The following is a 57,671-nucleotide window of genomic DNA, read 5'->3' as shown; positions in this document are numbered from 1 at the left end:
GCCGACATTGCGGCAGCGGGCACTTGTTCGGGCAGCTCAGCCTCAACATAGACGCCAGATCGTGCGCGCGCCTCCAGATATCCCTCGCTGACCAATTGGTCGATGACCGCAGACACTGTGACGCGTGACACCGACAATTCTTCTGCCAGCGTGCGGCTTGACGGCAGTTTTGACCCTGGCGGCATCATGCGCTCCAAGATCATCCGCCTAAGCTGTAACAACAGCTGAGCTTGCAGCGTTTCTTTTCCGCTACGATCAAGTGATATGGAGAGCAACGCCGCCCCGGTTCTGGCCTTAGTCATAGATCTATAACTGGGAGATAGGACCAGACCAGTCAAGGTCTGCCTAAATATGGCAGGCACATGGAAACGGATTTGCCCCTGCCCCCGCATTCACAGGTTTGTGGGCGCGAATCTAAGGCCTTCCTACTCGTTCGGGCGAACGCGGGCGGCGGTTTTGTTGGCGAAGGCTTCCAAACGAGCGCGGGCTGCGGGTTGTGTATTCACGACACCGGCAACCACGGCCTCTGCATAGGCAGCATCCATACCTGACATATTGTTCAGATGGCTGATGGCGGAGCAGATCGCATAATTAGTCAGCGGCAGGTTTTGGGCTGCCCGATCAGCAAGCTCCAAGGCTTTGTCGAAGCTTGATCCTTCGATGATGTATTGTGCCAGTCCCAGATCGACCGCTTCTTGCCCCTGATAGACGCGACCCATCATGATCATGTCGATCATCCGGGACTTACCAATCAGATCCGAGACGCGAATGGTTGCTCCGCCGCCGGTGAAGATGCCGCGTTGTCCTTCAGGAAGGGCAAAATAGGTGGTTTGGTCAATCACACGGATATGGGCTGCACTGGCAAGCTCCAGCCCGCCGCCAACCACTGCGCCCTGCAGCGCGGCGATTACGGGTACACCGCCGTACTCCATTTTGTTGAACGCTTCGTGCCAGCGCAGGCAAACATGCATGAATTCATCTGGGCTGCGGTCTTCTTTCCAGTGTTCCACCAGATCCAGGCCCGCGCAGAAATGGTCCCCTTCGCCGGCCAGAACCACAGCTTTCACGCCGGCGCGATGAGCACCACTAAAGAACTGAACCAGCTCTTCGATGGTTGCAGTATCCAGTGCGTTTCGTTTGCTTGGGCGGTTGAGGGTGACGATGCAGACACCGTTGTCGCGCACTTCAATGGCGAGGTTCTGGTAGGAGCTGAAACTGTCTTTTGCCAACATGGCTAGATCCTTTCGGATTAAATTGAGAAATGCGCTCGTTGGCGCAAGATTCATATGCGTCAGAGCAGGCTGGCGTCATCGTAAAGGCTTGATGAGCCGCCAACGATTCGCGCACGATTGCTCTCGCACTCGACCAGCACATGCTGTGAAAAGATCCGTGCAGTAGCGATTTTCTGCGCCATAAATTCTGGGTCTACGCCTTGTGAAAGCTGTTCGTCGGCAGCCAAAGCCGCCCGAGCAAGTTGCCAACCCGCTGCAAGGGTGCCAGTCAGATTGAGGAAAGGTACGCTGCCACCGAAGGCCGAGCGAGGATCTTGATGACTGGTTTCCAGCAACCAGGACAGGCTAACATCAAATGCCTCGCGCGCGCTACGTAGCCCGCTGCCGATTTCCTGAGCTTTGGCGTTGCCCGCCAGTAGTGCAGTTTCTGTCTCTGCGATCATGGCGGCGAAGCGGCGCGCGGTTTCACCGCCATCGCGCAACACCTTGCGCCCCAGTAGATCGTTAGCCTGAATGGCGGTGGTGCCTTCATAGATAGGTAGAATGCGTGCGTCGCGGTAGAATTGTGCAACGCCGGTTTCCTCAATGAAGCCCATACCGCCATGGATCTGCACCCCGAGAGAAGCCACTTCTACCGCTCGCTCGGAACAGAACCCTTTGACAAGTGGAACCAGAAATTCAGCCATTGGCAGCGTATCCGCTTGGGTTTCCGCATCGCCATTTTGCGACAGGTCGAGCCAACCCGCTGCAGCCATGCTGAGGGAGCGCCCCCCTTCAACCAATGCACGCATATGCAACACCATCCGGCGTACGTCCGGGTGGCCGATAATCGACGGACTTTGGCCAGGGTCTACTCCAATGGCGCGGCCCTGTACCCTCTCTTTTGCGTAAGCGAGAGCGTGTTGGTAAGCGCGGTCTGCTAGGCCAACCCCCTGCACACCGACCGCAAAACGCGCTGCATTCATCATCGTGAACATATATTCGAGGCCGCGATTTTCTTCACCAATCAGATAACCGATAGCACCCGCGTATTCTAACACAGCCGTTGGGCTGGCCCGGACCCCCAACTTATGTTCAAGACTGACACAATTAACCGAGTTGCGCTCACCCAATGAGCCGTCCTCATTGACAAGATGCTTTGGAACAATGAAGAGGCTTAGCCCTTTGGAGCCTTGCGGTGCATCGAGAGTCCGAGCCAGCACCAGATGAATAATATTCTCTGACAGCTCGTGTTCGCCATAGGTGATGAAGATTTTGGTGCCGCTGATCGCGTAAGTGCCATCATCATGAGGTTCCGCCTTGCAGCGTACCCGGCCCAGATCGCTACCTGCCTGAGGTTCGGTCAGGTTCATCGTTCCAGTCCATTGGCCCGAGATCAGATGACCAAGGAACAGCTCTTTTTGTGCCTCGGAACCAGACAATTGAAGCGCATCAATGGCACCATCTGTCAGCAACGGGCACAGTCCGAAACTCATATCGGCGGCATTCAGGATTTCTGTCGCTGCGGCGCCAACAACTCGGGGCAATCCCATGCCGCCGTGATCCACAGGGTGAGCAAGGCTCTGCCATCCCATTTCTACAAATTGCGCGTATGCTTTTTCATATGCGTCCGGCAACGTTGTCTTGGAACCATCGAACTGTGCGCCCGTCGTGTCCCCAATGGTTGAAAGCGGTGCAACACAATCGGAGCAAAAGCGGCCAAACTCTTCCAGAGCAGCCCGGGCATCGGTGTGGTCAAAATCGCTATATTTATCCAATGAGATGACCTGCGGCCATTGGGAGAGATGTTCCAGATTGAACATCATGTCGCGGATCGGAGCTGTATAGGTCATTGGAGCCTCGTTGCTGTGCTACCTGTTGCCGCTTATTAAGGGATGGCCTGATTGATGCCTATCCCAGAATTCGACAAATGACTTTCCGAAAGTGACAAAACGACCTAACTTACCTTAAGCATGACACATCCTGATCCAGACCCGCTTGCGACCGTTTCATCGCCCTTCGTCGAAGATTGGATTCTATCTTTGCAAGCGTGTTGCAGTACGCAGCAGATGAGCGAAATTCTAACGCGCAGCGGACTTGTTCAGCTTACGAATACCGGTCGAACAAAGTCTGCGGCCGCGCAACGGGTTACTCTAGATCAGATCGTCCAACTTTATCAGGTAGCAGCCGTAGAAACCGGCGATGAAATGACCGGGCTATGGAGCCGCCCGGTTCGCTCCCGTGCCTTACAACATCTCTTGACGACCGTTCGGGAGGCGGGCACGCTGCCTGCGGCTTTGTATAGGTTCTCTACGTTCTGGAACTTGATACTCGATGATTATAGTATTGATTTGAAATCACAAAGCACAGAAATTATGTTAGAGATAAGCCCGTACGGACCACAAGAGGTTCAGCGGTTTGGGCATATGCTTATGCTAAAACTGGCGCATGGGTTGCTATCCTGGCTTGCAGGCTACGAAGTGCCGGTCAAGGCTGTGCAATTTGCATTTGACCGCCCCGATTTCTATCAGGACTATGGCGTAGTCTTTCCTGCGCCTGTCAAATTCTCTCAAGCTTGCTCCGCTATCTCATTCGATCCTGGGCAACTAGGGGCGCCGCAGCCACGTAGCCCTGCTGAGCTGGCGGAATTTCTGAACCGAGCGCCACGCGACTGGATTTTCACTGGCTTTAGAGAGCACCAACTGTCCCTGCAAGTGCGTGAATTTCTTTATCGTTCCAATTGGGAAGACTGTCGTTTGAGTGATGCTGCCAACTTGCTAAATATGACACCACGTACGCTGATGCGACGACTAGATGATGAATCCATGTCATTCCAATCCATCAAGGATGCGTTGCGCCGTGATATTGCGATCCGTGATCTGCGTGTTGGCATCAAATCTATCGAGGAAATCTCACAAGACCTTGGGTTTTCTTCTGCCGCGAATTTCCATCGCGCTTTTCGACGATGGACCGGCGGTACGACCAGTTCCTATCGGTTCACCCGCAGTTAGATAGGCTTGTCGCGGTAAACCTCATCGAACTCGTTTTCTAAGCCAAAAGTATAAATTTGTGATATTCAATGAGAAATCTCTATGGGCCTTCTATGACGTATTCTAATTCAGGCACAGGATCATACAAAGTTCTGGAGCGCGAACTGAGCGCATCCAGTTTGGCTGATACCATCTTACTTGATAGCGTTTTGGTACCCAAAGAACATGGCTATTTGGCTAGACTGTTCTTCAAATCTGGAACCAGAGACGAGGATATCTCAGTGCCAGATGAGATTGCTACGGTGATACAGAACATAGACAGTGCTGTGTTGCTTGATATGACATTGGGCAGTTTGACTAACCGGATCACCCTGAAAGTGAAGGGGCAGCGGTTCGAGGTCGATGCTCAAATTGCTGAGACAGACCTGTTTGCAGATCTCAACGTGCTCGTTGCGACGCGAAACCTCGAAAGTGCCGAGACTACAGCCGAGTGGATCCGTTACCACGTTTCTCAACACGGAATGCAGGCTGCTGTCATTCTGGACCGGGCCCAACCGGACGCAAGTCGACAGTTCATCAACGAGCTGCACGAGCTTGTGGACGGCATCGAGGCATTGAAGCGTGTGGTTGTTCTTCATTCAAAGATACCGTTGGGCAAAGATGGATTCCCAGCGGAGGCCCACCCGCTAAATGCTCATGGTGCGCCTCAAAGAGCGGAGATTGAGGCACCTCCGCCAGAGCCATGGGCAGCACCTTTAGGTGAGCTATTGGTCTATGAGATTATTCATACACGGTTTTTGTCGCGCGCGCGTTCCGTTGCGAATATTGACCTGTGCGATCTTTTGACCTGGCAAGATGGGCCTAACATTTTTGACCTCTCAGTTGAGGCGCTTGGTACGTATACCCGTTTGTACGGGGTGCAGACTTATCCTTGGCGCGTACGTAAAGGTAAAGCTACGTCTTTCGCTGATCATATCTGTACCCAGTTTGATAGCGATATACGACACCCGCGTTGGTGCGTGGCTCCCGGTAACATCAATGACGGCACCATCTGGCAGCTGTCACAAATTGCGGGAGCAAAGCCTGATCGAACGCAAACCGCAGGCTTTTATCGGAACATGGCATTGCGACACCCTACCGACAAAGTTTCACGGATCACACCGAAGGCGGCCCTTGTAGAAATGCCGGGTCTTCTCGCTTTGTCGCAAAAATACTTTAGCGCGGATCCAGTTCGAATGCCGAAAGTAAGGCGATTGGCATATGGGGGTGCGGGCACGCGAACGGCGGTCGTCACCACGATGAAGAACGAGGGTCCTTTCATTCTTGAGTGGCTTGCCTACCATCGCGCCATTGGTGTCGATGATTTCCTTGTTTATACAAATGATTGCTCCGACGGTACGGATACTCTTTTGCAGGTTTTGCAAGACAAAGGTTTTGTTCAACACCGTGACAACCCGTTTCGCGAAGCAAACATGAGACCGCAACACGCTGCGTTTCAGGCCGCGGAACAGGAGCCGGTCGCCCGGAACGCTGATTGGCTTATCTGCATGGATGTGGATGAGTTTATCAATGTCAGATGCGGCCAAGGGCGGCTCAGCGATCTGTTTGCTGCAGTTCGCGGTGCAAATATGATCTCGATGACATGGCGTCTGTTTGGAAACAACGATGTGTCCGAATACTCCGGCGATCTCATTACGCGAGAGTTCACTCGATGTGCTTTTGAATTGACGCGCAGACCGCACCAAGCTTGGGGTTTCAAAACACTGTTTCGAAATGACGGAATATTCAAAAAGCTCGGAGTGCACCGCCCAAAGGGGCTACGGCCGCAGTTGTGGCAGAATATTCGGTGGGTGAACGGTTCAGGTCGCTCTATGCCACGCCATGTGTTCCGTGGTGGTTGGCGATCGTCCGTCCAGACCTATGGCTATGATTTGGTGCAGCTGAATCACTACGCTGTGCGTAGTGCTGAAAGCTTCTTGGTGAAACGTGATCGCGGCCGCGTAAACCACGTAGAACGTGACCAAGGATTGTCCTACTGGTTTAGAATGAACAATAATGCCGAGGAAGACCGCTCCATCCAGCGCATGATCCCTGCCTTGGAAGCGGAAATGGCCCGGCTCTTGGCTGACTCCGATATCGCAGCGGCGCACGAATATTGCCGCCGTAGACATCGTGAAAAAATTGAAGATTTAAAGCAGCGTGACGATGATATGCTTGCGCTGTTTCAGGAAATCACTGGTGACAAATTACGCAAGCTATCGCGTATGCATGCGCATTTTTGCGCCAATGTGTTCCTGAGCGGTCCAGAAGTGATTCCGAATGAGGCAGCTGAACATGCACCAGGCAGTAATTTCTTTTTCTCGGTAGAGCGCAGCGAAACGAAACACTAGCGGATACATCTCGAGCTGCTTCAAAAATTACGCTGCCGCAGGTTTAATTCAGTAGATGTTGCTGAGTAGAGTGTTTGGGGAGCGACGGATCTATCTATGTGGTAGTGAATATGAAGTCCCCAACATCCAGCGCACTAAGACCTATGCCTCTTATAGTGATGCTTTGATAGTCCCCCCAAACCAAGGAGACGTCGATACCGTTTTGAGATGCAATCCCGCCAGAAAGCAGGTCTTGGGTCAAATGTGGTCCAAGGGCGGAAAGATCAATCAATTCACCATCCTGAAGAGGGTTAAAGCCGACGATTGTATCGTGCCCGAAATTACCGGTGAAAACGAATGAGTCACCGCCTCCGCCACCAAAGAGTAAATCATTACCCGAACCACCGTCCAAAGTGTCCTGGCCTCTTCCGCCCTTTAGCGTGTCGTTGTTACCACCACCTTGCAAATTGTCAGCACCGGTTTGGCCAAAAAGCCGATCGTTTCCGGAGCCGCCTTCCAGGCGATCAGCTCCTCGCCCTCCGAGTAGCCGATCAGCTCCTGAAATCGAGACAAGCGTATCTTGCCCCCACCCGCCAATTAGCGTGTCATTGCCTGTGCCTGAGATGAGCTCATCATGACCGCGACGCCCCTTGTAGTACTTATCGCCTAATACTGAGCCTGTCGTATGTACATAGTCGCCAGTTCGAGTGCCGATAAAGACGTCGTCTCCATTTTTGAGGTCAAAGTTAAACCGGTCGAAAATTTCGTCTCTGCGAATCTCAAGGGCGACCACGCCGCTAAGGTCAATATAGTCATCGTCCTCCGACCCATGTAGAGCGTCAGCGCGCAAAACTTCAATTGAAGCGGCGTCGTCTAGGACAAGCCGTCCGTGAGCCACTGAAGCGCGAAGGGTATCGGTCCCTTCACCTCCCGAGAGCTGGAAAAGTGCCGCATTCTGGTTGCCGCCCAAATCTAGAAAGTCATCTCCATCGCCACCAGATAGCGACCCTGAACTGGCCGAACTGGCACTTAGAAAGTCGTGACCTCCGCCTGCGATAATAGTATCTGTGCCAGTATTCGCGTAGATGGCTTCGGCGAACTCCGATCCCCAGAAGCGGTCGTTTCCAGCTCCCAGTCCAACTGTAAGGTCGACTTCAACGAGAGGTTCACCAGCAAAGTATCGGTAAAACTCACGATCCATCTGTTGAATGCCGCGCAGATCGATCCAATCGTTGCTACGACTGCCGACGATGTTTGCACCTTCGATAGCCTCGATGGAAGTTTGAGAAGCTGAAAAGACGGAAATGGTAACGCCTGTTTGAGTATAAGTTAGCGTATCAAAGCCATCGCCGCCTGATAGCTGATTGTCTCGCCCCAGAAAGGAACCAGATCGCAATTCAAATCGATCGTTACCACTGCCGCCGGTGATATCAGAACTCGCAAAGGTGCCCGAGAGCGTGTCGTTTCCCGCACCACCATCTACTGTGTTTCCGCTACTGAGCCGTGGATTTAGAGAAAACTGGATATGATCGTCGCCTTGACCACCGGTAATTGTCGAACTCTCGAAACCGCTTATGATGGTGTCGTTACCTGCGCCGCCTGAAGCAAATCCACCGCCGGTCCCAATATTGAGTGTGTCATCTCCAACTCCGCCGAACAAGCTATCTTCGGTTTGCCCGAGAACAGTTGCAACTCCTCCAAAAAGTGAATCGTTTCCGGCAAACCCAAGTATTTCATCGCTACCTGAGGTTCCATCTAGTCGATCATCACCAGCAGTTCCCAAAATACGCGCCATGCTACCCCCCTAGTCATATACGCGACAATTTTGATTGTCGGCGCTCCCACTGGTTTTCCGAGACATTTGACGCATTCTTGATACGGCTACGTTGGCTGCGAACGGACGTTCAGCACGCCGCAGGCGTGCTACTCTTACTGTAGGAAGCTGCCAGAGCTTTCTCGATAACGCAATGGAGATTCGGACTACTATACGGCCCGCAGGCACTGCGGTGAGTAGCAACGTCAGCACTGACGGCCACCGCGCAGACTTCAGATACAGCGCGGCATCCTTCGCAGACGCAAAACGTGCGGGCCATGCGAACGATGCTAGGACACGCCCAGATCGGAATTTCGCTGTCGCGGCGAATAACTTCATCGACGGACCCCAGCGCGGCAACGCCTGGTTCGATCAAACCGCAGCGAAGGTCCGTTCTCGCTTGAACACAAATGGTCACCGAGGGGGAACCGCTGCGATATTTGAGGTCTACGCGCTTCCCGCCTCGGCTAATGTAGCGCTTGTTGGATCGGCCTCAAAATGGTGAGCGTTTGAAATGCGCAAGTATTGTACATTTGCCATCTTTCAGGCTTTGCAATCGATCAACAAACGGGAGGCTCACTGTGAGTTGGCGGCAAAGTCGAAGACAAACAACCGCTAGTTCCCTGAGAATGCTCAGCTGGCTAGTCGATAGCGAATCGATACTAATCCATTGCACTGTGCCTTCCTCTATGGTAGCGAGTCGCTATTATAGGAGAAATGCCATGAAACTTAGAGTACTCACCACTAATTTGGCCTTGGTCATCGGAAGCGTTGCTCTTGCAGACGGCGGACATGCAATTCATCAAGATGGTGCAATCATGTCATCGGCTGACATCAGCAAGGTTGCGGATTTTGATATTTTGGCGGCACACGCCCATCGCGATGGCAACACAGTAACCTTTCACATAACAACGAGCGGTTCAGCTGGTGCTTCAGTTCCCACGGCAACTGGTGCCGTTGGTGGCTCGGATGTCTGGTCGTATGTCTGGCCGACGTCTTTGGACCCTTCCGCAGTTGGGTTCGAGGCTGGCACCGGTATCCTTGCTTTGGCCGCAACCAGCCATCCCGATTTTGATGATACACCACTCTATGATGAGAACGGCGACGGCGATCCCGCTAATGACGGTATCGAATGGCATAGCCACTGGGTTGTATTGGCGCCAACCGAAGCCTGCGGAGCCAATGCGCTCGCCGTGCGTGACATTCCCGAAGGCACGTCACCTAAGTTACCTGCGACGTGGCCCGGATTACCGATATATCTGGACAGTCCAGGGTTTACCCCCTTGTTTGATGGGCCTGAGGTTTCGGTGAATGTTTCTTTTGCCAGCGACGTCGACCTGAATGAGGCTGCTTACGATGGCATTACTACCGCTTTACGAGTGAACACGAATATCCACACGCCCTTGCTTTGCGTTACAAATATCTTCGATATTGCATCAGGGGACCTCAGCCTGCCTGGTAAGCTTCACTGACATTTGAAGGCTTTGCAATGTTGATCCAACGTCTCCGGCAGATCTAGAGCTTGGTGCCGATTTTGCTCTAGTCCAATTGTCCAAGAGCAAATATGTTCAGTCCTTGCCGAACAACGGCAACGCGATACGACGTTACAAGTCATAGGCTTGGCGTGAAATGCCGATCTATTTGCCATTCTATCATTTTAGAAAGTGGCGGACCGAGGAGGATTCGAACCCCCGACCCCCTGATTCGTAGTCAGGTACTCTATCCAGCTGAGCTATCGGTCCACTGCGGCGGGGTTTAAGCGCAGCAGCTCAGCGGTGCAAGCCAAAAGCGAAAGGCCGGACACTTTTTGCCCGGCCTTTCCTAACTCAGCATATTTTGCGGACTGACTAGAAGCCTAGCTTCGAGCGTGTCTGTTTTACCTGCGTCTGGAATTTGTATCCACGAACGAGTCCAGCATCCTTACCCATTGGCCACCATTCTGGATCGTTGGGCCAGCTACGCCACATTACCCCCCATGCATCAACGACATGACTGATGCAGGATTTATCGCTTGCGCTGGCCCCAGCACGGCGACCGCTTGGGTAGTACCAAACGAGATCCTGACACATCTGTCCGTTGGCATCGACGCTCCAGGTGCCAGCCCCTAAATTGTCGCTTTGGTCCGCACACCAAGCACGGGCCTGTCCGCCCGGTGCGAAATAGATGCCGCCACCGCAGTTGTTGGTCCAAAGTTCCGTCTTCCCCGAGTAAACTTTGGAAATCTTTTGCGCGTTGGCTGTTTTGGCACTTCGCGGCAATGGGTCTGCCGATGCAACTGCCGGAACTGCGCAAATAAGTACTGCGGCGAGCAGCCTATTGTAAAAAAACTTCATCATTTACCTCCTAGGTCGGACCGTGGCCCGGGAACATGTCTCACGACCGCGTCGCTGGTGCTGGGCATTGTGAAAAACCACTGCAAAATTGGCGCATTCTGCGCATGATCTACATGCCTGTGTATCAGAACAGGAAATGATCGCCGTCTTGCAGATCAGAAATCGTCGTATTTTCGACAAGCACGGTTACATTGGCGAAGTAGACCGCAACATCATCGCCTTCCTGACCAAAGTCCACGTCGTCCATGCTATCAGCGCCAGCGCCAAGTTTGATACGGTCAACGCCAACTTCAAAATCAGTAATACGGTCAGTGTGATCTCCACGATTGAAAATGAAGATATCTGCACCGCTGCCACCGGTTAACATGTCTTCACCTGTCCCGCCGTAAAGACGATCAACACCGGCACCGCCGCGAATTGTATCGTTGCCAGATGCGCCAATCAGTCGGTCGTGACCACGGCCACCGCCAATTACATCATCGCCAACACCGCCAAAAATCACATCGCGGCCAACGCCGCCTCGCAGAATGTCATCCCCACCATTTCCGTGCAGGGTATCGGCACCGTAGCCACCGCGAAGACTGTCAGTGCCGAGCCCGCCGGTTACGAAGTCATGACCGGAACCGGCCGCAACTGTATCGTCACCAGCGCCAAGAGAGATGCTGTCTGCGCCCGAATAGGTACGAATTTCGGTTACATTGTCATTTAGAAGCGCAGTTATCTCGTCGTCGCTCGACAATATCTCTCGGGCCACATCAGTGGCCGAAAGCGATGCAAAGCGGTCAAAGGTCATTGCGATGTCTGAGATCGATACGATAGGTGCACCGCCCTGCGAGTGATCGATGGAGTAGATCTGCCAGTCAGCCTGGTTTTCACTGGAGAAGTCACCGCCCAGTCGCAAGATCGACCCGTCATCGCTTGTCTGCGCTAGTTCGATATCCGAAACTGCGGCACCAAAAGCCTCGAGGGAGGTCTCGAACCCGTCAAAAGCCAAATAGTTGCTGAGCGAGGACACGCCTGGAAACGACGCAACGAATACATTTGCCATTGTGGGCTCTCTTTCGCATTGAGTGGAACGATTTCTGTAAAGGTTGATAGGTATTTTCAGGGCCGCGAGCAAATTTTTGGCGACATAGCATGGTTAATCAATCGTTAAGGGCCCTGAGACTGGCACAAACCAGCTATTTGCGCACAACTGTTTCGAATTAGGGGACGTGCCTCGCATTGGTCCGGGCATTACGGCGAACCGATTCTCCATTTTCGAGTGTTTATCCGTAGATCCACCGCGCGCGAATTTTGGCTCAAACACGTCGACGGCGTGGGTGATGTTCCGCTCGGTTGTGGAGGTTGTTCCCATCTACGGGCTTGATTCTTGTGCCAGTGATTTGGCCTGAGCGTTGTGCAAGATACGTCTGTAATCGGTAGTTCCGAGTAGAGACACTTCCGCAACCATTTGAAAAATAACAAAAGTAATAGCTATACGTATTTTGCATAGCCGCATTGCAATCAGCATTGGAATGTTCGCTATCCCTGCGATACCGATAAAGTAACGATACCGTAACGGGAGGATAAAAAATGAAACATTTTGCGAGCACGCTCGCTGTTGCCACGCTAACGGCGACCTTGAGCACCGCCGCCATGGCCGAAGTGACCATTAAGGTCGCCTATGATGCCGATCCGGTTTCTCTGGATCCGCATGAGCAGCTATCTGGTGGCACGCTACAGCTTTCACACATGGTTTTTGACCCGCTGGTGCGCTGGACAAAAGACCTGCAGTTCGCACCGCGGTTGGCCGAAAGCTGGGAGCAAATTGACGCAACCACCATGCGGTTCAAACTGCGTGACGGGGTAACCTTCCACAGTGGCAATACGCTGACCTCGGCAGATGTCGACTGGACGTTTGACCGTCTGAAAGCCAGCCCAGATTTTAGAGGCATTTTCGCGGCCTTTACCGATGTCGAAGTGGTTGATGAGTTGACCTTCGACCTGAAAACCTCGGAGCCTTATCCGCTGGTTCTGCATACCGCGACCTATATCTTTCCGATGGACAGCCAGTTTTACTCCGGCACCACCGAGGATGGCAAAGAGAAGGCCGAGCTGGTCAAACATGGGGACAGCTTTGCCTCGCGCAACCTGTCCGGCACAGGCCCTTTCACCGTCACTGAGCGTGAGCAAGGCGTAAAAGTCGTCTTCGACCGATTTGATGGTTACTGGGATACGGAGTCGGAAGGCAACGTTGATCAGATCATCCTGACCCCGATCAAAGAAGACCCCACTCGCGTTGCAGCTCTGCTGGCCGGCGATGTAGACTTTATCGCGCCAGTTCCGCCGACTGACCTCAAGCGTGTTGAAGAGCACGATGGCACAACGCTGATCACTGAACCTGGCACACGTATCATCACGTTCCAACTGAACCAGAACCGTGTTGAAGCCTTCAAAGACGTTCGTGTTCGCAAGGCAATCGACTATGCCGTGAATAACGCCGGGATCGTCGATCGTATCATGCGTGGTTTCGGTACTGTTGGCGCTCAAGCGAGCCCAGCAGGCTATCTTGGCTATGATGAAGGCCTGGATGTGCGTTTCGATGTTGAAAAAGCCAAAGCGCTGATGGCCGAGGCAGGTTACGCAGATGGGTTATCGGTCACGATGATGGCGCCGAACAACCGGTATGTTAACGACGATAAAATCGCTCAGGCCGTGGCATCCATGCTTGCGAAGATCAATATTAAAGTTGATCTGCAAACCATGCCTAAGGCGCAATACTGGCCGACCTTCGATGAACGCGCTGCTGATATGATGATGATCGGCTGGCACTCAGACACCGAAGATTCTGCCAACTTCCACCAGTTCCTTACCCATTGCCCAGACGAAGCAACCGGCAACGGCCAGTACAACTCGGGTAATTATTGCAACCCCGAAGCGGATGCGCTGATGGCTGAAGCAAATTCGGAAACAGACCAAGCCAAACGTGGTGAATTGCTGCGCAAGTTGGAAGGTATTCTCCATGACGAAGCTGCTTTCATCCCGCTGCATTGGCAGAACCTAGCCTGGGGTGCACGTGACGGTGTCCACGCAGAGAAAATCGTGAACGCTCTGAACTTCCCATACTTCGGCGATCTGAAAGTCGACTAATAAATATCCGGCCGGGGCGGCATGCCTGCCCCGGTCGATTTGCAACTATTCCCCAGATTTTCACCACTTCTTTATGGGCATGTCCCTGCCGCCCGATGGGCGTCTGCGGCTTTGTGCCTATCAACAAGTGACTGATACAAGGTAACTCCTACATGCTCGCCTATCTCGTGAAACGCGTGTTTCAGGCCATCGCGGTGATGTTTGCCATCTCGCTGATCGGCTTCGCCATCCAAGACAATCTCGGCGATCCTCTGCGTGAACTGGTCGGCCAGTCGGTCTCGGAAGAGGTCCGTCAACAGCTGCGCGATGAATTGGGTTTGAACGACAGTTTCGCAACCCAATATGTCCGGTTTGTCGGGAACGCTCTGCAGGGCGACCTTGGGACCAGCTACTTTTTCAAAGAACCGGCGCTGGATGTGATTTTGAAAAAACTACCGGCCACACTTGAACTGGTCCTGGGGGCAACCCTGATCATCGTTGGCCTATCCGTACCATTGGGTGTCTACACCGCCATAAAACCAAATACGATCCTGAGCCGCCTGATCATGGGTATCTCGATAGTGGGCATCTCAGTTCCTGTCTTCCTGACAGCGATTTTGATGATCTTCGTCTTTTCAGTAGAGTTTGGTTGGTTCCCCTCATACGGCCGCGGCGATGTCGTACATGTCTTTGGCTATTGGGAGACCAATTTTGCCAGCTTTGATGGGTGGACACATATTCTGCTGCCCTCTGTCGCTTTGGCGTCGATCATGTTGCCACTGTTTGTACGCTTGATCCGAGCAGAGATGATGGAAGTGCTACAGAGCGAATACGTAAAATATGCCCGTGCGAAGGGGATCCGCCCCGGTCGCATCTATTTCATTCACGCTTTGAAAAACACGTTGTTGCCTGTCATCACTGTCGGCGGCGTGCAGATCGGTACCATGGTCGCTTACACCATCCTGACTGAGACGGTCTTTCAGTGGCCTGGCATGGGCTTCATGTTTCTGGAAGCTGTCAATCGCGTCGATACGCCCTTGATCGTGGCATATCTCATCGTTGTTGGCTTCATCTTCGTGGTCACCAACACAATCGTTGACCTGGTCTACGGGCTTGTAAATCCAACTGTTAACCTTGCAAGGATGGGCGCATGAGCAGCCTTAGTACAAACGACGCTACGCCTTCGCGCTTTAGCCGGCTGTGGAATTCCAACATGGGCTACAGTTTCCGACGCAATCCTGTGGCGATGGTCTCTTTTGCAATTTTTGCCATTATCACTCTGGCGTCTGTGCTTGCCCCGGTGCTTGCCCCGTTTGATCCCTACGATCCGGCGCAAATCGACATTATGAACAGTGAATATCCGCCGGTTTGGGTTGACGGTGCAGATTCTCAGTTTGTGTTCGGCACTGATGATCAGGGACGTGATCTGTGGTCCACCATCCTTTACGGTACGCGATTGTCGCTGCTGATCGGCCTCTGTGCGGTCGCCCTACAGGCCTTTCTCGGGATCTCCATCGGGTTGGTCGCGGGCTACATCGGCGGCCGACTGGACAGCCTGTTGATGCGCTTTGCCGACATTCAGCTATCTTTTTCGACGCTTATGGTAGCGATTATCTTTCTTGCGGTGACGCAAGCCATGTTCGGAAGCGAGACCTTCAACCAATACGCTATCTACTTTCTGATTGCCGTGATTGGCGTCGCAGAATGGCCGCAATACGCCCGCACCGTAAGAGCCACAGTTCTTGCCGAGAAAAAGAAGGAATATATCGACAGTGCGCGTGTGCTGGGCTTCGGCCCCATTCGCATCATGGTGCGCCATATCCTGCCAAATTCACTGTCTCCGATTTTTGTGATTTCCACTGTGCAGGTGGCAAATGCGATTATTTCCGAAGCCTCACTCAGCTTTCTCGGCCTTGGCATGCCCCCCAGTCAGCCATCTCTCGGCTCTCTGATTTCATCAGGTTTTGACTACATTTTCTCAGGTAGCTGGTGGATCACCGCCATTCCTGGCGTGATCTTGGTCGTCCTCGTGCTTGTTATCAATCTTCTCGGTGACTGGATGCGTGATGTCCTGAACCCGAAACTCTACAAAGGATAAGTGCGATGTCGTTGCTTTCCGTTCGCGACCTGACGGTCAAATTCGCGATGCGTGATCACACCGTCACCGCATTGAATCAGATTTCGTTCGATCTTTGCAAAGGGGAGCGTTTAGGCATTGTTGGTGAATCTGGTGCTGGCAAGTCCATCACCGGGTTCTCATTGATGAATTTGCTCAGCCGTCCCGGCTTTATCGACAGCGGCCAGATCCTGTTCGGCGGCAAGGATATCGTCAAACTATCTGATACCGAGATGCGTACGATCCGTGGAAATCGGATGGCGATGATCTTTCAGGATCCGATGGTGACATTGAACCCGGTCTTGACGATTGGTCAACAGATGGTCGAAACGCTAAAGGCGCATCGATCATTGAGCCGATCCGAAGCCGAACAAATCGCCATTCTGAAACTACGAGAGGTCTATATCCCCTCGCCCGAGGAACGCCTGAACCAATATCCGCATGAACTCTCTGGCGGTATGCGTCAGCGGATCATCATCGCTATGGCGCTGCTCTTGGATCCCGAGTTGATCATTGCAGATGAGCCAACAACTGCGCTGGATGTAACGATCCAGGCCGATATCATGGAGCTACTGTTGGAGCTGTGCCAGTCTAACAAGGTTGGGCTGATCCTGATTACGCATGATCTTGGCGTGGTCAGTCAAATGACAGAACGCACATTGGTCATGTATGCTGGTCGCCTGATTGAAGCCGGCCCGACCCGTGAGATTATCAACGATCCACAGCATCCCTATACTCAAGGATTGATCAACGCGCTGCCGCAGCAGACTCTGCCTGGTCAGCGATTGAAGCAAATTCCAGGTAATATGCCCGGTCTGACATCAATTCCTGCTGGTTGTCCCTTTAGTCCGCGTTGCGAATACGCGGTTGATAACTGCCGTAAGGTGTTGCCGGAAACTGTAAGCTACGGACATGTCGAGGTTGCCTGTCACGAAGTCTCCCGTCTGCAGAATGCCAGCCTTGAGGAGGCAAGCGTATGACCACCCAAACTCAAGACACCAAACCTTTGCTAGAGCTGAAGAACGTTGAAAAACGCTTTGATTTGGATAAGGGGTTTCTCGAAACCGTTAAGCTGCGCGGTGGTCGTATTACACGAGAAAAGCGGGCAGTTCACGCGGTGAACAATGTATCGCTCAGCGCTGATCGTGGTGAGGCCTTATGTATTGTCGGAGAATCCGGTTGCGGGAAGTCTACAGTCGCCCGTCTGGTCGCGGGCCTTCTTACCCCCAGCGCTGGTGAAATTCATTACGATGGGGAACGGATCGACGATCGTTCGCGGGCGGGCATGATGCCGCTGCGAAAGAGGATGCAGATGATCTTTCAAAACCCTTACGCATCGCTCAACCCGCGTATGACAATTCAACAAGCGTTGGAAGAACCTGTTCGCCACCACAACTCCTCTCTCTCTCGTGGTGAAGTACGCGACAAGGTTTCCGATGTGATGCGTTCGGTTGGTGTGGACCCCAGTTGGTCCACTCGCTATCCTCATGAATTTTCCGGTGGTCAGCGTCAGCGAATAGCTATCGCCCGCGCTCTGACCGTGGATCCTGAATTCATTATCGCGGACGAACCAATTTCTGCGCTAGACGTATCAATCCAGGCACAGGTTCTGAACCTGATGCTGGAAGCCAAAGACCATCGCGGGCTAACCTACTTTTTCATCACCCATGATCTGAGCGTGGTGGAGCACTTCGGGACTCGCGTTGCGGTTCTCTACCTTGGTACACTGTGCGAGCTAGCCGATACGCGCACTCTGTTTGAAAATCCCAAGCACCCATATACTAAGGCTCTTTTATCGGCAGTGCCGCAACTCAAAGACCAGGGACCCAGCCATATCAGGCTGCAGGGCGAAATCCCGACACCCATCAACCTGCCTCAAGGTTGCCCCTTTCAAACACGCTGTTCATTTGCGAATGCTAGGTGTCGCGAGTCGCGGCCGCGTCCACTTCGTCAGGCAGATGGCAGCACTGTTGCCTGCCACGCAGTAGAAGAAGACAGGCTGGACGGCTAAACACCGGGAACCCCGGCCCACTGGATAGACCCCAGAACGGACCTAGGCAAGTTGGACATAATCTGGCTCAGAGACTTTGAAGCGCTGACAACGCACAAGAATTTTTCGCGTGCTGCGGAAGATCGTAATGTCAGCCAACCGGCATTCTCCAGGCGTATCCGCGCCCTGGAGGATGAAGTCGGTGTGAAGTTGATCAATCGACAAACCTTTCCACTCTCGCTGACACCAGCAGGGGATGTGTTTTTGTCCCAAGCTAAAATTATTCTACGCACTTATTCTGAGACACTGGAGCGCTGCCAAACTATTGATGCTGCTGGAGAAAATGTAATCCGATTTGCGTCATCCCAATCGCTTTATATGACGCATTTCCGTGACCATATTGAACCGCTGATGGAAGCTGGCGGGCTGGATGTCGATCTCAACTCGACCAGTTGGGCAGCGGATCAATTCGTCACGGCTCTACAACAACGCTATTGCGATGTGATCCTGACCTACTGGCACCCCGCGATGGATTTCCTGTCTCCACTAGAAGTCAGCAAATGCGAGTATCTCACCCTTTCCGAAGATGTGTTCATTCCAGTGTCGAAAACGAACGTGGACGGCCACCCGCTTTTTGAGCTGGGTCGTGAGCCTAAGCGGCAGATCCCACTTCTGTCCTATGGCAGCGCCTCTGCACTCAGGTCGGTCTTAGACCATACGTTACGCCAGCAGATGTCGCCGCCGAACCTATTGGTTGTAAACCAGAATTCTCTGGCGAATTCGGTCAAGGCGATGATTATGGAAGGGTTCGGACTTGGATGGTTACCCCGCAAGCTTTGCGAGGCGGAGCTTGCGGCTGGTCGTTTAGCACTGGCTGGTGGCGATGCATTTGCCACCCCCCTGTCCGTACGGCTTTATCGGGAGACCGACAACACCAAGCCGACACTGAACAGCCTTTGGCGCAAAATGAGCGACAGCGCAATTTCTATTGACTGACTGAACAGCGCCGCTCCCTCTTCAGCTATATCTCGTACGTAATTTGATTAGATCCCAGTCATGACAGTCTAGTTGTCGTGCACGGAGCTGCTCAATTGTGCGTCGCTACCCAACAACCAGCGGAATATAGCCGAACTCTACCTATAGGGGTATTTTATGTTTTTCTTTCACTCAAAAGACCCATAGAAGTTGCGCCGAATACGTCAACCAGGGGTGGTGACGTAACATCGTATAGCGATGCCTTGTTCGCAGGCATCCTATGGCACTTGAAGGGGTTACCATGGATATCAGTCAACTCAAGACCTTTGTCACAGTGGCGAGGGAAGGAAGCATCACACGAGCTTCTGAACTGCTATTTCGCAGCCAACCTGCCGTCAGCGCCCATATCAAGACGATGGAAGACACGCTGGGTCTTACGCTCTTCCAACGCACACCGCGTGGGATGAGCGTAACAACCGATGGTCAGCGACTTCTAGTCGAGGCCCGGCGATTGTTAGACAACCATCAGAAGTTTTTGGAGGAAGCTTCTCGTTTGCGCGGACGCCTTGCTGGTCAACTACGGGTTGGGGCCGGGCGAAATCTGGGATCAACTGAGGTGAGCCGCCTTCTTGCTGACCTCTCAAAGAACTTTCCGGATCTTGAAGTTGCACTCCAACACGGAACATCCTCCAGTGTCTTGGACGATCTTCGCAGCGGGCGACTGGATGCTGGTTTCTTTATTGACCCTGATGAAGCGCACACCGACCTGGATACTCTCGAGATTTCTCATTTCAGCGTCTACCTTGCTGCTGCGCCAGATCTGGTACCAAACGGACCTGAACTTGACTGGGCAATGTTGGAAAATTTACCATGGATCTATCCGACTTATAGTTCATGCTGTGGTCGGATCGCCGAGCGACTGTTCAAGGAGAACAGCATTCAGCCCGCCCGGATTATCAACGTGGATGATGAATTCATAACGCGGACACTTATTGCCAGTGGTGCCGGTATCGGCTTGGTTCATGTCAGCACCGCCGGAGAGGACCCGGTAAGCGGCGACATCTCCCTGTTGCGTGAGGTACGCAAATCCACACGTGTCCTGTTTGCACATCTCGCCAACCGTAAAACCGATCCGATCATCAGTGCTGTACGCGATTTGTTAGCCCCTGAAAAAATTGCAATCCCTGCCTAGTTAAACTAAGCGGGCGCACCAAAACGTCGGTCAAAAAAGCGGCGCAATCCCGCCTATTCATCGCGGCAATACATTGAATGTTCGTTCCTGACAATTCCAAATGACAGTAAATAAAATATTGCTGAGCTAAAATAAAAAGATACAGTCACCCATGTTCGAAGGGAGAGATTCTCCTGCTCTAAACTCTCAACCGATATGAATATTTCAATAAGGAATATGTCGATGGTTCGTAAACTTTACAGCCTCTGCGGAGCAGATGGGAAGCGCCATTACTCGCCGCACGTTTGGAAGATCATTATGGCGCTTGAACATAAGGAACTGGAATATGAGCTTATCCCAGTTACATTTGGGGAAATCTCTAAAATAGAAGACGGAAGCTATAGTAGCGTTCCCGTTTTACGTGACGGAGGCGTGGTTTTGGGTGAAAGCTTCGATATCGCTCGCTACCTTGATGAAACATATGTAGATACCCCTAATATTTTTGATGGCAAGGGGGGGATTGCACTAGCCCGCTTTGTAGAAAGCTACTGTAAAACTGTTCTGCACCCGAGCCTTGCAACCATTGCAGTCATGGACATGCACAACCTGATGTCTTCAGATGATCAGGCCTATTTCCGGGCAGCCCGTGAACGCAGGTTTGGTATGTCTCTTGAGGCCATGGCAGAAGGTGCTGATGCCGAGCGTGCCGTGTTACCGGAAAAGCTTGCGCCGGTCCGTGAACTATTGGCGACGCAAGACTGGCTATCGGGTGTAACCCCTGCCTATGCTGACTACACCCTGTTTGGCACTCTACAGTGGTGTAATGTGTGTAAGCCTAATAACTTGTTCCAAAAAGATGATATCGTCTCAAATTGGTTTGACCGCTGCCTCGATCTCTACGATGGCATTGGCCGTGATCCGACCCGAACCAAACAATGACGTAGCCTCCGACAAGTCGAAATTTTTCGACTTGCACAACAGATGGTCACAGCTGCTAGGCGCTAGGTGACCGGTTCTGCAACACTATACCGTTGGATTATATCTCAGGCCTATTTCCACCCTCTGGGGGTTCGGAAATAGGCCTGCTTGCATTCGCTAAGACCAATCGGATCTTGTTGGAAGCAGTGAGGCGAGAAACCGCCTATCTACAAGGCAGCTGACGCTCTAAGCGAGCCACGCGCACAGTCAAGTGCTCTCTATATTAGGGCTTTCCTCATTGCGGCGGATATTCCTCATCATAGCTGAGGAACAGCATCAGGTTTTTCGAATTGTTCCTCAATGACTTTCCCGCTTCGATAGGTTCAACGAAATCAGATTCGTTGAGTAGACGGAAATAAGGGCAGCACGAGCAAAGGCAAATTAATTCCTCGATAGCCGTACACTAAATCGACGTTCGCGATCGATATTACTATGCTTTTCAGAATAATTTGGTTGCGCTCGTTTAGCCAATTCCAAAAAACTAGCGGAAAAAACGGATGATGGATCTTCAAATCGACAATGGCACTGACGTTGAGTATATTCCGCCCCCCGAAACATTCAGCTGGGTAAAACAGGTTCATACGCTGGGCCCTGCGGGAACAAATTGTGAAAGAGCAGGGCTATCTTGGGCATTGCGTAGATGTCAGGGGGCAAAAGTCGTATTGCACCAGACAATGGAGCAAGCGGCCGACAGTGTTGCGTGTCAAGATGGTGCGGTTTTGGTCGGCGTAGTTGCCTACCCTCACCTGCATTCTATCATTTATGAACATATTCAGAAAATGAAACTGTTGGATGTATTCATCATGAATACTGACAACATGGTATTAGCATCGCGCACCGGGGTTGAGCCGACCGTCTGTGCTACGCATCCCGCCCCGGAAAAGCTACTCCCGATCGAGATTGAACGCCGCTTCGTCTCCAGCAATGTCATCGCAGCCCGAGATTGCGCTGAAGGGCACGCAGACGGTTGCATCACGACACTCTGCGCTGCTGAGCAGTTCGCTCTTCCGATCATTCGTAAATTTGGACCGGTCCCTATGGGCTTTACCATCCATGGGCCGCTGGAAAAGCGAGCCTGCCAGGATTGTACCCAGCACGCCTAACCCCACGCCTTTCATTACAGGAGAGAACCCATGTCTAACAAAGCCTTCGAAACTCCCATCGAAATCCGCTACCGCGATACAGATTCCATGGGGCACGTCAGCAGCCCGGTCTACTATGACTTCCTGCAAATGGCGTATCTGGAATACATGCACGTCCTTTTGGAGCTGCCTAAATCCGAGAAGTTGCCGCATATAATGGTCAAGACATCGTGCGATTACATCTCGCAAGCGCTCTATGGTGACAATCTGATTGTATGCAGCCGCGTCGTCAGCTTCGGTGGCAAAAGCTTTGAGATGGAGCATGTGATGCACATCGATGATGCCGATCGTCGGGTAGTCGCCAATACAAAGTCTGTCCATGTCATGTTCGACTACGAAAAGCAGGCGACCTACCCGGTGCCCGATGCTTTCAAAGAAGCCGTTGCAACCTTCCAGGAAACCACCTGATCCCTGTTTGCGAGGAAGAAAAATGCAATTGGAATGGACACCGGAGCAGGGGCAGACCCGCACAGCCTTTGCCGCAATCGGCAAAATGGCGGATCGGGATGAATTGCGCCTTGGCCGCCGGGCTTTCGACCAGCAGACTTGGGACCGACTGACCGCTGCGGGATTGTGGCGCATGATTGTACCGCGGGAATTTGGCGGTGATGGTCGGGATTGGTGGGGGTTTACTGCTGCGTTAGAGGGGCTTGCCGCGACGCTACGCACTCCCGGCATGTTGCTTTCGGTTATCGCGCAGGCTGGCATGGTTCGCGCGCTTGATCTCTACGGTAGTGACGGTCAAAAGCGCGAGTATATGGGTCGTATACTGAAAGGGGAGCTGAGCGCGACCGCTATTGCGGACCCTGATACTGGCACTGACGTGCGCGCGACCTCTTCATTACTGACGCCGGGCCCGAATGAGACGTTCCGCCTGAACGGTGCGAAATACAACATCGCACATGCTCCGGTCGCCAGCTTCACACTCGTTGTGTGTAAGCTGAGCGACCACGGTCGTGAAGGCATTTCGCTGGTGCTCCTTGATGCGGATAGTCCGGGTCTAACAATCGGGGCGCAAAATAGGAAGCTTGGCAATCTTGACCTTCCAACCGGGCAGATGCGATTTGAGGATGTTCCGCTGCATTATGGCCATCTTCTGGGTGAACCTGGTGCCGGTCTGCGTAATCTCGTCAATATCGTATCCATGGGCCGGTTGTATTATGGATTGGCGGCCGCGTGGTTGATTGAGCCGATGTTGGGCGACGCGTTCGATTTCTCCAAAAGCCGCAAAACCTTTGATGTTCCCATCATTGAACATCAGTACATCCAAAAGAAACTGACCGACATCCGCATTGGGACTGAAAGCACAAAATGGGTGTCTTATGCAGCCCTGCATCAGTTGCTTAGCGGTGCGCCTGAAGCAGCGATGACCTGTTCAATCTCAAAGCTCGTAGGCGCACAAACCATTGTCGAAGGCGCGATGGAGTTGATGAAGCTCTATGGCAGCAAAGGCTATCACGAAGGTGAAGTGACCACTTTCCTGCGCGATGCTCTAGCGTTTTGCAGCGTCGGCGGGACCGAAGAAATGCATCGGCGCAATATCTTCGGCCAGATGACACGGCTGCACGCCAAGACCAAAAAAGCCACAGCCCCTGTTGTACAAAAAGACCTTGAGCCGGCCTAAGGCCGGTCCATTTAAATGAAATATACTTGGAGAGAGATGATGACCTCATCCACCCCTGTCAAAATCGGCGGGTTGTTTGTAGCCGCGACCGCAGGAATGTCGCTTTTCGCACTGCCAGCAATTGCGGTCGACACGTCAATTGATCAAGTCCCAATCCGTGCTGTCAGCGCTATCGATTGGAAGGCCGCAGGATCAGCTGTTGACGATCTGCAGAATGCTGATGCAACCGTAGGTGCTGCGTTTAAGGCATCCAGTCCCGCCGGATTTGATGACGTGACCTTACCTATCATGATCCTTGGTGCAGAGGCAGCCGTCGATCTCCCCGCGTTTCAAGGACAGGGCAGTGCCTACTCCGCCTACTACAAGCTGGAGGATGCACAACTGAGTGTGATGGGGGCCAAAACTCGTCTCGTAGATGTGCCGGGCTTGTCCTTCGTGAACGAAAGCTATGCATATGAATCAATTGGTGACGGTGCAGATCACATGCTGTCTCGCTTTGGTGCATTCTATACGCTCAGGATCACCTGCGACGCCCCTACCAAGGATGCGCGCTGTATCAAGCCTGATTATCTAGCCGAATTGGCCACGACGCTGATCATTGTCAAAGGAGACAGCAAATGATGCGCGCTATTGCTTTGGGAATGGCCCTCACAACACTCTGCGTCTCAGCGACTATAGCTGAGGAGCGTTTCCGCGCACCCGGGGACTTGATCGAAGGCACCGGCATCGGATTAAAAGTAGCAGCAGTCCTCTATCCGACATTGCGGTTTCCGCTCGAAAGCGGGCCGGCTTATGCCAACTCTCATGCCTATGCGCCAGGCGGTTTCAAGGGGAACGGTGGAGATCAGTGTGATACTATCAACTACGACTATCCATGGCGGGACAACTTTTGTGAACTCCGCCGTTCTGATTTGCCCCTTTGCGCATCAGGTGGGCATCAGGGACAGGATATCAGGCCTGCCACCTGTAAAGCAGACACACATTGGGCTGTCGCGGTTGAGGATGGCGTGATTGCACATGTAGGCCGCTTTGCACTGACGTTGCAGACACCTTCGGGTACGCTTTACCGCTATGTCCACATGAATATGGATGACCTAGCAGTCGCCCCGCTGGACAAAGTCACCAAAGGCGACCGACTTGGCAAAGTATCCAATGCTTGGGTCTCGGAAATTCCGATTCACCTCCATTTCGACATCAAAGAAACCGTACAGATCGGTGATAAAACGCGAGCAGTCTTTGTACCCCCTTACAGCAGCCTGATGGCCTCTTATCGCAAGTTAACGAACTGATCGGCTTGGCGGGAGAGGGGCCCCTGACCTCTTCCGCCTTTTTTAACAGGGGGACACATGCGCTCTATCAAGGAATTTAACTATGTCCGACACACTTTGGGTTTTTGCCTATGGGTCGCTGATTTGGGATCCAGGGTTTAGTCCAGCAGAACAGCTGCCGGCCCAGCTCGTCGGCTATCAACGCCGGTTTTGTCTGAATTCCTTGCGCTATCGCGGAACTTTTACACAACCCGGTTTGGTTCTCGCTCTGGACGCCGCAGAAGATAGCGTCTGCAACGGGGTCGCCCTGTCAGTACGGCACGGCCAAGAGACCGAAGTTCTAAAAGATCTGCGCGCACGGGAGCTTTTCAACCCTGCCTATCGCGAGATCACTGCTCCGCTTACGTTGAATGACGGCCGTGTCGTCGAGGCGCTGACCTATGTGGTCAACCGAGACCATGAACAATACGACAATCACAGCCTGTCCCGGCAAGCAGAGATCATTGCTCATGCGGCAGGTGAACGCGGCCCCAATTGTGAGTATCTCTGGAATACTGCCGACCACCTGCGCTCCCTTGGGATTGCAGATGATAAGCTTGATTGGCTTTCTGATGAAGTACGCACATTGCAGGCGGTTCAGACTACCTAAGCTACATCCTCCATTGACGGGCTGAGCCGCAACTGTCCGTCAGAAAGAAATCGGATATCATGGCCAAGAGCTCCAGCAACCTTGGGATCGTGGGTGAATACGATCAAGGCAAGCTTATCCTCAGTCATCAGACGCCTGAGCAGATGTAAGATCTGATCGCGCATGACCTGATCCAGAGATGCTGTCGACTCATCCGCAATCAAACAACGGGGGCGCGACGAAAGCGCGCGCGCGATAACAAGTCTCTGTGCCTCACCTCCTGATAGATCTGCTGCGCGTTGTGATAGGAATTTTTCATCGCGCGGCAGATCAACTTTCTCCAGAAGGTCCATCATGTTAGCATCGCTGCTAGCGATGCCTGTACCGCGATTCAAACGGCAGGTATCTACCAAAACTTCTGCAACGGTCATATGCCGGGCCAAAGCACGATGCGGGTGTTGCGACACCAGCGCCAACTCACCCGGATGACAGGTCCGTGGAGGCGCACCCAACCGCTCGCGCCATAACAGCTGCCCTGTCTTTAACGCATCATAACCCGCAAGTAATCGTGCGAAAGTAGTTTTGCCACAACCGCTTGGTCCCAATACAGCGAGACAGCGACCTGGCGTCACGACGCATGATACATCCCGCAACAATTGTGTGCTGCCGCGTTGGTAAGATACGTTCTGGACAACCAGACCAGGCGGGTCGGCTATGAATGGCTCGGGACTAGGGACCAACGGGGTAATGCCAAGCTTGTTATGTCTTCGAGTTGGGCCTGCGCGGAAACCAATGACGCTCTTAGTATTGGCCGCTCCGGGACCCGCCAGCATGTCGACGACCGGCCCAGTGTCCACCAAAGCGCCACCATGTAAGATGGCGACCTGATCCGCCATTTGTTCAGCCAGCTCTAAATCATGCGTAATAAGCAACTGACTGCGCTGCGCCCGACCATCATCAAGGACAGCGACCGCCCGTATACGATTCCCGCGATCCAGCGCCGCAGTCGGCTCATCAAGTATGAGCGCCTTGGGTCTTTTCACCAATGCAAGCGCAGTCAGAACGCGCTGAATTTCACCGCCGCTGAGGCTCGCAGGATATCTGTGCAGTAGTCGTTGCGGGATATTGAACTTCGTACAAAGCGAACTGGCTTCCGCTTGGCGATGTCGAGAAACCGGCAGTAGTTCTGCAATATGTTGCAGCACCGTTTGATGAGGGTTCAACGCATCTGCTAGCGCCTGAACAATGAGACCAACGCCTGCGCCACGCAATTTTCGTCGTTCGCGTAACGAAGCCTGCAACATGTCAACACCAAGCACCTCTGCCCGTCCTGACCACCTGAACCCATGCCTGTCATGCGAGACCGTTACATTGGTATCACACGTCCGACCCGGAAGCACCCCAAGCAAAAGACGCGCGAGAGACGTCTTTCCGCTGCCAGAAGCCCCAATCAAGGCAAGAGTTTGCCCGGTCGGTATAGTGAATGATACATTGCTCAGGATTGCCCGCTGTCCGTGCCATAGGCATAAATGCTCCACCCGGATCAAAGCACCTTCTCCAATCCTGTATGGTGACGCAGACGTCGCTCGCCCAGTCGCAGCGTCGCGTGAAGAAACATCGACAGCAAGATGGCAGGTGGGAGTAATAGCCAGGTCCACGCTCTGGTATAAAGTTGATCCATGGCTGATTGCATCATGCTCCCCCAGGTTATCAGCCGTGGATCCGTCAGTCCTAGAAAACCAAGCCCTGCGGATTTTAGTGCAGCCTGCCTAATATTCTGGACCAGCAATGCACCAATCACCGGCTGAAGCGCCGCAAAGAGATGCCAACGCCAGCAATAGAGCCAGCCTGCCCCCATTGCCCGTGTGTATTGAATGTTCTCACGTCGCGCCTCACGCCGTAACACTGTGACGGCTACACGCACGTCGTCACTCCAACCTGTCAGAGCAAGTAGGAAGACCATCGTCATAAAACCAGGGTTCGCCAAGGCGGCGATGAACAACAGCAGCAACATTGTCGGAACGACTTGGAGAATATCCACGACCCGCAGTACCAGCCCGGCCAAGATCCCCCCGCCGAAAACGACCAGACTCGCTGCAAGAAGGGCGAGCGCCACTGCAAATAAGGCGGTTAACATGGCCAATGCGAGGGTCGTCGGTGTCGCAAGGATTAGACCCGTCAATACGTCTTGCCCAATCTCGTTGGTACCCAGCCAATGTGATCGCCCGGGAGCAACCAGCACGTCTCGGCTAGTATGGTAAGTCAACCATTCGAGCCGGCCCAGTAGCCAGATAGCAAGGCAGATCGCCACAACTATCTTCGCACCCAAGTAACTTGTGGAGATTATCCCAAACGGCGCACCACGCCTAGGAAGAGCTTGCATATCATCCACGTTCCGCAAGCCGTCCCGCCAAACCGTCGATAAGCCAGTTCGCTAGAAGAACGAACCCAGCCATAAAAACAACTGCTCCCTGTAGCAGATCATAATCTCGATCTAGAATGGCAGTGTAAATAAGGTACCCTGTTCCAGGGTAGGAAAAGACAATTTCAACAAAGAACACGGCGCTGATCAGCCCGGTCATCGTATCGCTCAATCGGGACAAACAAACCGGCACCAAACTGCGACCGATATAGGCCCAACGCACCCGCCATGGAGATATCCCACGGGCCCTTGCGTTTACGACAAAATCACGTTGCACCAAGCTGATAGTTTCAGCACGCGCCAAAAAGTAGAACCGCGCCAACTCATGCAGAGCCAACGCCAGCACCGGCAAAATCGCGTGGCGTGCGATATCGGTTGCTTGCCCCAAGCGATCCGAGACCGGGAACAAAGACTCCGCACCACTGGCCGGTAAGACCGGCCAGATAATACCAAATGTGAGCAACAAAAGAACTGCACCCGTAAACGGCGGTAGGCTGGCAAGAAAGGTAATTACTGGTGTTACCCAGCGATCCAGACCAGCTTTCGGCGTATAGCCTGCCTCGATCCCGGCCAAGGTCCCACAAACAAGAAAAATTGGTGTTGCGCTCAGGATCAAAAGCCCGGTCCAGGGTACGGCCGCCAGCAACAATTCCGCAACCGGAGCCGCATGGGGAATAGAATACCCCAGATCACCCGATACGAACCTGACAGAATAGTCCCAGACCTGCGATGCCAGATCCCCTCCCAGCCCCATACTGTCCTGCAGTTTTAGCACTTCCCCCGCTCCGAAACCACGAGCTAAATCCGTCGACAGCATCACCTCCAGCGTGTCACCGGGCATCAAACGCGAAAGGACAGAACAAAGGACTACGACAAATATGAAGATCAGAAATCTCAGAAAAAACCCAGCCAGCAAACGAGCGCCTCGACTGAAACCAGACGATGTAAAACGCGCAGTTTTCGCCACCCCTGAAGGATGCTGATGTGTAGAGATATCTACCACCGGATCACTCTAGGAACAGAGATTTGTGCAGCGACGACGGGATGCCAATCGCCACGCCACCGGGCATAAACGGCGCCGAAATCTTATCGTTAAACACTGTAGCCATCAACGGATTGATCAGCATATATGAAGGCAGGTTTTCAGCATAAAGCTGCTGGAACTCCACCAATGCCTTTCTACGCTCCGCTTGAGTATTCGCAACCACCTGCTCCTTAATAAGACTGGTCATTTCGGGGTCGGCAGGGAAACGGTCACTGTTCCAACCCCTGCCGAAAACGCGACGACTGATGTTGCTGGGATCGCCCAAGGTACTTGAGGAGAACAATGTCAGATCATAGTCCCCCTCAGCCACAAGACTACGCAACGCCGCGACTTCCATAACGCGCAGATCGACAGTAAATCCAAATGCTTCAAGCTGCTCAGCGATCACCCGTGCGGGCTTCACTTCGCGCCCGTCGGTAACCAATCGCAATCGAATATCTTCACCGGCATGTTTCCATTGGCCTTCGGCGCTCCGTGTCCAGCCAGCTTCGATCAGCAATTTGTGCGCCTTTACCGGATCAAATACATAAGTGGGTGCAGGTACGGCACTCTTCCAGCGAGATCCCTTTTGGAAATACCCGGTGTCAGCAAGATCAGCGATCCCTGGGAAAGCAGTCTCCAACAACGTATTTCGATCAACGGCATAGGCGATTGCATGGCGTAGTTCTTTGGAAACAAAGCGTGCGCGATGATTGAAACCCAATCTCAAGACGTGGCCGCTTGCAGCAGTTTCCACTGTGAAACCTGATGCCTTTGCCACCGAAATACGATCCGGCGGCAGGTACGAAATAATGTCAACCTCACCGGCATTCATCGCTTGAAGCGCGGCATCAGGGCCCATTTTTACGATCCGAACCTGCTCAAACCTTGATTGACCTAGCGGGTGGTCCTCTACTGCTTCGAGCAAGTAACGCCCTTGTGCCTTGTCATATGTGACCAATCGATACGGGCCACTCCCTGTAGCCGCTTCGGGAGTCGCAAATTGAAAGGGGTCGGCGACTCCTTCGTAAACATGCCGCGGCAGGATCGGGACCGCCGAGAAAACCCCCTCAATCAAGCCATATTCGGCACGTTTAGTGTGGATCTGGAAATCATGGGAGCTTTCGACCTCAATCCGATCAATCGATTTTAATGACCCAAAGACATACGGATGTTCCGTAATGTAGCGCAGGGTAAAGGCAACGTCGTCGGCGGTAACAGGCGTCCCGTCGTGCCATTTTGCGTTCCACTGCAACGCGATGGAGTAAGTGAGCCCGTCTTCCGAACGTTCCCAGGATCGGGCCAGACCAGGCGCCGGATTTCCGTCCGCGTCTTGGCTGATCAACGTGTCAAAAACATAGGAGGTGTAGAGATAGGCAATCCCATTTTTGCGATGCACATAAGGCGCGAGCATTCCGCGGTCACCCTTGCTGTCGGTAATCACCAACTGCCTCTGCCGATACGGTTCTGCCGCTGGCAAGGGCTGCATACCCGGCATCCCCAAAAATACTGCCCCAAGCAACAGCCCGGATGCCGATTGACGGCTAAATAGATGACGACAGAAAATTCGAAATAACCGCATGAGTCTACTCTTCTATTGGCGACGGTGAAATCCGTGGGCGGCTTACCAGCCGATGGTCGCCTCAGGGCAGGCATCTTCTTTCGGAACGACCGGTTTCAGATCCACTACAGGCGTGCCGTCGATACAGTCCAAACCACTGATCGTCAGAATCCCATGTGAATACTCCACCAATCGCACCGCGCTTAGCCCAATGGGATTTGGACGGTTTGGGGCGCGACTAGCAAAGACACCACGCGCCACCTGATTGCCTCGGGCTTGGCGCACGCGGGCGCTACGGTCGGATTTATGCAACCAATAGAGCACCCAAAGATGCGAGGCCAATTCGATATTGTGCAACGCCGACTGATACTCCAGCGCCACTTCAATCCGGCTCAGCGTGGCATTGCGTCGCCCTGACATTGGACAATCCTTTACGTGCTCAAACCCGGTACGGATAACTCCAATTGGTCGAACCTCAATTGTTTCAGAGGGTATTGTCAAAAGCCGAGTCGTATCGGTCATGGTGTCTCGCAAACGGTCTGTGAAAGGAAAAGGGCTGGCTCACCTGCAAGGGCAGGATCGGGCGGGCCACCGTAGAACGGTTAACCTCTAATATGACGCAAACGGAAGGTCGTAAAATTTGAATACCAGATGGATGAACTCAGAAATACTGAGGTCACAGTCAACTCCTTCCAACTCCTTCAGGAACCTTGAGGTCAGCGGAACCTTTGGATTTCATGAGGTCCCGTCTCTGATAAATCGATTGGATTCACGACCCTAAGGGACTGCATATCGGATCCTGATACGCGATCAGAGGACCGTCAGACGCATGACCGATCAAAGCTCCCCCACCCCGGTAACACCGCCAGCCCTTATTCAGTTGCTTCGTAATACCCGCTCGCTATGGACCTTGCTGTTGGTCCTCGCCTGTGCGGCGTTTGCCGCCGTGGCGACTTCGGCATATTTGTCCCCGGATCTTGCGATCGTGGCAGCCCTGTCGATCAGCGCTATCGGGCTATGGGCCACAGGCCTTGTGCCAGAGTATTGGACCGCACTCGCATTTTTTCTCATCGCAGTTGTGTTTGGTGTGGCTACACCGGAGACCATATTTTCCGGTTTTCACTCTTCAACATTTTGGTTATTATTCAGCGGCTTAATTCTTGGCGCTGCGATCAAACACACCACTCTGGACAAGCGTGCAGCGGCAGTCCTCGCGCTGCTACCACTACGCAGCTATGGCGGCCTTTTAACCGGTATCGTCGCCTTCTCTGTGGCTTTGGCATTTGTAATGCCTTCTTCTATCGGACGGATAATGATTCTACTTCCGGTGATCGCCGCCCTAGCAGAGCGCATCGGCTTTGGTTCGGCCTCTAATGGCCGTACTGCGATGCTGGCGGTTGCGACGTTTGGCACCTTCGCGCCCGCATTCACCATTCTCCCCGCCAACGCACCAAACATGATCCTGGTGGGCATGGCGGAAACCATCTACGGGATCAACATTTCCTATTTCGACTACCTGCTGTTGCATTTTCCTGTGCTTGGCATTGTGAAATCTGCAGTCTTAGTCGGACTCGCAATGATAATGTTTCCCGATCGTATCCCATTGCGAAGCACTAAGGCACCAAGCGATCCTACTCCCTTCAGCCGTCAAGAACGGATGCTGAGCATTGTATTGGCCCTTTGTCTTGTACTCTGGTTCACAGACCAAATTCATATGATCTCCCCAGCATGGGTCGGAATGGCCGCCGCATTAATTTGCCTGCTTCCCGGCGCTGACCTGACGCGCAAGGGCTGCATCAATACTGATCTGAGCTATGGTGCGCTGTTATTTGTTGCAGGCATTATGGGACTGGGCTCGGTCATATCTTCTGCCGGTCTGGGCGAGGCCGTCGTTGGTGCTATCACCGGCAAGGTAGCCTTTGCTGCGGATTGGCCGGTCTGGAACACGTCGATCCTGATAGGCCTTTCGACGTTGGTGGCAATGATCACAAATCTTCCTGGGGTACCCGCTGTTATGACGCCATTGGCTGGCGAATTATCTGATGCCACCGGCCTCCCGTTGGAAACTGTACTGATGACGCAGGTTGTGGCATTTTCCAATGTATTCCTGCCGTTCCAAGCCCCTCCCTTAATCGCAGCGATCCAAGCGGGCAATCTGCCTGCAAGTGCCGTGATACGTCTCTGCCTAAGCCTATTTTTCATCAGCTTATTGCTGCTCGCACCACTGGATCTGCTGTGGTGGCACCTATTGAATATGCTCTGATCCCACTAATTTGATCCTCTCAAAGGCGTCCCAGAAGAAAAGCTGAGGGGCGTCTTCGGGACTTTCGATTTGTGCAATCAGCCAAAGAGTTTCTACCTGTAGGTGTAATTTCACGGACGAGGTATTCCGATGTTGACCCAGACCCACTGGACCCGCAAACCGCTATCTAAGGCCTGTATCACCGGGCTGGCTGCCACTTTATTTTTCTCAACCAGCGCACCGGTACAGGCCGAACTGGCTGCGGATTGGCAAGAGACCGCAATGCGCTTTGCCGCCAAAGAAAAATGGCCTGGTGCCCAACGCCAGCGGAACCTGACGCTGTTGCACGCTGCCATGTTCGACGCCGCCAATGCCGTCGATGGTACCTATCACGCGTTTGCCTACAACGGTCCGAAAGACCCCACTGCCGATCGAAGCGCGGCCGTGACACAAGCTGCGTTGACCGTAATGCAGGCTCTCATGCCTGAACAGAGCGCCGACTTAGCCGCAACTGCCCAAGATGCATTCGCAAGTGTATCGGATGCTATGGCCCTGGATAGTGGCATTAAGCTAGGCAAAGCCGCTGCGCAGGCGGTGCTGGATCTACGCGAGGCTGATGGGGCCGATTTTTCCAGCGACTTCACTCCCGGACCTAAAGATGTTGGCATCTACCAACCGACGTCTGAACGTCCAATGGTCGCCCCAAAGATCCGTAAGATGCAGCCCTTTGCTCTGACCTCAGCAAAGCAGTTTGATGTCCCTCCGCCGCCCCAACTCAATAGCCTGCAATTTCAGCGAGACTTGGCAGAAGTTGCCATACTTGGCGGAGCCGCTTCGCAGGCTGATCCAGAGTTGATCGCCATTGCAAAACTCCATGCTGGGTCAGGCTCCGGGGCATGGAACCAGATTGCTCGCGACAGCAGCCGCGCTTGCGAGCTCCCCCTTGTTGAGGAAGCCCGGACACTGGCCCTGCTGAACATCGCACTAACCGACGCATTGATCGCCGGATTCAATGCGAAGTACACCTACCAATTATGGCGCCCCGAGACCGCGATTGCCGCTCTTGGTAACGGGTATGAGAACCCGCAAATGGATGCGATGGACGATTGGGCGTCACTGGTGGCAGCACCGATGCATCCTGAGTATCCCTGCCAACACTGCACCAGTGGCAGCGCCGCCCAGCAGGTAATGGAAGCTGTATTTGGCGCTGACGAGTTCACCTTTAGCTTTGAAGGGAAGGACGGCTACAGCCGCAATTATCAGACTTTTGCGCAATTCGCGGAAGAAGAATCAGAATCCCGTGTGATCGGCGGCGTACACTACCGTCGGTCCAACACAGTTGGGGACATGCTCGGCTATCAGATCGGTAACCATATCAGCTCTGAATTCTTGACCCCGGTCAACGCTGTTCTGAACTCAGAAAGCAGTGCCGCGACCGATTGCGCCGGTATCCTGTCGACCAAACTGTCACAATAACCGAACCATCCCCGTAGCAGGGGCCCACTTGCTACGGGGATAATGCCTGTCAGGCTGGCTCTGCGACCTACCAGATCCTTAGCGAAGGAGTGTGCCCATGGTGCAGCCCTGCCCTGCCCATATTGCTGCCCTCAGTCTAGGCATTTGCCTAATCGGCGGATCCGCAGCCGCTCACGAACCATGGTTGCTTACCCCGGACGAGGTTCAAATCCTTTCCCAACGTACAGTGCCAAATCTGTTTAGAAACCCGACACTGCTGATGGGCTTTTCAGTCCTTAGCGCCGTCATCACCTTTGCTGTGGTCTTCACCGGGCAGGCTTTACGACCAATCGAAGAAAGGCTTTGCCAACCTTTGCGCAAACGTGGTGAAAGTTGGGGGCCATTATGTCTACGAATCGGGTTAGGAACGACTGTCGGCCTAAATGCGTTAGGAGGCCTCCCCCGCCATGGTGTTGAGATTTGGAGCACTCCAACATTATTCGTCCCCGATATGCAGCTGGCGCTTGTGCCAGGGTGGGACTGGTTGGCACTTCCTGCTCTGATCTCATCCGTGTTTCTGGTGTTGGGCTTTGGGACACGTGCTGCGGCCCTAGGGATAGTATGCCTGGCGGGCCTGGGAAGCTGCCTATTTTCCCTTGATTTCATTTCATATTATGGCCTCCACTTTGCAGCACCCGCGCTATTACTGATGCATTTTGGTGGGGGTGCTTACAGCGTTGACCGCCTCCTACCACCGAGTCTCCCAGCACTTCTGCCCAACTCCCCTCGTGTGATCTGGAACCTTGTGCAAGTGACCATAGGTGCCACTTTTGCAATAATCGCGATATCGGTGAAGTTCTTACAACCCACCTTACTGATCGCCATTTTAGAACACGGTAGTATGCAGCTCTTTGGGCTACCCGTGCAGGTTGTCGCATTGATCATGATGGCGATTGAGCTGATGGCCGGTGTTCTGCTTGCCTTGGGCCAATTGATACGCCCGATCGCTCTATTCCTGCTATTCGCTTTCACCTTCTTTGCCGTAACTCTGCAGGAATCTCCGCTCTTGCACGGCAATCTCTATGGGGTGTTCTTGTTCTTTTTCTTGCACGGTGGCGCACCTATCGACCTACCAAGGCGCACGCCGCGCCGTATCAGCGATCCACAGACGGCCTAACGGGTATGCTGCGAACAGTTCTCAGCCTTAGCCTATTCGCTTCGGCACCTCTGGCCATGACCTGCGCAAGTCTGCCAATGATCACGCAAGTCAGCTCCCTGCCTCGAGCCCTGTTCGTTACTCTTCCCGACGGTCAACCGTTGCCAGAACTTGAGGTGACGACCGGCTACGCGCCTAATGAAGGCTGGCGCTTGATAATTGACGTCAAGAATTTCACCTTTACGGATCTTTGCGTCAGTAAGGCGAACAACTTGGCCATCGGGCACGCCCACGTGCATCTGGGCACCCAAAAGATAATGACCGCCTATCAACCAAACGTTTTCATCGGACATTTACCTCGCGGACAGCACTCAATTACAGTCTCGCTCCGCGCCCAGGATCATCGCGTGTTAGGCCGCCCGGGCGGCGGTATGTTTAGCAAAACAATCACACTCAAAGTGCCATAGCGAACAAAGAAAACGCGGTGCAGAAACAACTGCACCGCATAGCCTTAGATCAGGTGAAGCAAATTACTAGCGGGGAGATGGTAGTCGGCTTTGCAGAATTTTCACCACGTCTTCAGGCTCAGGAAGTGAATGATGACCATGCTGGATCTTAAGCAACGGATCATAGTTCTCCCGCCAAACCGGCTCGAACACCTCATAGCCGTCTTCGCGCAATTGACTAACGTTGCGACGCACCGCCGGTTTTTCCCACATCGGCCCACCCATCACAGGAAAGAGCAAGACCGGAAAAGTGGCCGCCAAAATCACAGTCGTCAGACGGTTCTGCGATGACCCATTCGCGATAGCGGAAAGCGTATTGGCTGTCGTTGGCAAAATAGCCAGGATATCGTGATCGGCTACGATACGACCCGGTTTGTCAGTCCGCCAATCCTTTGGGCTATCGCCGCTAATGACCCGATCAAGGAATAGCGCGACCGCATCCATATTCACGAATTTCACTGCGTTTGGCGTGAACAACGCCGAGAGATCACAATCGATCTCGTTCTTTATGGCCCGCAGATATAGTGGCAGCATCGTAGCGTCCAGCGAACCTGTTACTCCGATCAGGATACGCGGGCGTGCCGAAGTGTCATTGATAGAATTCGTCATGGAGTACTTCCTGTCATCAGTTAATTAGAACCATTTATTCAGCCGGGTGTGTGGCCTGCTCTCGCGAGGTCACCGAGGGCGTCGTTATCTGTGGTGCAGGCTTCGATGGTGCCCCGGTCTCGTTTGCCAAGGGCGGCCAGCTTTTCATAACCAGCGTCAGCAGATCGAAACGGGCCACCACCGCACCGCAGGAGTTCAGAACACAGCAGTCCCAACGCACATCCCCAAACGGGGCCGAAGCGCGAGGGCTGATTTCCTTGCAGGTCACACGGACATGCAGGCAGTCACCAAAATAGACCGGAGCGTGAAAACGCAGGTTGTCCGAACCGATATTGGCCAGAACCGGCCCCGGGGCCGGTTCCACAAGCAAGCCGTTGGCGAAGGAAACCACAAGCTGGCCATGCGCCACTCGGTCATCAAAGAATGGATGTGCCTGTGCAGCTTCTCGGTCCATATGCGCGTAGAAAACGTCGCCCGTGAAATGGGCAAATTGTTCTACATCTTCTTCGGTGATCCGTCGCGATGCAGTAATGAGTTGATCCCCAATACGTAATGTCTCCAATGACTTGCGAAACGGGTGCCCATTGCATCGTGTCTCGGCACCTTCAACCCAGCGTCCCGTCAATGCCGTCAGCAGCTGCGGTGGCGCGTGGATCTCTGTGCGCATCATATATGCTGCTACGGCACGGCGAATATTCTGGGCACCACAAACCAGGCTGTGATGTGTAGCCGCAAACAGACGTGGAATTGACGGGTCCGGAGATAGTTCCAAAGCGTCACGCGCCATGTCGCTGCCGCAGATCCGAACCCTCCCTTCGGCCGACGTCAGACAAGCCGCAGCTTCCTGCGCCAAGGGGCTATCATTGGTGAAGACATTTGAGAAACGCGAACACGTTGCCAAATTGGCTAGTGCAATTGCATCGCAGAGACTGTCATAAGCCAAGACCGTCGCTACTGGCCCTTGAACGAACGTTTCGTGAATTAACTGGGCACGAGTTGGTTGATTGCAATGCAGCAAGACAGGTGACAGGAACGCCCCTCCTCCTTCAGCTGCGGCGACAACCGCTCCTGATACGACTTCCGCCTCCTGTTTCAGTCTGCCAATACCTGCCTGGACCGTCTCCATATGCGAACGAGAGACCAAAGCGCCCATCTGCGTGACCGGATCGTCTGGCATTCCCACTACTGTTTCGGACAGAGCCATCACCAAATGTTCCATCACCTCCGCTTCGCGGTAGCGCGGCAACAAAATGCGCCGCACAGCGTGCCTACGCTGTCCGGATCTCAGAATCATTTCGCTTCGGATCTCGCGTACAAAAAACGAAAACTCCGGGCTACCCGGCGCAACATCGCTGCCAAGGATCGCCGCTGAAAGCCCTGTTTCGCAGGATTGAAAGCGCACCAAACCCGACGCAACCGACGGGTGTTGACGCAGTTGCTGCGCCATATAACGCGTACCGGCAAAGCTGATCGCATCGCCCGAGGTCAAACTATTCAACACATCCAGCGGCTTGCAGTAAATTAGCTGTAGTGCCCCCGCGGGCAAAGTCTCGCTTTCATGGATCAGTTTTACAAGGCGTTCGCAGACACCTGCCGTATCCGGATCCGGGCAAACGATACACGGCACACCCGCGATCAGCGCAGGTGTGATCTGCTCTAAGATACCGGATACCGGGCTATCCAACGCGGTGATATGGACCGCGACACCTGACAGCGGCGCCAAGATCTGCTGACTGCCTGCGGTGCCTCCCGGTTCTGAACCATCTTCGAGATGCAGCACCGGCGCATTCGGCAACGATTTTAACGCTTGGCTCGCCATAGCAGCCAAGCGCCCGATGCCACCATCCACATCCAGCTGGCAATCATGCCGCGTAGCGCCAATCTTCAGACTCTCGCGGTAAAGCACAGAACGACTGTCTTTCAAACTGCGTGCAAGTGCTCGCAATCGCTGTGCACGATCATGGAAACCCATAGCACGCAGCGCTGGTCCTCCCAGCGTGCGTGCATAATCCACAGCAATGGCACCATCTTTCGCGGCAAAAGACAGTACAGCATGAACCTGGTCGGTCACCGCTTCGGTCAGCGTTAGTGTCTGGTCGCCACTATGGCCCCATCTGTCCGATATCAGGCTTTGAAGGAGACGGGGTCGTTTTACATGATCAGTCAAGTCAAAGCCCTCTTTCTGCTGGTGCCGTGTCAGATGGTGCGACCGGCCTAGCGGTCATCGCCAAATGCGCCGCTGCAATTCCATCAAGATTGATTTGGTAGCACTGCCATCAGGTCTCATACAAAGCTTGCGACACATCCAATCGAAACTTTGAAATCTGCGCCTCAGGATTTCTGAGGCTGCAGCGGGGATCGCACTATCAATGATCTCTGATAGCGGACCTCAAAACTTTCGATGTGCAATTCTGGCTCGCCGCTGCAAACCTCAGAACTTAACAGCGGTCATTGCACCGCTTTACAGCAAAATGCCCTAGCATATTCGCCTGAGACAGGAGCAACGCGATGCCTCGTAACAATCCCGCCAAAACCAGGCACATCTGTGTGGCAGGGGTCTCCGGCCTTGCAGGCGCACACATCGCACGCACCGCTCTCGCACTGGGCTGGCGGGTTACCGGCACATTGCGAGATGTAAATGACACATCAAAAACTGTCCCACTGATGGCAATGCCCGGCGCAAAAGACCGGCTCCGTCTAGTCTCGGCAGATACCCGTCAATCAGACAGCATTCTCAACGCACTTGTCGATACCGATGCATTGGTGATCGCCTGCCTACCTTCCATTCGCTCTGCGCCTGACGGCACCCCGGCTAGTAAACTGGATCATTCGAGTGGGTTAAAATACTGCATCGACCCTGCCCGGGCAGCCTGTAGCACCTTGATAGAGGCCGCATACAAAAGTGCAGTTTTCGATATCGTATTGGTCTCGAGCACAGCCTCAATCGAACCGGAACCTGAACCCGCCACCAAGGATGAACTGCTTCACTATTCAGATCTGGATAGCCAAATCCGCGATGGCAAATTCATTGCAGCGCAAAAAACCGCATTGGAAACAATCGCCGTTCAACTTTCACAAGAGTACGACCTACGTCTTACCATCCTCCTATCTGGCATGATCGTAGGGCCCGGAGTTCTCCCGTGTCATGCAGATGGGCATATCCTAAAGCACCTTCGTGATCTATCGGTCGATGCCAAGCCCTGGCACGACCAAATCCCAGCTGGCTCAATGTCGTTGGTACACCCAGTGGATCTCGCCGCATTTTGTTTGGCCGCGCTTCAAAACCCGGAGGCTGAGGGGCGTTATCTCGCCGTCAGAAAAAGCTGGGCATGGTCTGACATTTACAGCGAGATTGCGAACTTTGTGCCCGCGCAAGCTTTGCCAACCGATGTCTCCAAGGGGACAGAAACCACACGCCCGTCGCAGTTTAATTTCGCCAGACGTGACAGTCTGTCGTCTCCCCAATACGGGTTAGCAGCGATGATTTCCGGGTTTTACCAATGGCTGGATGATCATACCTACACAGAAACCACAAAAGTAGATCCCGACACCGCCGCGCGTACAGTAGACGCCTGATAGGCATCCATCATTTCGCAAGTTTCACACGCATTGCGGCATCAGGGAAGCAGGTTTCCTTTTGCCCTGTGGCCGCCTGCCAACGTCCGATCGAGCGGCGCGTCTTAAACCCGGCAAGCCCGTCAGCGCCTCCGACATCATGGCCAAGCTGCTCTAGCCCACGCTGCATGTCTGCCACATCCGACCGCAACATACTGTCCACGCGCGCCCAGCCTCGGCGGAAGTCTTTAACTCCAAATTGGATGCGATCGCCAACGTGACCCACAAACAGCGCATAGAGATCGCTTTTGTTGTAATCTTTCAGCACATAAAAATTCGGTGTCACTAAAAACGCGGGGCCATTGCGTCCAGCGGGCATCATTAAATACGCAACACCGTCCCGCTCATGCGCAGGGAAAGCACGGCCTGAACTGCGTTTGATGCCCAAACTCTCCCATTTACGGATACTCTGCCCTTGATCCGGTCCTTCTAATGCACAAGAGACAGCGCTTGGGACGGAAACCTCAAAGCCCCAATCACGGGACTTGTTCCAACCATGTCGTGTAAGATAGCCGCCGATAGAGGCAATGGTGTCTGCCTCAGATCGCCAAATATCGGCGCGACCATCACCATCGCCGTCTTCAGCATACTTGAGAAAATTTGATGGCATGAACTGTGGCTGCCCTAGAGCGCCGGCCCAGCTGCTCTTCATCGCTTTTCCCGGCGCATGACCGGCTTCGGCGATTTGCAAGGCCGCGATCAGTTCATCGCGAAAATAGGATGCCCGACGGCTCATAAAGCCTTTGGTGCCCAGTACTTGAAATACATTGTGGGGAATTTTGACCTGCCCGTAGCCGCTTTCACGACCCCAGATCGCTAGAATAATCCTACCCGGCACACCGGTAAGGCGTTCAGTACGCTGCAAGGCGGCGACGTGACGTTTTGCCATCCGACGCCCCACCGATGTCGCCCCGTCGATAGAACCGCGATTAAAGTAGCGCCCAGGCGCACCAAATTCTGCCTGGCGTTGGCGACGTGATGCATTGGCCTTACTACCCGGCGGCACCAGATCCGGAAGGTCCCAGTTCAGTTTCACGTCGGCGAACGCCGCATCGAAAGTTGTCCGCCGAATCCCCGCCGCACGCGCTTCGGGCCAGATATCCTTTACCAACCACTGCTGAAACTGACGCTCAACCTTGAATTTATCTACCGCCAATGCAGGCCCGAACGGCAACACGCAAAGGAATAGTAAACACAAAAAACGAGGCAACATGTTGGGTGCTCCAGCTAACTAAAGAAAATAAATGCAGAGGTGCTGATCCACTTTTTACAAGCCCACTCTGAACAGTGCAGGAATTTGTGGCAATTTCATCTGACAGAGACAGGGACTTCAAGGCTGACTTTCTTGCGCCCCATCACCACCGAGGTGCGGAACCGGCGCACGTTTGAGTCCTCAAAGAACAACCGTTTGGTCAGTTCCTCAAACGCATCCATATCAGAAGCCGTGCAGATCAAGCAAAAATCCGCTTCACCCGTCAGGTAGTAGCACTGCTGAACCATCGGCTCCACATTGGCCCGGCGGGTGAAAGCGTCGATCTGATCCAAACGCTCACGTTCTAGCTCTACCATCACCACAAAGGTCATCGGCATGCCGACCTTGACTGGATCCACCAGCGCTATTTCGCCGGTGATGACTTTCCGCTGGCGCAATGACTTCAACCGACGCTGTACTGAAGCGGCAGAAAGCCCGGCCTGTGACGCCAACGCCTCTAATCCCAGTCGCGTGTTACGCTGCAGGAGCGTCAGCAGCGTAACATCTGCATTGTCGAGTCCTTCACCCATATCCAGCCACCAATTTGTAATATTTTTTCATCTTTAGCATAATTTTGAGCAGATCACGGCAAGTTTCTGACCTAGGCTACCGCCATGAACAACGTAGATATAAAACTCAACCCCGCCCTACCGCAGCAGATGTTGCGCAGCTGCCCGGCTTATCGCCCGTCACCTCTCGCCCAGCATGAAATTGCTGGCCACCAAGTCTGGATCAAAGATGAGACCCACAGAATGGGTCTCGGCGCGTTTAAGGCCATGGGTGGCGTTTATGCCGTCGCAGAGCTGCTGCTGCACGAAACCGGTCTGATGCAAGCTGACTTAGCTACGGATAGAGGCCGCGCCGCTGCAGCAAATGTTACATTCGTCTGCGCAAGTGCTGGCAACCACGGCATGGCAGTCGCCGCCGGCGCACGCCTCTTCGGCGCAAAGTGTCGAATTCACCTGGCTGAGACCGTTCCTGAGGACTTCGTCGAGCGTTTGCGCGCCAAAGGGTCAGAGGTTGTCCGCTCCGGTGCCACCTATGAAGAAAGCATTTCTGCCGCCATCGAAGATGCGAAAGAAAGCGGTGCAGTACATCTCGCCGATGGGTCCTGGCCCGGCTACACCGAGCCCCCCCGGCTGGTGATGGAAGGCTATACAGTCATCGCCGAAGAGATGCGCGACAGCTTTGTCAGCTCCGGTAACTGGCCAACGCATGTCTATTTGCAAGCAGGTGTCGGTGGCTTGGCTGGTGCAATGGCCTACATGATCCGTACCAATTGGGCAGTTCAACCTGAAATCATAGTTGTGGAACCAGATGCCGCACCCTGTCTGCAACACAGCGCCGAGGCAGGCAAAATAGCGACGGTCTCCGGACCCGTGTCCAATATGGGACGGTTGGACTGCAAAACACCATCAATGCTGGCCTTTGAGATCCTTTCAAAAGCGACCGATCGCTACGTCAGTATCTCTGACAAGGCTGCCACTTGGGGTGTGGAACAGGCTGCTTTATTGGGGATTGCAAGCACACCATCTGGAGCCGCGGGGCTGACCACTCTGTTGCAGGATCTTGACGCAGGTATTTATCCTGAGATGCGTCCGTTGGTGATCCTATCCGAAGGAGCGGTCGGCGATGCCTGAGCTGGATCTAGTCGCTTTTCGCCGGGATCTTCATGCTCACCCAGAGACCGGCTTTGACCTCACCCGCACTTCTGATGCGATCGCGACGGAATTGGAAGCTGCTGGGCTGGACGTTACCCGTGGCGTCGGCGGCTTAGGTATTGTGGCCACCTTACAGCGCGGCGATAGCGCAGCTGGTATTGCGCTGCGCGCCGATATGGATGCGCTTCCAATAGAGGAAGCCACAAACCTTGCCTATCGCTCACGTCATCCCGGTCGGTTTCATGGCTGCGGCCACGACGGGCACAGTACCGTGCTGCTGGGCGCCGCCCTGCGCCTTGCTCGTGACTCCGACTTCGATCAAACCGTCCACTTCCTGTTCCAGCCAGATGAAGAAAACGGCACCGGCGCGGCAGCGATGATTGCCGATGGGCTGTTTGACCGATTTGATATCAGCCGAATTTACGGCCTGCACAATATACCCGGCATCCCCATTGGCCACTTCGCAACTCAGGTCGGCCCGTTCTGTGCATTTGAGGATAACTTTGAGATCCGTATTTCTGGTCGTGGAGGCCATGCATCGATGCCGGAAAAAGGTATTGATCCCATTGTAACGGGTGCTGCAATTGTAACCCAGCTACAGACCATCGCATCGCGATCTATATCTGCCCAGGACCATTGCGTTGTGTCCATCACCGGTTTTGAGACAGACGGAGCCCGCAATATTCTGGCGAGTAACGTAGTTATTTCAGGGGATTGTCGCGGTTTCGAACCACATGTCTCAGACACGATCGAAGATCGGATGCGAGCCATCGCTAACGGTATCTGCGCCGCGCAAGGCGCAAGTTGTGAGGTGGATTATTCAACCTCGTTCCAACCGTTGGTCAACGATGCAGATGCCACCACCCAAGCTGTAAGCGCCGCTGAACAATGTGGCACCGTTGATGCCAACTACGGTCGCGTCGGCTTCTCAGAGGATTTCGCTGCCTTCTTACAGCACCGTCCCGGCGCGTTCACCTTAATGGGCAACGGCACTGAGGGTGCGAACGCTATGCCATTGCACAACCCCGGCTATGATTTCAATGATGATGCGATCGACAGCGGGATCACCTATTGGTGCAATTTGGCAAAGTCAGGCTAAAGCCCTGCGATCATTACTGAAAAAGAGGCAAGGTTAACGGAACTTTGCCCCTTAGTCTTCTTCCACCTCAATCTTGCATGCGAATTTAGAACCAAGCCGCGGATCATGCGCCGGCCCAAATATCCAAATGGCTCGGGTCTTGAGTATTGATCAGCCCGGTCCACTCTCTGCGACTGTGCAAAACGTCAGGAAATATAGTTCAATTCATACGTTCTGCGTGTCGCTCGATCCATAGCGACTAGACCGCTCGTGCTTCGTCTAATGCCACATATCGAACCAGTTTGGGGGTGAAAACCGCACAAACAGAGCGTCAATTCACCGAGCTTAACACGTCGGCATTTGCATCTTTGTCGCGGCATCATATCTTGGGACGGGTAACAGGGAGCCTTGCGGATGACTACAGAACCAGCCCGTCAGCAGACAGGTCATACAAGTGGCTCCTCTTCCAGGTTGAGCCGCAGTGAGGCACGTGCGGCGCAGAATGCCCGCGACCTAGAAGATCACTTGAGCTGGCTGGACAATATTACAGGCACAGCACTTGGCGTTCTCGCAGTAGCATCCGGGATCTACACCTATCTTGGTGTATCTTCACTGCTGGACGATACCGGCGCATTCTCAGTGATCGCCGCGCTGGCTTATTCGGTCGCTGTGTCAGTCGGTATTTTTGTGTTCTGGTCCTATATGATGCGGCTTGTTCCAGCAGTGCGAACAGCCGCAGCACGCATCGGTCTTTTGCTGTCGATGGCGCTTGGCTCAGTCGCTATTATTGCAATGTCGTCTTGGCTGAATGCCGCAGCGCTTGCCGGAGCGGCTGCCGTCGAACAACATCTGGCAGAAACGGTACAAGATTATCAAACAGCTCTGGAACGAGCAGATGAAATCACTCAAAGCGGCCAGAGTCTTGCGCGTGATGTGGCACGGGTCCAACAGACTTTTGTCGATCTCTCCGAGCAGGAAGCAACCGGCCAATTGTCAGGTTTTGCAGGCCACGGTGCGGTTTTTCGACTGCTACGACAGAAATCAAATGAGCTAGCAGCGCTGGAAACTCAGATCACCAGCCAACAGCCACTGGTCGAGGCGGCCTTTGACGAAGGAAATGCTATTCTGTCCCGGATGCGCGCACTGACTGTCGAACAGGGCCCTGTAGATCAACGATCGGTTCTGTTCTCAGAGGAAGCCGTTCGCCTTGCCAATGTCATAACCCAACTTCGGCAATTGTCGGTTGCTCCATTAGTTCAAAGGGCCGCGCGTGATCTTTCTGACAGCGTAGTGACACCGGAACTGGACGGAACCGATGCTGCAACCCGGCAGGGCCAACAGGCCACCATCGACAGCGTGCGGCGCGTTCTAGCACAACACGCAGATGGCTTGAGTACCGCTGCCGCTTCCGTGCTCAACATGACGCCCCCGCGCGACACCACCTACACACCGGTGTCTGCTGCGGATGCGGTAATCCTCTATGCAGGGAATTTCGTCCCATCTTGGGCGGGAGCCATTGCAATCGACTTATTGCCCGCCGTTTTGGTCCTGATCCTTGCAATCACTCAAGCCGCCATTCGCGCGGGCCGTGAAGGGGCCGCCACAGAAGACACCATGACGCTGGCCGAGCTACGCGCTGCGGTAGCTGCCATCAGAGACATCGATACGTCGTTAGACCGCGCAGGGCAGGTCGCAGCCGCAAACCCTCAACGCACACGGGGCAACGATAGAATTGTCGAAAACCAAGCACCAGATATCACCGATCTGGAAGACCGACGCAGTGCCAACTGAACGGGAGAGCCCGCTAACCGAACCACCTGCGGGGCGACGCAAGAAATCACCCGACACCTGGCGTATGCTGCGCTGGGTATTGGCAGCACAGCTTGGATTTGCTGCCGTTCTTTTGGGAACCGATCTTGCCCAACTTGCTCCACAGCTTACCTGGCCATCATCAGTACCCGAACTGACGGATCCAATCGGTCCGGGGGATCAAATACGACGATTTACGCCCAACCACCTGCCTGAACGCTTACCCTCTCCCGGGAACCGGCCTATCCTCGACACCGGTGATATGCCCGGCAGATTGGTCTTCGCGACGCCGGATTGGCAAGGCGAACCCGTGCTGACCCTGACCGGGCGGATCGCCGAAGGGGATGCCTTACGAGTCGCTGAATATCTTGAAATGTTGAGCGTGCGCCCGAAACTGGTTTATCTCAATAGCCCCGGCGGTTCTGTGCGCGACGCATTGGCTATTGGCCGCGTCCTTCGCATGCGCGAGATGAACACAATCATGAGCGCTAGCGACATTTGCCTGTCTGCCTGCCCCTATGTTCTGGCAGCTGGTATCACGAGGACCGTCGATCCAGATGCCATGGTAGGTGTGCATCAACACTATTTCGGACAAAACACTATGCTGCCCGCCTTTGTCGCAATCGAAAAAATCCAACGCGGACAAGGTGAGGTTATGAGCTACCTTCAAGAAATGGGTGTCGACCCTCTGATCATGCGACATGCTTTGGTAACCCCATCCGATGAAATCTATTTGCTGACACCTGCCGAACGAGACAGCTACCGCCTCACCAACGACACTGGCGATCAAGGATAGGCGCGCCAAACCTCGACACATCCTTGTCAGCGGGATATTGCCACCCTGATCTTGCGGGGCAGCTATGATCCGCTAGTGTTATCTAGAAAATAATAAGCAGCAGGCAGGCAGATGAGTATTTCACGACGCAGTTTTGGGTTCGGACTGATGGCGCTTGGTCTTGGGGCCTGTGGTGAAAGTGTAACAAGCACGCCGGGCCCACGCGCCACAAGTGGACTGCCCGCTGATCTTCGCCCGGTACCAAATGCTGCCTATGACGCTTGGGTTGCGGGCTTCCATCGCCGTGCCGCGTCCTCAGGGATCAGCAACAGTACGCTTACCACCGCCTTTCGAGGCGCTGGCTATCTGCCAGGCGTGATCAAACGCGACCGCAATCAAACCGAGTTCAAACGCAGCCTCGAAGATTACCTCTCAATTGCAGCCTCTGATGAGCGCGTGAGTAAAGGTCGCGCAGCCTACGCCCGTCATCGCAATACACTTGCCGCGCTAGAACAGACCTATGGGGTAGACGCAGAAATCATAACAGCAATCTGGGGGCTGGAGAGCTTCTTCGGTGAACGCCGTGGCAACGTGCCAGTGATATCCGCAACCTCCACACTAGCTTTTGATGGTCGGCGCGGGGCGTTCTTTGAAAAACAGCTAATCGCTGCCCTGAGGATCCTGCAAAACGGTGATATCTCCGCGTCTCGCATGACCGGAAGTTGGGCCGGCGCCATGGGCCACACACAGTTCATCCCAACTTCATATCAAGCTTTTGCTGTCGATTTTACTGGCGACGGCCGTCGCGATATCTGGTCGGAAGATCCCAGCGATTCATTGGCATCAACAGCAGCCTACCTTGCACGGAACGGCTGGACTCGGGGGCAACGCTGGGGCCAAGAAATGATCGGTTCATCCCCTACCAGCGGCAATCTCATTCAGCCACAACCGGGTGGTCCCAAGTTCGCCGTAACCAGCAATTTTCGCGCCATCAAACGCTACAACAACTCTGACGCTTATGCGATTGGTGTTGGCCATCTAGCGGATCGGATCGGCGGAGCGGGTCCACTGCGCACGAGCTTCCCACCTGACGCCAACGGGCTTACAAAAGATGATCGAATTTTGTTGCAGAAACGTCTGACTGCCAAAGGCTTCGACACCGATGGCGCGGACGGCGTGATCGGCCCCAACAGTGAGAAAGCGATACGCGCCTATCAACAAAGCCGTGGCCTATCAGTCACCGGCACACCATCCCAGGCTATGTTACGCAATCTGGGCTAGGGCCACCGCTACAAATCTATGTTACTGTATTAATAGCAGGCTTCAAACCGGAGGCGCAGCAAATGTGCGCCTCCGTGAGCACTTGAAATCAGAACAAGAAATCGCCTGCATCTAGGTCGTTGATGTCAACGCCAATCAAAGTGATGGTATTACCAAGACCATCGTCAATCACTGCATTGTTGCCGTCCTGCGACAGATGATTGTCTTGCAAATCCGCGATGTCAGAAATCTCAGAGACGGCTCTCAGATCAACTTTTTCAGCGTCGCTTCGCGCAGCAAATCCACGAATAGTGTCATCACCAAAACTACCACGGAAAATAAAGTAGTCAGCCTGTGCGCCTCCGATCAAAAGATCATTGCCGTTGCCACCGAACAACCGGTCAACGCCGCTCCCGCCAACGATTGTGTCATGGCCAGAACCGCCAACCAGACGATCATTCCCTGCACCACCATCTAGGCGATCGGCACCGCCTTCACCGTAAATGGTATCGCGGCCTTGTGCACCGATCAGCACATCCCCCTGACGCCCGCCTTTCATCAAGTCAGAGCCCCAGCCACCGCGGATCAGGTCCGCGCCGCTTCCACCAAACAGACTGTCCTGTCCGGAGCCACCATTTATGGTATCGTCACCGGAACCGCCCCGGATCGTATCATCACCGATGTCCCCCTGCCCAGCGATAAAAATATCGTCCCCCGCAGACAAGCCAACTTCGTCACTACCTATTGTGCCAGTAAGCACATCGTTGGATGCGGTCCCGACGGGTGTTTGACCACCAGCAATATTCATCGCATCCACTACAAGAGTGCCTGTATCGATACCCGCGAATTCAGCGCGCAGAAGGTCGAACCCTTCGGTGATTTCGGACGGCTCGATTGTTGAAATAGCATCAAGAATGGCTTGCTTCTCCGCAGCCGTAAGCTGCTCTGAAACGATCGGAGTATTCAAAAACTCCGCAACTTGATCAACGAGATCTTGCCAGTTGATCGACAAAATTGCCTGCTCTGCAGCATCAACGATGGTTAGGAATTCCCCTACCGTTAGCTGTGTTACATTGCTGGCATTAAACGCAGCCAGCAAATCGGTATTACCACTATAGGATACCACACCCCCAATATAGTCGAGCCACTCTTCAAGTTCTAAAATATCATTCAACACAGCATTCGGCATGTTAACCAATCCATCCACTATCGCCACTAGAGCGCGCCCCAACCCGGACAACCCCACGTCAACCCACCATGAATTGACCCTACGTCATACGATAAGGTTACATTAAAATTCCCGTCAAGGCTCTAGTGGAACAACCGTTCCCCGCTTTTTGTTAACCAAAATCTCTCTCACGGCCCAAAGCGTTAGAGACAATTTTTGTTACTTGGTCACGGCTGATCAGCAACGATACCTCTTTTGCACAAGTCACTTCCGCCAGGTCGACTTGGCTTGAATTTGAACTTAGATTACTCATATAGTGAACGTACGTTCATTCATATATGAGATAGATATGCAGCCTTATCCCTCCACTCGCCTGCAAGGGCTCGACCTTGCGCGCTACTTAGCTTTTGTCGGTATGGTCATCGTGAACTTCAAAATAGCGATGGAAGCCGAAGGCGGCACCAGTCTCATTGCCGGACTCAGCACAGCACTGGAGGGACGGGCAGCTGCCTGTTTCGTCGTGCTAGCCGGCGTCGGGCTTGGTCTCGCGGCAGGGACATCAGCCAGAAGTAATATCCAGGCTACACTACGTCGCGCTGCTTTTCTGATGGTCCTCGGCATGATCAACATGTTGAGCTTCGATGCCGATATTCTGCACTATTACGCCGTTTACTTCATGTTTGGTGCTTTCCTCTTAGGCGCGTCAACCATGGTCCTGACAACTCTCACAGCGGCGTTGATCCTTGCGTTCCCAGTGATGATCTTAGCCTTTGACTATGACCTTGGCTGGGATTGGAAACTCTATTCATATGCTGACCTCTGGACGTTCCAAGGTTTCTTCCGCCACCTATTGTTTAATGGGTGGCATCCTGTGGTGCCTTGGCTTGCTTTCTTACTGTTTGGTATCCTTCTGTCGCGCCTGCCGCTTCAGGAACGGCGCGTCCAAATCGGCCTTATCGCGTTCGGAGCGACTATCTACGTCATCACTGAAAGTGTAAGTGCAATTGCCGTTCGAAGTTTGCTTGAAATCGACCCCGAGCTCGCAGAATTGGCAACAACACTGCCAATTCCACCGATGCCATTCTATATGATCGCGGGCCTATCCTCAGCCTGCATCATAATTGGTGCATGCTTATTGTTAGCGCCTGTTCTGAAACGAATTGGAATTCTCGACATATTAACGCCAGCAGGGCGGCAAACGTTAACACTGTACATCGCCCATATCCTCATCGGAATGGGAACGCTGGAAGAACTCAACATGCTTAGTGACCAAAGGCCGGAGACAGCTGTCTGGGCAGCGTTGTTGTTCTCCGCCTTGGCCACAATCTATGCACTGCTATGGTCCCGCTATGCGAAACATGGCCCCATCGAGATGGTAATGCGCAAAATAGCGGGGTGATTTCCGAACCAGCGCCTAGATTTTGGGCGCTGGTGAAAATGTGCCAAGCCCGTACGTTAGAATGCCAACTCGGTCTCAAGAAATCGAAATAAAACCTCAGAGAGTCACACAAACAAACCGAACCGCATCGATACTGATTTCCGCCGCTGTTAACCGACCGGTTGCGAAAGCCCCAGTATCCAATGCAATCCGACCCGCAGACACCGTCGGTTCCGGAACAATCCAATGCCCGTGCACAACCCAAATATCATCCTGCCGCTGCTTACGACGGTTATCAGGCCCACCCCAAAGCAGAGATTGGCGAGACTGGGCAGTGCATGATGTCAGTGGGTCCGCACCCGCATGGGCGATAAAAACGTTGCCGAATTGGCAGGACAGAGGCAGCGTGCGTAACCACTCGAGCATCTCGGATCCCATAGCAAACTCAAGGGCATCAGCCGCCTCTGTCAAATCGCGCGACGAAGACTGCTCAGAAACCCCACCGATCCCAAAACTGGAGAGTGTCTGAAGTCCGCCATTACGCAGCCAGATCGCAGCGCCTGCAGTCGGATCCGCCAAAAAATCCAATAGCATTGCCTCATGATTGCCCATGAGCACTGTCACATCAGGCCGATCCATCAGCCGTCTCAGAACCGCGGCGCTGTGTTCGCCCCGGTCAATGTAGTCACCAAGGCAGATCAACCGCAGATCCGGGTTCACCTGCTCCAGCAATTGCACCAGAAGATCATCACATCCGTGTATGTCCCCGACAACACAGATCGACTCCCCGGGATCGATCGCCACGAAATCTTGCGGTTTTCCCCGAAATCCGGTAATTAACTTTTTGAACATAATCGCTGCTCCCTGGGGGCCTGACGCTGTTTCTACCGGCAAATCGACTGGTTTAGTGTTAGGCGGGGTTGGGAGCTGTGTGAAGAAGCACCACCAAAAAAGGTGGGCACTACGAGGCTGGGTGGGAATGCGGGTACACGCAATTCTTATGATTGGCTGCCTGGGTACGCTCAGTGGCCAGCTGGTTGCCATGCGGGCTCCAGCCCAAACTCTGTCGACCTATGGTACTCCCGGTCTAATCGACACACCAACGGCTGAGGTTCTTCCAGACGGCACGTTAGCGCTGACCACATCCAATTTCGAAAATACCAGTCGAAACACACTGACGTTTCAAATGTTGCCCAATGTCTACGGCAGTTTTCGCTACAGTTTCCTAAAAGATTTTGACACCGGCGTCGGACTTAGCCGTTATGATCGCAGCTTTGATGTTCACTTTCAGCTACGTCGTGAGACTGCCGCTGGACCCGCCATCGCTCTTGGTTTGCGTGATTTTGGCGGCACAGGGGTTTACGCTAGTGAATATCTGGTCGCGACCAAACATCTGACACCCAACATCACAGCAACTGGCGGGATCGGCTGGGGCCGCCTTGCAGGGCGTGGGGGCCAACGGAACCCTCTCACGGCGCTCGACGGGCGGTTCGACACCCGAGAAGATTCAAACGCTGGTGGTCTCTCCACCACCGGCCAGTTGGATTTCGGAAACTGGTTCAGAGGCGATGCCGCATTATTTGGCGGATTGCGGTGGGATGTAACTCCGCAATGGTCGGTGATGGCTGAATACTCGTCGGACACCTACACCGCAGAAGCAGAGCGCGGACTGACAGACGTGAGATCCCCCATCAATTTTGGCGCATCCTACCGGTTCGACAATGGGGTGACAGTGGGCGGGTCTTATCTAAACGGCTCAGCGCTTGCACTACAGCTAAGTTATGCGTTCGACCCGCGCCGCGCCGCTTCGCCTGGTGGCCAGGGCGCGGCGGCCCCAGCCCTAAAACCCCAAGAACAGGTAGCGCTAGCCAGCTGGAATCTCGCTCAGAGCAATGCTTCGGCTGCTGACCCCCCCCGTATTTACGATGTACTGAACACACGGCTGGCCGTGGAAGGTGTCCGTCTCATTGGATTTGAACGGGAGGGTGACCGGGCTCGTATCACGGTAGAAAATTTGCGGTATGGCGCGGCTGCGCAGGCTGTTGGACGCACCACCCGGGTGATGGCAAACACACTTCCCCCACGTCTGCAAACGTTTGAGGTAACTCTCGCTGAAAACGGCCTGCCAACCACCCGTATCAAGAGTCAACGTAGCGACCTCTATGAACTGGAGGCGGATCTGGATGGTGCATGGCGCAGCCTTGCACGGGCTGAGATCGAAGACGCACCACAAGCCATAGTAGGCACAGAAAACATCGACGCCTTCCCTCGATTCACCTATCGCTTCGGCCCCTATACTCAGTTGTCCTTCTTCGATCCGGATGAGCCTCTACGATATGAAATCGGAGCTGAGTTGAAAGCCGCATATCAGCCCGCACCTGGATGGACATTTTCCGGTCAACTTCGCCAGCCCGTGATTGGCAATCTGGATGCATCCGCGCGGCCCTCCAACTCTGTTCTTCCCAAGGTACGGTCGGACTGGGCACGCTATGCGTCGGAATCCGATTTGCGTCTCAGCCACCTGACCGCCGAATACACTTGGCGTCCCCACGCCGATCTGTTCGCGCGTGTGACCGCCGGCTACTTGGAGCAGATGTTTGGAGGCATCTCAGCTGAACTGCTGTGGTTCCCTGTTGGCAGTAGTCTCGCAATCGGGGGCGAACTTAACTACGCCCGGCAGCGTGATTTCGACGTTCAGTTCGGATTCCAAGACTACGACGTGGTGACTGGCCATGCCTCAGTCTACTATAAAACGCGCGGCGACTATCATGTCCAAGTCGATATGGGTCGCTATCTTGCTGGCGATTGGGGTACCACCTTGACCGTCGACCGCGAATTCAACAACGGCTTTAAAGTTGGTGCTTTTGCGACACTAACAGATGCCTCCTATGAGGAGTTTGGCGAAGGGTCTTTTGACAAAGGAATACGTGTGGAGGTGCCCGTTGCATGGCTCACGGGTAAACCGTCCCGGCGCCGCATCACTCAAGTGATCCGTCCTGTCCTGCGCGATGGCGGCGCGCGTCTCAATGTGCAGAACCGCCTCTATGAAAAAGTGCGAGACAACCGTGGGCGCGCTCTGGCCGCGAAATGGGGGCGTTACGCAAGATGATAACAGCACCGAGCACCCGGCGTATCGCTATCAGCCTCACTGCCCTAATCTGTACGACATTTTCAGCCTGTACCAATGACGAACGCGAAGTCCTTACTCTGGAACAGATGACCCAACCCACTGCGACCCGCCTTTCTGCACGGGCAGCAGATCTGGCCTCAGGCGGCGCTCAGCAGATGCAAATTGGCATCCGTAAGACAGGCCGCGCTGGCACTATGGTTCGGGAAGCTCAACGCGCGGGTTTTGTGACGTGGATATCGGTTGATGGAGCAAGCCTGCATACACGCGACGGCTTGTTGCACGCAACTCGTGGGTTTGGCGCGGGTTTGATGGCGGTAGATCAGGAACAATCGCGCCGCCGCATTTTTGCCCATGCCGACGGGTCTACCCGCCGGTTCCACAGCTATCTGACAGGCAATGATCAGATCGTGACGAGAAGCTATCAATGCGACATCAAAGATCGTGGTCTTCGAACCCTGACGATTGCAGGCAATAATATTGCAACCCGGCTGATGGCCGAGAGCTGCACCAATCAGGATCAGCAGTTTCTGAATCTCTACTGGCTACAATCAACCGACAACACGCTCATCCAAAGCCGTCAGTGGACTGGTTCGTTTATCGGCAATTTAACGACACGTCTGCAGGTGATGCCATGATCCACAATTCACGTTCCCACCTTATTTGCACCACCCCGCCCCTATCGGAGGAAAGACCTTGCGCCTGATTTCCATGATCTGCTGCGCCACCCTTGCGCTTGCAGGATGTTCAACCGTCTACCGCAGCTCTGATGTAATCCCAGGTGCTGGTAATAGCACCCAGGTCCGGGTGGTGTCGCTGACGGGGGAGACCGTCATTCAGGCCAACCGGGCACCCTATGCACCACAGTCTCTCCCTGATGCCTATGCACGCTCCGCCGGCACTGGCACCGGTTTGTCTGTTCGGGGCACTGGCCGTCTTCCTGATGCGCCGTCTACTCAGAACAATACTCGCAATCAGAACCTTACTCTGAAACGCCCACCATCCGCACCCGATATGCCTTATCAAATCGGCGTGGGCGATGTCGTGATGCTGGCGACGCCATCAACACGCAACACGCTCGAGGAATTGACAGGGCTGCTTGCCGCTCAGAACAGCCGCAACGGCTATACGGTACAGGATGACGGATCGGTCAATATTCCCGACGTCGGGCGCGTCCGAATTGGCGGGCTAACGATTGAGGATGCAGAGGAGCTGTTGTTCCAGAAGCTGGTGGAAGCCCAGTTCGATCCAACCTTCAGCCTGGAAATCGCAGAGTTCAACTCGCGCCGTGTGTCTGTCGGTGGAGCTGTCGGCAAACCCAGTGTGTTGCCTATCACTCTAACCCCGCTCTACCTCAACGAGGCATTGGCCGCAGCGGGTAGCGTATCCGTTTCTGATATCGACGTCAGTTCGGTCCGGATTTATCGCGACGGTGCGCTATATCAAATCCCGTTGACAGATTTCTACGCCCGCCCAGATTTACAAAGCACCCGCCTTATATCCGGCGATGCAGTCTTCGTGGACACGGATTTCAACCTAAACCGGGCTGAACGTTTCTTTGAGCAACAAATACGCCTGAAACAAACAACGCTAGCGGCACGGGCACAAGAATTGAGCGAGCTAAATACCGCTATATCCCTACGCCGCGGTGACAATGTTGAGCAGCGCAATACCTTCGAAGCCCGCGAAGCATTAGGCGCTAACGACCGGGATTTTGTCTATCTGACCGGCGAGGTCGACAATCAAACCCGCTATCCCCTGCCCTATGAACGCCAGGCCTCTTTGGCCGATGCGCTCTATGATGCGGGTGGCGGCATCGCACGCGAAACCGGTGATGTCTCACAGGTCTATGTATTGCGTGCGTCGTCCGATCCGCGAGAGTTCGGCGCCGTCACCGCATGGCATCTGAATGCCCGCAGTGCAGCCAATCTGACGCTAGCGACAAAATTCCAGCTGCGACCAGACGATGTGATTTTTGTCGCCGAGAACCCGGTCACTAAATGGGGCCGCACCCTGCGTCAAATCACGCCATCTCTTATCACCACACCAGTTGCGGCGGCAGTCAATTGATATCGCCGAGGTCAAAAGGATATGCCGCGTCCACCGCTATCGTTTGTGTGATGGCCCTGTTTTTTCAGGCAAGTCCAGGTTTCTCACAAACGGCGCAACAGTCGGACAAACATATGGATTGTGATGATGACCGCAACGCAGAAGAGGACGATTGCTTACTGCTAATCGAACCTGTGGTCGGTCAATTTGCACCTATAATCGCACCCACAATCGGCCTGCTGGGTCTTGCATTAATCGCAGGCCTCGCCGCCTCAGGTTCAACGAGCACCACAAGCACGGATTAACTCTGCCGTTTGTGGTCGGCTCTATTGTTTAACCTACCGGCGGTCAGGCGATAGGCTGCCCTCCTGTCTCCTGACGCTCTTTTGCGCAGCTCTGCGCTTCCCAGACCAGCCCCCTTGCCCAAACCCTTGATTGCTTTAGCTTCGATGTGATGACGCTCATAACAACGCAAAGGACAAGGACCCGTGGCCTCGCCTCGTCTGCCAGAAGATCTACTGCATCCGCGGCCAGATGGGCTCTATTGCCCGGCAGGCGATTTCTATATCGATCCAGTTCGCCCAGTGTCCCGCGCAATGATCACGCATGGGCACGCCGATCATGCACGCGCTGGCCACGGCACGGTCTGGGCCACCCCCCAAACCCTGGATATTATGGCAATCCGCTATGGTGAAGCATTCTGCGGCACCCGCGTCCCAGTTGAAGACCGCATCTCTGTAGACGGAACAACTGCAACATTCACACCAGCCGGGCATGTTCTGGGGTCCTGTCAGATCACGGTTGATGATGGTGATACCGCCATCACCGTTTCCGGCGACTACGCGCGGGTTCATAACCCAGCCTGCGCTCCATTCCAGTTAGCCCCCTGTGATATCTTCGTAACCGAAGCCACGTTTGGCTTACCCGTGTTCAATCACCCTTCCCCACGGTCCGAAATCGAAAAACTGCTGCGTTCAATCGCTGCCCAACCTGATCGTTGTCATCTTGTAGGCGCCTATGCGTTGGGCAAGGCGCAGCGGGTCATCGCGCTTTTGCGACAGGCAGGTTGGGATCAGCCGATCTATATCCACGGCGCATTGCAGCAACTGTGTGACTATCACATTGAACAAGGCATTGATCTTGGAGAGCTACGGCCCGCCGCCACCAACAAAGACAAAACAGCCTTCAAGGGGCAGATCATCCTTGGCCCGCCCTCTGCATTTGCCGCAACTTGGGCGCAACGGTTTCCCGACCCTGTGATATGCTTTGCCAGTGGGTGGATGCAGGTGCGGGCACGTGCCCGGCAGCGCGGCGTAGAGTTACCGCTGATCCTCAGTGACCATGTGGATTGGCCGGATCTGACCAAGACCATTCGAGACTTAGCACCGCAACAGGTCTGGGTAACTCATGGCCGCGAGGACGCATTGGTCCGCTGGTGCGAGTTAAACCAAATCAAAGCCCGCCCGCTTCGATTGGTCGGCTATGAGGAAGAGGCAGACTGATGCAGGCTTTCACCGAACTTCTGGAACAACTTGCCTTCACACCGTCGCGTAACGGCAAGATTGCGCATTTGGCGAACGCTTTTCAAACCATGTCTGACCCTGAACGTGGTTATGCACTCGCAGCCATTACCGGCGATCTTTCACTACGCAAAGTAACCCCCTCGCTGTTGCGTGGATTGGTGGCAGAGGAAACCGACGCCGAATTGTTTCGCCTGTCTTACGATTTTGTCGGCGATCTGGCAGAGACCGTGGCTCTGATGTGGCCCCATTCCGGCAACATAAGGCATCTAGCTCTGCCCGATG

The 57,671-nt window shown here is 54.0% G+C and carries 50 protein-coding genes and 1 tRNA gene (2 of these 51 cut by a window edge); 33 read left to right on the top strand and 18 right to left on the bottom strand.

All coding sequences use genetic code 11. The features are described from left to right. The 3 genes from pdxR to ACEWZM_RS19345 all read right to left on the bottom strand — a co-directional run. Nucleotides 1–302 carry the 5' end (the start) of a MocR-like pyridoxine biosynthesis transcription factor PdxR gene (gene pdxR / locus ACEWZM_RS19355; RefSeq protein WP_414008094.1) on the bottom strand. 1,144 nt of this gene lie to the left of the window's left edge, so 302 of the gene's 1,446 nt are visible here — the first part of the coding sequence; it begins with the start codon at nucleotides 300–302; its stop codon lies off the left edge, out of view. 123 nt (nucleotides 303–425) lie between these two features. After that, nucleotides 426–1,232: a methylthioacryloyl-CoA hydratase gene (dmdD, locus tag ACEWZM_RS19350; RefSeq protein WP_414008093.1), complete on the bottom strand. Its 807-nt coding sequence runs from the start codon at nucleotides 1,230–1,232 to the stop codon at nucleotides 426–428. 59 nt (nucleotides 1,233–1,291) lie between these two features. Next, a complete protein-coding gene (locus tag ACEWZM_RS19345) occupies nucleotides 1,292–3,064 on the bottom strand; it encodes an acyl-CoA dehydrogenase (protein WP_414008092.1) in 1,773 nt (590 codons plus the stop codon). Between the two features lie 120 nt (nucleotides 3,065–3,184). Between ACEWZM_RS19345 and ACEWZM_RS19340 the strand changes: the two genes are divergently transcribed. Then, nucleotides 3,185–4,222: an AraC family transcriptional regulator gene (locus tag ACEWZM_RS19340; RefSeq protein ID WP_414008091.1), complete on the top strand. Its 1,038-nt coding sequence runs from the start codon at nucleotides 3,185–3,187 to the stop codon at nucleotides 4,220–4,222. Nucleotides 4,223–4,314: 92 nt separating this feature from the next. Beyond that, complete coding sequence (locus ACEWZM_RS19335; protein WP_414008090.1) at nucleotides 4,315–6,591, top strand: glycosyltransferase family 2 protein; 2,277 nt, start codon at nucleotides 4,315–4,317, stop codon at nucleotides 6,589–6,591. 94 nt (nucleotides 6,592–6,685) lie between these two features. On the opposite strand, the gene ACEWZM_RS19330 is transcribed toward ACEWZM_RS19335, so the two are convergent. Further along, entirely contained in the window at nucleotides 6,686–8,365 is a 1,680-nt protein-coding gene (locus tag ACEWZM_RS19330) for a calcium-binding protein (protein WP_414008089.1), read from the bottom strand. A gap of 740 nt (nucleotides 8,366–9,105) precedes the next feature. Between ACEWZM_RS19330 and ACEWZM_RS19325 the strand changes: the two genes are divergently transcribed. Further along, nucleotides 9,106–9,855: a hypothetical protein gene (locus tag ACEWZM_RS19325; protein ID WP_414008088.1), complete on the top strand. Its 750-nt coding sequence runs from the start codon at nucleotides 9,106–9,108 to the stop codon at nucleotides 9,853–9,855. 193 nt (nucleotides 9,856–10,048) lie between these two features. Here the strand turns inward: ACEWZM_RS19325 and ACEWZM_RS19320 are convergent. From ACEWZM_RS19320 to ACEWZM_RS19310, 3 genes are all read right to left on the bottom strand, one after another. Beyond that, nucleotides 10,049–10,125 (bottom strand) — tRNA-Arg (locus ACEWZM_RS19320). A gap of 105 nt (nucleotides 10,126–10,230) precedes the next feature. Beyond that, nucleotides 10,231–10,719, bottom strand: a complete 489-nt coding sequence (locus ACEWZM_RS19315; RefSeq protein WP_414008087.1) for a DUF995 domain-containing protein — start codon at nucleotides 10,717–10,719, stop codon at nucleotides 10,231–10,233. A gap of 121 nt (nucleotides 10,720–10,840) precedes the next feature. Continuing rightward, the gene (locus ACEWZM_RS19310) at nucleotides 10,841–11,764 is read right to left on the bottom strand and encodes a calcium-binding protein (RefSeq protein WP_414008086.1); all 924 of its coding nucleotides are present in this window, start codon (nucleotides 11,762–11,764) and stop codon (nucleotides 10,841–10,843) included. A gap of 527 nt (nucleotides 11,765–12,291) precedes the next feature. Here ACEWZM_RS19310 and ACEWZM_RS19305 point away from each other — a divergent pair. The 14 genes from ACEWZM_RS19305 (at nucleotide 12,292) to ACEWZM_RS19240 (ending at nucleotide 25,740) form a co-directional block, all read left to right on the top strand. Next, entirely contained in the window at nucleotides 12,292–13,848 is a 1,557-nt protein-coding gene (locus tag ACEWZM_RS19305) for an ABC transporter substrate-binding protein (RefSeq protein WP_414008259.1), read from the top strand. 152 nt (nucleotides 13,849–14,000) lie between these two features. Further along, nucleotides 14,001–14,981 (top strand): ABC transporter permease, encoded by a 981-nt coding sequence (locus ACEWZM_RS19300; RefSeq protein ID WP_414008258.1) that lies wholly within the window; start codon nucleotides 14,001–14,003, stop codon nucleotides 14,979–14,981. Next, nucleotides 14,978–15,925: an ABC transporter permease gene (locus tag ACEWZM_RS19295; RefSeq protein ID WP_414008257.1), complete on the top strand. Its 948-nt coding sequence runs from the start codon at nucleotides 14,978–14,980 to the stop codon at nucleotides 15,923–15,925. Before ACEWZM_RS19300 ends, ACEWZM_RS19295 begins: the two co-directional genes overlap by 4 nt. A 5-nt stretch (nucleotides 15,926–15,930) precedes the next feature. After that, a complete protein-coding gene (locus ACEWZM_RS19290) occupies nucleotides 15,931–16,923 on the top strand; it encodes an ABC transporter ATP-binding protein (protein WP_414008256.1) in 993 nt (330 codons plus the stop codon). Beyond that, complete coding sequence (locus ACEWZM_RS19285; protein WP_414008255.1) at nucleotides 16,920–17,954, top strand: ABC transporter ATP-binding protein; 1,035 nt, start codon at nucleotides 16,920–16,922, stop codon at nucleotides 17,952–17,954. Before ACEWZM_RS19290 ends, ACEWZM_RS19285 begins: the two co-directional genes overlap by 4 nt. Nucleotides 17,955–18,005: 51 nt before the next feature. Next, entirely contained in the window at nucleotides 18,006–18,929 is a 924-nt protein-coding gene (locus ACEWZM_RS19280) for a LysR family transcriptional regulator (RefSeq protein WP_414008254.1), read from the top strand. 280 nt (nucleotides 18,930–19,209) lie between these two features. Further along, the gene (locus ACEWZM_RS19275; RefSeq protein WP_414008253.1) at nucleotides 19,210–20,100 is read left to right on the top strand and encodes a LysR family transcriptional regulator; all 891 of its coding nucleotides are present in this window, start codon (nucleotides 19,210–19,212) and stop codon (nucleotides 20,098–20,100) included. A 222-nt stretch (nucleotides 20,101–20,322) separates the two neighbouring features. Continuing rightward, complete coding sequence (locus tag ACEWZM_RS19270) at nucleotides 20,323–21,018, top strand: glutathione S-transferase family protein (protein ID WP_414008252.1); 696 nt, start codon at nucleotides 20,323–20,325, stop codon at nucleotides 21,016–21,018. A 536-nt stretch (nucleotides 21,019–21,554) separates the two neighbouring features. After that, nucleotides 21,555–22,160 (top strand): type 2 periplasmic-binding domain-containing protein, encoded by a 606-nt coding sequence (locus ACEWZM_RS19265; protein ID WP_414008251.1) that lies wholly within the window; start codon nucleotides 21,555–21,557, stop codon nucleotides 22,158–22,160. 30 nt (nucleotides 22,161–22,190) lie between these two features. Further along, nucleotides 22,191–22,607 (top strand): acyl-CoA thioesterase, encoded by a 417-nt coding sequence (locus ACEWZM_RS19260; protein ID WP_414008250.1) that lies wholly within the window; start codon nucleotides 22,191–22,193, stop codon nucleotides 22,605–22,607. Between the two features lie 22 nt (nucleotides 22,608–22,629). Then, entirely contained in the window at nucleotides 22,630–23,823 is a 1,194-nt protein-coding gene (locus ACEWZM_RS19255) for an acyl-CoA dehydrogenase family protein (RefSeq protein ID WP_414008249.1), read from the top strand. A gap of 36 nt (nucleotides 23,824–23,859) precedes the next feature. Further along, on the top strand, nucleotides 23,860–24,444 hold the full coding sequence (locus ACEWZM_RS19250) for a hypothetical protein (RefSeq protein WP_414008248.1): 585 nt from the start codon (nucleotides 23,860–23,862) through the stop codon (nucleotides 24,442–24,444). Further along, on the top strand, nucleotides 24,441–25,112 hold the full coding sequence (locus tag ACEWZM_RS19245) for a M23 family metallopeptidase (protein WP_414008247.1): 672 nt from the start codon (nucleotides 24,441–24,443) through the stop codon (nucleotides 25,110–25,112). Before ACEWZM_RS19250 ends, ACEWZM_RS19245 begins: the two co-directional genes overlap by 4 nt. 82 nt (nucleotides 25,113–25,194) lie before the next feature. Beyond that, nucleotides 25,195–25,740, top strand: a complete 546-nt coding sequence (locus ACEWZM_RS19240) for a gamma-glutamylcyclotransferase (RefSeq protein ID WP_414008246.1) — start codon at nucleotides 25,195–25,197, stop codon at nucleotides 25,738–25,740. Here the strand turns inward: ACEWZM_RS19240 and ACEWZM_RS19235 are convergent. The 5 genes from ACEWZM_RS19235 to tsaA all read right to left on the bottom strand — a co-directional run bounded on the left by ACEWZM_RS19235 (nucleotide 25,737) and on the right by tsaA (nucleotide 31,248). Continuing rightward, nucleotides 25,737–27,257, bottom strand: coding sequence for an ABC transporter ATP-binding protein (locus ACEWZM_RS19235; RefSeq protein WP_414008261.1), 1,521 nt, complete (start codon nucleotides 27,255–27,257; stop codon nucleotides 25,737–25,739). The two genes, ACEWZM_RS19240 and ACEWZM_RS19235, sit on opposite strands and share 4 nt — an antisense overlap. 5 nt (nucleotides 27,258–27,262) lie before the next feature. Then, nucleotides 27,263–27,985, bottom strand: coding sequence for an ABC transporter permease subunit (locus ACEWZM_RS19230; RefSeq protein WP_414008245.1), 723 nt, complete (start codon nucleotides 27,983–27,985; stop codon nucleotides 27,263–27,265). A 118-nt stretch (nucleotides 27,986–28,103) separates the two neighbouring features. Next, nucleotides 28,104–28,982: an ABC transporter permease gene (locus ACEWZM_RS19225; protein WP_414008244.1), complete on the bottom strand. Its 879-nt coding sequence runs from the start codon at nucleotides 28,980–28,982 to the stop codon at nucleotides 28,104–28,106. 166 nt (nucleotides 28,983–29,148) lie between these two features. Further along, a complete protein-coding gene (locus ACEWZM_RS19220) occupies nucleotides 29,149–30,654 on the bottom strand; it encodes an ABC transporter substrate-binding protein (protein ID WP_414008243.1) in 1,506 nt (501 codons plus the stop codon). Nucleotides 30,655–30,789: 135 nt separating this feature from the next. Next, complete coding sequence (tsaA, locus tag ACEWZM_RS19215) at nucleotides 30,790–31,248, bottom strand: tRNA (N6-threonylcarbamoyladenosine(37)-N6)-methyltransferase TrmO (RefSeq protein ID WP_414008242.1); 459 nt, start codon at nucleotides 31,246–31,248, stop codon at nucleotides 30,790–30,792. Nucleotides 31,249–31,555: 307 nt separating this feature from the next. On the opposite strand from tsaA, the gene ACEWZM_RS19210 reads away from it, so the two are divergent. From ACEWZM_RS19210 to ACEWZM_RS19195, 4 genes are all read left to right on the top strand, one after another. Continuing rightward, complete coding sequence (locus ACEWZM_RS19210) at nucleotides 31,556–32,989, top strand: SLC13 family permease (RefSeq protein ID WP_414008241.1); 1,434 nt, start codon at nucleotides 31,556–31,558, stop codon at nucleotides 32,987–32,989. Nucleotides 32,990–33,118: 129 nt separating this feature from the next. After that, on the top strand, nucleotides 33,119–34,444 hold the full coding sequence (locus ACEWZM_RS19205) for a vanadium-dependent haloperoxidase (RefSeq protein WP_414008240.1): 1,326 nt from the start codon (nucleotides 33,119–33,121) through the stop codon (nucleotides 34,442–34,444). Between the two features lie 523 nt (nucleotides 34,445–34,967). Continuing rightward, nucleotides 34,968–35,600: a hypothetical protein gene (locus ACEWZM_RS19200; protein WP_414008239.1), complete on the top strand. Its 633-nt coding sequence runs from the start codon at nucleotides 34,968–34,970 to the stop codon at nucleotides 35,598–35,600. 77 nt (nucleotides 35,601–35,677) lie between these two features. Beyond that, the gene (locus ACEWZM_RS19195; RefSeq protein WP_414008238.1) at nucleotides 35,678–36,046 is read left to right on the top strand and encodes a hypothetical protein; all 369 of its coding nucleotides are present in this window, start codon (nucleotides 35,678–35,680) and stop codon (nucleotides 36,044–36,046) included. 66 nt (nucleotides 36,047–36,112) lie between these two features. Here ACEWZM_RS19195 and ACEWZM_RS19190 read toward each other — a convergent pair whose 3' ends face one another. Together ACEWZM_RS19190 and paaZ are read right to left on the bottom strand one after the other, a co-directional pair. Further along, nucleotides 36,113–36,694, bottom strand: a complete 582-nt coding sequence (locus ACEWZM_RS19190; protein ID WP_414008237.1) for a flavoprotein — start codon at nucleotides 36,692–36,694, stop codon at nucleotides 36,113–36,115. Between the two features lie 34 nt (nucleotides 36,695–36,728). Continuing rightward, entirely contained in the window at nucleotides 36,729–38,861 is a 2,133-nt protein-coding gene (gene paaZ / locus ACEWZM_RS19185) for a phenylacetic acid degradation bifunctional protein PaaZ (protein WP_414008236.1), read from the bottom strand. 341 nt (nucleotides 38,862–39,202) lie between these two features. Here paaZ and ACEWZM_RS19180 point away from each other — a divergent pair, with 341 nt between their 5' ends. Then, entirely contained in the window at nucleotides 39,203–40,270 is a 1,068-nt protein-coding gene (locus ACEWZM_RS19180) for an NAD-dependent epimerase/dehydratase family protein (protein ID WP_414008235.1), read from the top strand. Between the two features lie 10 nt (nucleotides 40,271–40,280). Here the strand turns inward: ACEWZM_RS19180 and ACEWZM_RS19175 are convergent, their stop codons facing one another. Together ACEWZM_RS19175 and ACEWZM_RS19170 are read right to left on the bottom strand one after the other, a co-directional pair. Further along, entirely contained in the window at nucleotides 40,281–41,522 is a 1,242-nt protein-coding gene (locus tag ACEWZM_RS19175) for a lytic murein transglycosylase (RefSeq protein ID WP_414008234.1), read from the bottom strand. A 95-nt stretch (nucleotides 41,523–41,617) separates the two neighbouring features. Then, the gene (locus tag ACEWZM_RS19170) at nucleotides 41,618–42,091 is read right to left on the bottom strand and encodes an Lrp/AsnC family transcriptional regulator (RefSeq protein ID WP_414008233.1); all 474 of its coding nucleotides are present in this window, start codon (nucleotides 42,089–42,091) and stop codon (nucleotides 41,618–41,620) included. Nucleotides 42,092–42,175: 84 nt separating this feature from the next. On the opposite strand from ACEWZM_RS19170, the gene ACEWZM_RS19165 reads away from it, so the two are divergent. From ACEWZM_RS19165 to ACEWZM_RS19145, 5 genes are all read left to right on the top strand, one after another. After that, the gene (locus ACEWZM_RS19165) at nucleotides 42,176–43,201 is read left to right on the top strand and encodes a pyridoxal-phosphate dependent enzyme (RefSeq protein ID WP_414008232.1); all 1,026 of its coding nucleotides are present in this window, start codon (nucleotides 42,176–42,178) and stop codon (nucleotides 43,199–43,201) included. After that, nucleotides 43,194–44,321 carry an amidohydrolase gene (locus tag ACEWZM_RS19160; RefSeq protein WP_414008231.1) on the top strand — a complete coding sequence of 376 codons (1,128 nt, stop codon included), beginning with the start codon at nucleotides 43,194–43,196 and terminating at the stop codon, nucleotides 44,319–44,321. Before ACEWZM_RS19165 ends, ACEWZM_RS19160 begins: the two co-directional genes overlap by 8 nt. A 393-nt stretch (nucleotides 44,322–44,714) precedes the next feature. After that, nucleotides 44,715–46,091, top strand: a complete 1,377-nt coding sequence (locus ACEWZM_RS19155; protein ID WP_414008230.1) for a hypothetical protein — start codon at nucleotides 44,715–44,717, stop codon at nucleotides 46,089–46,091. After that, on the top strand, nucleotides 46,081–46,905 hold the full coding sequence (locus tag ACEWZM_RS19150) for a COG3904 family protein (RefSeq protein WP_414008229.1): 825 nt from the start codon (nucleotides 46,081–46,083) through the stop codon (nucleotides 46,903–46,905). The genes ACEWZM_RS19155 and ACEWZM_RS19150 overlap by 11 nt, the downstream gene beginning before the upstream one ends. Before the next feature lie 111 nt (nucleotides 46,906–47,016). Beyond that, nucleotides 47,017–48,165 carry a lytic murein transglycosylase gene (locus ACEWZM_RS19145; protein ID WP_414008228.1) on the top strand — a complete coding sequence of 383 codons (1,149 nt, stop codon included), beginning with the start codon at nucleotides 47,017–47,019 and terminating at the stop codon, nucleotides 48,163–48,165. 88 nt (nucleotides 48,166–48,253) lie between these two features. Here the strand turns inward: ACEWZM_RS19145 and ACEWZM_RS19140 are convergent, their stop codons facing one another. Continuing rightward, entirely contained in the window at nucleotides 48,254–49,333 is a 1,080-nt protein-coding gene (locus ACEWZM_RS19140) for a calcium-binding protein (RefSeq protein WP_414008227.1), read from the bottom strand. A 328-nt stretch (nucleotides 49,334–49,661) separates the two neighbouring features. Here ACEWZM_RS19140 and ACEWZM_RS19135 point away from each other — a divergent pair, with 328 nt between their 5' ends. After that, nucleotides 49,662–50,711, top strand: coding sequence for a DUF418 domain-containing protein (locus ACEWZM_RS19135; protein ID WP_414008226.1), 1,050 nt, complete (start codon nucleotides 49,662–49,664; stop codon nucleotides 50,709–50,711). Nucleotides 50,712–50,807: 96 nt separating this feature from the next. Here ACEWZM_RS19135 and ACEWZM_RS19130 read toward each other — a convergent pair whose 3' ends face one another. Next, a complete protein-coding gene (locus tag ACEWZM_RS19130; protein WP_414008225.1) occupies nucleotides 50,808–51,542 on the bottom strand; it encodes a metallophosphoesterase in 735 nt (244 codons plus the stop codon). Nucleotides 51,543–51,669: 127 nt separating this feature from the next. On the opposite strand from ACEWZM_RS19130, the gene ACEWZM_RS19125 reads away from it, so the two are divergent. The 5 genes from ACEWZM_RS19125 to ACEWZM_RS19105 form a co-directional block, all read left to right on the top strand. After that, nucleotides 51,670–53,799, top strand: a complete 2,130-nt coding sequence (locus tag ACEWZM_RS19125) for a YjbH domain-containing protein (RefSeq protein ID WP_414008224.1) — start codon at nucleotides 51,670–51,672, stop codon at nucleotides 53,797–53,799. Continuing rightward, nucleotides 53,796–54,455, top strand: coding sequence for a YjbF family lipoprotein (locus tag ACEWZM_RS19120; RefSeq protein WP_414008223.1), 660 nt, complete (start codon nucleotides 53,796–53,798; stop codon nucleotides 54,453–54,455). The genes ACEWZM_RS19125 and ACEWZM_RS19120 overlap by 4 nt, the downstream gene beginning before the upstream one ends. Before the next feature lie 58 nt (nucleotides 54,456–54,513). After that, complete coding sequence (locus tag ACEWZM_RS19115; protein WP_414008222.1) at nucleotides 54,514–55,887, top strand: polysaccharide biosynthesis/export family protein; 1,374 nt, start codon at nucleotides 54,514–54,516, stop codon at nucleotides 55,885–55,887. A gap of 467 nt (nucleotides 55,888–56,354) precedes the next feature. After that, complete coding sequence (locus ACEWZM_RS19110) at nucleotides 56,355–57,368, top strand: ligase-associated DNA damage response exonuclease (RefSeq protein ID WP_414008221.1); 1,014 nt, start codon at nucleotides 56,355–56,357, stop codon at nucleotides 57,366–57,368. Next, nucleotides 57,368–57,671 carry the beginning of a cisplatin damage response ATP-dependent DNA ligase gene (locus ACEWZM_RS19105; RefSeq protein WP_414008220.1) on the top strand. It continues 1,253 nt past the right edge of the window, so only the first 304 of its 1,557 coding nucleotides appear in the window; the start codon lies at nucleotides 57,368–57,370; the stop codon falls past the right edge of the window. Before ACEWZM_RS19110 ends, ACEWZM_RS19105 begins: the two co-directional genes overlap by 1 nt.

Source organism: Phaeobacter cretensis (assembly GCF_047372505.1).
In the GTDB taxonomy this organism is placed as follows: Bacteria; Pseudomonadota; Alphaproteobacteria; order Rhodobacterales; family Rhodobacteraceae; genus Phaeobacter; species Phaeobacter cretensis.
The sequence above is the reverse complement of the archived record's forward strand: the minus strand, read 5'-3'. Positions and strand labels throughout refer to the sequence as shown.

What these genes read in the sequence shown, in the direction of transcription:
- dmdD (WP_414008093.1), bottom strand. Translation starts at nt 1,232, where the DNA reads ATGTTGGCAAAAGACAGTTTCAGCTCCTACCAGAACCTCGCCATTGAA.
- ACEWZM_RS19345 (WP_414008092.1), bottom strand. Translation starts at nt 3,064, where the DNA reads ATGACCTATACAGCTCCGATCCGCGACATGATGTTCAATCTGGAACAT.
- ACEWZM_RS19340 (WP_414008091.1), top strand. Translation starts at nt 3,185, where the DNA reads ATGACACATCCTGATCCAGACCCGCTTGCGACCGTTTCATCGCCCTTC.
- ACEWZM_RS19335 (WP_414008090.1), top strand. Translation starts at nt 4,315, where the DNA reads ATGACGTATTCTAATTCAGGCACAGGATCATACAAAGTTCTGGAGCGC.
- ACEWZM_RS19330 (WP_414008089.1), bottom strand. Translation starts at nt 8,365, where the DNA reads ATGGCGCGTATTTTGGGAACTGCTGGTGATGATCGACTAGATGGAACC.
- ACEWZM_RS19325 (WP_414008088.1), top strand. Translation starts at nt 9,106, where the DNA reads ATGAAACTTAGAGTACTCACCACTAATTTGGCCTTGGTCATCGGAAGC.
- ACEWZM_RS19315 (WP_414008087.1), bottom strand. Translation starts at nt 10,719, where the DNA reads ATGATGAAGTTTTTTTACAATAGGCTGCTCGCCGCAGTACTTATTTGC.
- ACEWZM_RS19310 (WP_414008086.1), bottom strand. Translation starts at nt 11,764, where the DNA reads ATGGCAAATGTATTCGTTGCGTCGTTTCCAGGCGTGTCCTCGCTCAGC.
- ACEWZM_RS19305 (WP_414008259.1), top strand. Translation starts at nt 12,292, where the DNA reads ATGAAACATTTTGCGAGCACGCTCGCTGTTGCCACGCTAACGGCGACC.
- ACEWZM_RS19300 (WP_414008258.1), top strand. Translation starts at nt 14,001, where the DNA reads ATGCTCGCCTATCTCGTGAAACGCGTGTTTCAGGCCATCGCGGTGATG.
- ACEWZM_RS19295 (WP_414008257.1), top strand. Translation starts at nt 14,978, where the DNA reads ATGAGCAGCCTTAGTACAAACGACGCTACGCCTTCGCGCTTTAGCCGG.
- ACEWZM_RS19290 (WP_414008256.1), top strand. Translation starts at nt 15,931, where the DNA reads ATGTCGTTGCTTTCCGTTCGCGACCTGACGGTCAAATTCGCGATGCGT.
- ACEWZM_RS19285 (WP_414008255.1), top strand. Translation starts at nt 16,920, where the DNA reads ATGACCACCCAAACTCAAGACACCAAACCTTTGCTAGAGCTGAAGAAC.
- ACEWZM_RS19275 (WP_414008253.1), top strand. Translation starts at nt 19,210, where the DNA reads ATGGATATCAGTCAACTCAAGACCTTTGTCACAGTGGCGAGGGAAGGA.
- ACEWZM_RS19270 (WP_414008252.1), top strand. Translation starts at nt 20,323, where the DNA reads ATGGTTCGTAAACTTTACAGCCTCTGCGGAGCAGATGGGAAGCGCCAT.
- ACEWZM_RS19265 (WP_414008251.1), top strand. Translation starts at nt 21,555, where the DNA reads ATGATGGATCTTCAAATCGACAATGGCACTGACGTTGAGTATATTCCG.
- ACEWZM_RS19260 (WP_414008250.1), top strand. Translation starts at nt 22,191, where the DNA reads ATGTCTAACAAAGCCTTCGAAACTCCCATCGAAATCCGCTACCGCGAT.
- ACEWZM_RS19255 (WP_414008249.1), top strand. Translation starts at nt 22,630, where the DNA reads ATGCAATTGGAATGGACACCGGAGCAGGGGCAGACCCGCACAGCCTTT.
- ACEWZM_RS19250 (WP_414008248.1), top strand. Translation starts at nt 23,860, where the DNA reads ATGATGACCTCATCCACCCCTGTCAAAATCGGCGGGTTGTTTGTAGCC.
- ACEWZM_RS19245 (WP_414008247.1), top strand. Translation starts at nt 24,441, where the DNA reads ATGATGCGCGCTATTGCTTTGGGAATGGCCCTCACAACACTCTGCGTC.
- ACEWZM_RS19240 (WP_414008246.1), top strand. Translation starts at nt 25,195, where the DNA reads ATGTCCGACACACTTTGGGTTTTTGCCTATGGGTCGCTGATTTGGGAT.
- ACEWZM_RS19225 (WP_414008244.1), bottom strand. Translation starts at nt 28,982, where the DNA reads ATGCCCGGTGACACGCTGGAGGTGATGCTGTCGACGGATTTAGCTCGT.
- ACEWZM_RS19220 (WP_414008243.1), bottom strand. Translation starts at nt 30,654, where the DNA reads ATGCAGCCCTTGCCAGCGGCAGAACCGTATCGGCAGAGGCAGTTGGTG.
- tsaA (WP_414008242.1), bottom strand. Translation starts at nt 31,248, where the DNA reads ATGACCGATACGACTCGGCTTTTGACAATACCCTCTGAAACAATTGAG.
- ACEWZM_RS19210 (WP_414008241.1), top strand. Translation starts at nt 31,556, where the DNA reads ATGACCGATCAAAGCTCCCCCACCCCGGTAACACCGCCAGCCCTTATT.
- ACEWZM_RS19205 (WP_414008240.1), top strand. Translation starts at nt 33,119, where the DNA reads ATGTTGACCCAGACCCACTGGACCCGCAAACCGCTATCTAAGGCCTGT.
- ACEWZM_RS19195 (WP_414008238.1), top strand. Translation starts at nt 35,678, where the DNA reads ATGATCACGCAAGTCAGCTCCCTGCCTCGAGCCCTGTTCGTTACTCTT.
- ACEWZM_RS19190 (WP_414008237.1), bottom strand. Translation starts at nt 36,694, where the DNA reads ATGACGAATTCTATCAATGACACTTCGGCACGCCCGCGTATCCTGATC.
- ACEWZM_RS19180 (WP_414008235.1), top strand. Translation starts at nt 39,203, where the DNA reads ATGCCTCGTAACAATCCCGCCAAAACCAGGCACATCTGTGTGGCAGGG.
- ACEWZM_RS19175 (WP_414008234.1), bottom strand. Translation starts at nt 41,522, where the DNA reads ATGTTGCCTCGTTTTTTGTGTTTACTATTCCTTTGCGTGTTGCCGTTC.
- ACEWZM_RS19170 (WP_414008233.1), bottom strand. Translation starts at nt 42,091, where the DNA reads ATGGGTGAAGGACTCGACAATGCAGATGTTACGCTGCTGACGCTCCTG.
- ACEWZM_RS19165 (WP_414008232.1), top strand. Translation starts at nt 42,176, where the DNA reads ATGAACAACGTAGATATAAAACTCAACCCCGCCCTACCGCAGCAGATG.
- ACEWZM_RS19160 (WP_414008231.1), top strand. Translation starts at nt 43,194, where the DNA reads ATGCCTGAGCTGGATCTAGTCGCTTTTCGCCGGGATCTTCATGCTCAC.
- ACEWZM_RS19155 (WP_414008230.1), top strand. Translation starts at nt 44,715, where the DNA reads ATGACTACAGAACCAGCCCGTCAGCAGACAGGTCATACAAGTGGCTCC.
- ACEWZM_RS19145 (WP_414008228.1), top strand. Translation starts at nt 47,017, where the DNA reads ATGAGTATTTCACGACGCAGTTTTGGGTTCGGACTGATGGCGCTTGGT.
- ACEWZM_RS19140 (WP_414008227.1), bottom strand. Translation starts at nt 49,333, where the DNA reads ATGCCGAATGCTGTGTTGAATGATATTTTAGAACTTGAAGAGTGGCTC.
- ACEWZM_RS19135 (WP_414008226.1), top strand. Translation starts at nt 49,662, where the DNA reads ATGCAGCCTTATCCCTCCACTCGCCTGCAAGGGCTCGACCTTGCGCGC.
- ACEWZM_RS19130 (WP_414008225.1), bottom strand. Translation starts at nt 51,542, where the DNA reads ATGTTCAAAAAGTTAATTACCGGATTTCGGGGAAAACCGCAAGATTTC.
- ACEWZM_RS19125 (WP_414008224.1), top strand. Translation starts at nt 51,670, where the DNA reads ATGCGGGTACACGCAATTCTTATGATTGGCTGCCTGGGTACGCTCAGT.
- ACEWZM_RS19120 (WP_414008223.1), top strand. Translation starts at nt 53,796, where the DNA reads ATGATAACAGCACCGAGCACCCGGCGTATCGCTATCAGCCTCACTGCC.